At 56.0% G+C, this 56681-nt stretch carries 57 protein-coding genes, 1 tRNA gene and 2 pseudogenes (2 of these 60 only partly in view); 28 read left to right on the top strand and 32 right to left on the bottom strand.

Going from position 1 to position 56681, the window contains the following annotated elements:
* From mtgA to J7382_RS02060, 3 genes are all read right to left on the bottom strand, one after another.
* Positions 1–9 carry the 5' end (the start) of a monofunctional biosynthetic peptidoglycan transglycosylase gene (mtgA, locus tag J7382_RS02070; RefSeq protein ID WP_209066767.1) on the bottom strand. It extends 708 nt beyond the left edge of the window, so 9 of the gene's 717 nt are visible here — the first part of the coding sequence; its start codon is at positions 7–9; the stop codon falls past the left edge of the window.
* Positions 10–152: 143 nt separating this feature from the next.
* Positions 153–518: a DUF4189 domain-containing protein gene (locus J7382_RS02065; protein WP_209066765.1), complete on the bottom strand. Its 366-nt coding sequence runs from the start codon at positions 516–518 to the stop codon at positions 153–155.
* A gap of 147 nt (positions 519–665) precedes the next feature.
* A complete protein-coding gene (locus tag J7382_RS02060) occupies positions 666–1328 on the bottom strand; it encodes a hypothetical protein (RefSeq protein WP_209066763.1) in 663 nt (220 codons plus the stop codon).
* 264 nt (positions 1329–1592) lie between these two features.
* Here J7382_RS02060 and J7382_RS02055 point away from each other — a divergent pair, with 264 nt between their 5' ends.
* The gene (locus tag J7382_RS02055) at positions 1593–2522 is read left to right on the top strand and encodes a diguanylate cyclase (protein WP_348539992.1); all 930 of its coding nucleotides are present in this window, start codon (positions 1593–1595) and stop codon (positions 2520–2522) included.
* 84 nt (positions 2523–2606) lie between these two features.
* Here J7382_RS02055 and gltB read toward each other — a convergent pair whose 3' ends face one another.
* The gene (gene gltB, locus J7382_RS02050; protein ID WP_209066761.1) at positions 2607–7145 is read right to left on the bottom strand and encodes a glutamate synthase large subunit; all 4539 of its coding nucleotides are present in this window, start codon (positions 7143–7145) and stop codon (positions 2607–2609) included.
* 213 nt (positions 7146–7358) lie between these two features.
* Positions 7359–8795 (bottom strand): NAD(P)-dependent oxidoreductase, encoded by a 1437-nt coding sequence (locus tag J7382_RS02045; RefSeq protein ID WP_209066760.1) that lies wholly within the window; start codon positions 8793–8795, stop codon positions 7359–7361.
* 220 nt (positions 8796–9015) lie between these two features.
* Between J7382_RS02045 and J7382_RS02040 the strand changes: the two genes are divergently transcribed.
* Positions 9016–9819 (top strand): undecaprenyl-diphosphate phosphatase, encoded by an 804-nt coding sequence (locus J7382_RS02040; RefSeq protein ID WP_209066759.1) that lies wholly within the window; start codon positions 9016–9018, stop codon positions 9817–9819.
* 56 nt (positions 9820–9875) lie between these two features.
* Here the strand turns inward: J7382_RS02040 and rpsT are convergent, their stop codons facing one another.
* Positions 9876–10139, bottom strand: a complete 264-nt coding sequence (gene rpsT / locus J7382_RS02035; RefSeq protein WP_058238657.1) for a 30S ribosomal protein S20 — start codon at positions 10137–10139, stop codon at positions 9876–9878.
* Between the two features lie 478 nt (positions 10140–10617).
* Here rpsT and J7382_RS02030 point away from each other — a divergent pair, with 478 nt between their 5' ends.
* The 6 genes from J7382_RS02030 to mvaD are packed head-to-tail and all read left to right on the top strand — an operon-like array spanning position 10618 to position 16957.
* Positions 10618–11700, top strand: a complete 1083-nt coding sequence (locus J7382_RS02030; protein WP_348540001.1) for a hydroxymethylglutaryl-CoA reductase — start codon at positions 10618–10620, stop codon at positions 11698–11700.
* A complete protein-coding gene (gene fni / locus J7382_RS02025) occupies positions 11697–12746 on the top strand; it encodes a type 2 isopentenyl-diphosphate Delta-isomerase (RefSeq protein ID WP_209066758.1) in 1050 nt (349 codons plus the stop codon). Before J7382_RS02030 ends, fni begins: the two co-directional genes overlap by 4 nt.
* Before the next feature lie 13 nt (positions 12747–12759).
* Complete coding sequence (locus J7382_RS02020) at positions 12760–13923, top strand: hydroxymethylglutaryl-CoA synthase (protein WP_209066757.1); 1164 nt, start codon at positions 12760–12762, stop codon at positions 13921–13923.
* Positions 13886–15043 (top strand): hypothetical protein, encoded by a 1158-nt coding sequence (locus J7382_RS02015; protein ID WP_209066755.1) that lies wholly within the window; start codon positions 13886–13888, stop codon positions 15041–15043. The genes J7382_RS02020 and J7382_RS02015 overlap by 38 nt, the downstream gene beginning before the upstream one ends.
* Before the next feature lie 5 nt (positions 15044–15048).
* Positions 15049–15957, top strand: a complete 909-nt coding sequence (locus J7382_RS02010; RefSeq protein WP_209066753.1) for a hypothetical protein — start codon at positions 15049–15051, stop codon at positions 15955–15957.
* Entirely contained in the window at positions 15950–16957 is a 1008-nt protein-coding gene (mvaD, locus tag J7382_RS02005) for a diphosphomevalonate decarboxylase (RefSeq protein WP_209066751.1), read from the top strand. The genes J7382_RS02010 and mvaD overlap by 8 nt, the downstream gene beginning before the upstream one ends.
* Positions 16958–17035: 78 nt before the next feature.
* Here the strand turns inward: mvaD and J7382_RS02000 are convergent.
* From J7382_RS02000 to fliF, 6 genes are all read right to left on the bottom strand, one after another.
* Positions 17036–17112 (bottom strand) — tRNA-Pro (locus J7382_RS02000).
* A gap of 49 nt (positions 17113–17161) precedes the next feature.
* Positions 17162–18115 (bottom strand): DMT family transporter, encoded by a 954-nt coding sequence (locus tag J7382_RS01995; protein ID WP_209066750.1) that lies wholly within the window; start codon positions 18113–18115, stop codon positions 17162–17164.
* A 79-nt stretch (positions 18116–18194) separates the two neighbouring features.
* Complete coding sequence (gene fliP / locus J7382_RS01990; protein WP_209066749.1) at positions 18195–18932, bottom strand: flagellar type III secretion system pore protein FliP; 738 nt, start codon at positions 18930–18932, stop codon at positions 18195–18197.
* Positions 18932–19213 carry a FliM/FliN family flagellar motor C-terminal domain-containing protein gene (locus tag J7382_RS01985; RefSeq protein WP_058238665.1) on the bottom strand — a complete coding sequence of 94 codons (282 nt, stop codon included), beginning with the start codon at positions 19211–19213 and terminating at the stop codon, positions 18932–18934. Before J7382_RS01985 ends, fliP begins: the two co-directional genes overlap by 1 nt.
* Positions 19206–19802, bottom strand: a complete 597-nt coding sequence (locus J7382_RS01980) for a hypothetical protein (protein WP_058238666.1) — start codon at positions 19800–19802, stop codon at positions 19206–19208. The genes J7382_RS01985 and J7382_RS01980 overlap by 8 nt, the downstream gene beginning before the upstream one ends.
* Positions 19802–21445, bottom strand: coding sequence for a flagellar basal-body MS-ring/collar protein FliF (gene fliF, locus J7382_RS01975; RefSeq protein ID WP_058238667.1), 1644 nt, complete (start codon positions 21443–21445; stop codon positions 19802–19804). Before fliF ends, J7382_RS01980 begins: the two co-directional genes overlap by 1 nt.
* Positions 21446–21568: 123 nt before the next feature.
* Here fliF and J7382_RS01970 point away from each other — a divergent pair, with 123 nt between their 5' ends.
* From J7382_RS01970 to J7382_RS01925, 10 genes and pseudogenes are all read left to right on the top strand, one after another.
* Complete coding sequence (locus J7382_RS01970) at positions 21569–22066, top strand: flagellar basal body-associated FliL family protein (protein WP_058238992.1); 498 nt, start codon at positions 21569–21571, stop codon at positions 22064–22066.
* An 11-nt stretch (positions 22067–22077) separates the two neighbouring features.
* Positions 22078–22359: pseudogene (locus tag J7382_RS01965) on the top strand (hypothetical protein); the annotation flags it as partial.
* Positions 22360–22716: 357 nt separating this feature from the next.
* Positions 22717–23370, top strand: a complete 654-nt coding sequence (locus J7382_RS01960; RefSeq protein ID WP_209066748.1) for a hypothetical protein — start codon at positions 22717–22719, stop codon at positions 23368–23370.
* 60 nt (positions 23371–23430) lie between these two features.
* On the top strand, positions 23431–24300 hold the full coding sequence (motA, locus tag J7382_RS01955) for a flagellar motor stator protein MotA (RefSeq protein WP_209066747.1): 870 nt from the start codon (positions 23431–23433) through the stop codon (positions 24298–24300).
* Positions 24297–26627, top strand: a complete 2331-nt coding sequence (locus J7382_RS01950; protein WP_209066746.1) for a hypothetical protein — start codon at positions 24297–24299, stop codon at positions 26625–26627. Before motA ends, J7382_RS01950 begins: the two co-directional genes overlap by 4 nt.
* Before the next feature lie 91 nt (positions 26628–26718).
* On the top strand, positions 26719–27489 hold the full coding sequence (locus tag J7382_RS01945) for a transglycosylase SLT domain-containing protein (protein WP_209066745.1): 771 nt from the start codon (positions 26719–26721) through the stop codon (positions 27487–27489).
* A gap of 3 nt (positions 27490–27492) precedes the next feature.
* Entirely contained in the window at positions 27493–29580 is a 2088-nt protein-coding gene (flhA, locus tag J7382_RS01940; protein ID WP_348539991.1) for a flagellar biosynthesis protein FlhA, read from the top strand.
* Complete coding sequence (locus J7382_RS01935) at positions 29580–30353, top strand: flagellar biosynthetic protein FliR (protein WP_209066744.1); 774 nt, start codon at positions 29580–29582, stop codon at positions 30351–30353. The genes flhA and J7382_RS01935 overlap by 1 nt, the downstream gene beginning before the upstream one ends.
* Positions 30350–31435 carry a flagellar type III secretion system protein FlhB gene (locus J7382_RS01930; protein ID WP_209066743.1) on the top strand — a complete coding sequence of 362 codons (1086 nt, stop codon included), beginning with the start codon at positions 30350–30352 and terminating at the stop codon, positions 31433–31435. Before J7382_RS01935 ends, J7382_RS01930 begins: the two co-directional genes overlap by 4 nt.
* On the top strand, positions 31432–31842 hold the full coding sequence (locus tag J7382_RS01925; RefSeq protein WP_058238672.1) for a hypothetical protein: 411 nt from the start codon (positions 31432–31434) through the stop codon (positions 31840–31842). The genes J7382_RS01930 and J7382_RS01925 overlap by 4 nt, the downstream gene beginning before the upstream one ends.
* A 92-nt stretch (positions 31843–31934) precedes the next feature.
* On the opposite strand, the gene J7382_RS01920 is transcribed toward J7382_RS01925, so the two are convergent.
* From J7382_RS01920 to J7382_RS01880, 9 genes are read right to left on the bottom strand one after another with little or no spacing between them, the layout of a single operon-like run.
* The gene (locus tag J7382_RS01920) at positions 31935–32438 is read right to left on the bottom strand and encodes a flagellar basal body-associated FliL family protein (RefSeq protein WP_209066742.1); all 504 of its coding nucleotides are present in this window, start codon (positions 32436–32438) and stop codon (positions 31935–31937) included.
* Positions 32439–32450: 12 nt separating this feature from the next.
* Complete coding sequence (gene flgH, locus J7382_RS01915; RefSeq protein ID WP_209066741.1) at positions 32451–33182, bottom strand: flagellar basal body L-ring protein FlgH; 732 nt, start codon at positions 33180–33182, stop codon at positions 32451–32453.
* 12 nt (positions 33183–33194) lie between these two features.
* Positions 33195–33617: a flagellar basal body P-ring formation chaperone FlgA gene (gene flgA, locus J7382_RS01910; RefSeq protein WP_058238675.1), complete on the bottom strand. Its 423-nt coding sequence runs from the start codon at positions 33615–33617 to the stop codon at positions 33195–33197.
* A 1-nt stretch (position 33618) separates the two neighbouring features.
* Positions 33619–34404: a flagellar basal-body rod protein FlgG gene (flgG, locus tag J7382_RS01905; RefSeq protein WP_058238676.1), complete on the bottom strand. Its 786-nt coding sequence runs from the start codon at positions 34402–34404 to the stop codon at positions 33619–33621.
* Between the two features lie 15 nt (positions 34405–34419).
* Positions 34420–35133 carry a flagellar hook-basal body complex protein gene (locus J7382_RS01900; protein ID WP_209066740.1) on the bottom strand — a complete coding sequence of 238 codons (714 nt, stop codon included), beginning with the start codon at positions 35131–35133 and terminating at the stop codon, positions 34420–34422.
* Between the two features lies 1 nt (position 35134).
* Entirely contained in the window at positions 35135–35404 is a 270-nt protein-coding gene (locus J7382_RS01895; protein WP_058238678.1) for a flagellar biosynthetic protein FliQ, read from the bottom strand.
* Positions 35404–35691 (bottom strand): flagellar hook-basal body complex protein FliE, encoded by a 288-nt coding sequence (gene fliE / locus J7382_RS01890; RefSeq protein ID WP_058238679.1) that lies wholly within the window; start codon positions 35689–35691, stop codon positions 35404–35406. Before fliE ends, J7382_RS01895 begins: the two co-directional genes overlap by 1 nt.
* A gap of 21 nt (positions 35692–35712) precedes the next feature.
* The gene (flgC, locus tag J7382_RS01885; protein WP_209066739.1) at positions 35713–36099 is read right to left on the bottom strand and encodes a flagellar basal body rod protein FlgC; all 387 of its coding nucleotides are present in this window, start codon (positions 36097–36099) and stop codon (positions 35713–35715) included.
* Positions 36100–36118: 19 nt separating this feature from the next.
* A complete protein-coding gene (locus J7382_RS01880) occupies positions 36119–36502 on the bottom strand; it encodes a FlgB family protein (RefSeq protein WP_058238681.1) in 384 nt (127 codons plus the stop codon).
* 84 nt (positions 36503–36586) lie between these two features.
* Here J7382_RS01880 and J7382_RS01875 point away from each other — a divergent pair, with 84 nt between their 5' ends.
* A complete protein-coding gene (locus tag J7382_RS01875; protein ID WP_058238682.1) occupies positions 36587–37921 on the top strand; it encodes a FliI/YscN family ATPase in 1335 nt (444 codons plus the stop codon).
* Between the two features lie 132 nt (positions 37922–38053).
* Here the strand turns inward: J7382_RS01875 and J7382_RS01870 are convergent, their stop codons facing one another.
* From J7382_RS01870 to J7382_RS01845, 6 genes are all read right to left on the bottom strand, one after another.
* Entirely contained in the window at positions 38054–38842 is a 789-nt protein-coding gene (locus tag J7382_RS01870) for a DUF1217 domain-containing protein (RefSeq protein WP_209066738.1), read from the bottom strand.
* Entirely contained in the window at positions 38839–39243 is a 405-nt protein-coding gene (flbT, locus tag J7382_RS01865; RefSeq protein ID WP_058238684.1) for a flagellar biosynthesis repressor FlbT, read from the bottom strand. The genes J7382_RS01870 and flbT overlap by 4 nt, the downstream gene beginning before the upstream one ends.
* Entirely contained in the window at positions 39240–39620 is a 381-nt protein-coding gene (gene flaF / locus J7382_RS01860) for a flagellar biosynthesis regulator FlaF (RefSeq protein WP_209066736.1), read from the bottom strand. The genes flbT and flaF overlap by 4 nt, the downstream gene beginning before the upstream one ends.
* An 81-nt stretch (positions 39621–39701) precedes the next feature.
* Positions 39702–40913 (bottom strand): flagellin, encoded by a 1212-nt coding sequence (locus tag J7382_RS01855; protein WP_209066734.1) that lies wholly within the window; start codon positions 40911–40913, stop codon positions 39702–39704.
* Positions 40914–41141: 228 nt separating this feature from the next.
* Complete coding sequence (gene flgN / locus J7382_RS01850) at positions 41142–41510, bottom strand: flagellar export chaperone FlgN (RefSeq protein ID WP_209066732.1); 369 nt, start codon at positions 41508–41510, stop codon at positions 41142–41144.
* Positions 41503–41796 (bottom strand): rod-binding protein, encoded by a 294-nt coding sequence (locus J7382_RS01845; RefSeq protein WP_058238688.1) that lies wholly within the window; start codon positions 41794–41796, stop codon positions 41503–41505. Before J7382_RS01845 ends, flgN begins: the two co-directional genes overlap by 8 nt.
* Positions 41797–41906: 110 nt before the next feature.
* Here J7382_RS01845 and J7382_RS01840 point away from each other — a divergent pair, with 110 nt between their 5' ends.
* The 3 genes from J7382_RS01840 to J7382_RS01830 all read left to right on the top strand — a co-directional run bounded on the left by J7382_RS01840 (position 41907) and on the right by J7382_RS01830 (position 44924).
* Positions 41907–43286: a flagellar hook-length control protein FliK gene (locus J7382_RS01840; protein ID WP_209066730.1), complete on the top strand. Its 1380-nt coding sequence runs from the start codon at positions 41907–41909 to the stop codon at positions 43284–43286.
* Positions 43287–43295: 9 nt separating this feature from the next.
* Positions 43296–43985: a flagellar hook capping FlgD N-terminal domain-containing protein gene (locus J7382_RS01835; RefSeq protein ID WP_209066728.1), complete on the top strand. Its 690-nt coding sequence runs from the start codon at positions 43296–43298 to the stop codon at positions 43983–43985.
* A 132-nt stretch (positions 43986–44117) separates the two neighbouring features.
* Complete coding sequence (locus J7382_RS01830; protein WP_209066726.1) at positions 44118–44924, top strand: phosphotransferase; 807 nt, start codon at positions 44118–44120, stop codon at positions 44922–44924.
* Here the strand turns inward: J7382_RS01830 and J7382_RS01825 are convergent.
* The 5 genes from J7382_RS01825 to J7382_RS01805 form a co-directional block, all read right to left on the bottom strand.
* Entirely contained in the window at positions 44903–46228 is a 1326-nt protein-coding gene (locus tag J7382_RS01825; RefSeq protein WP_209066724.1) for an FAD-binding oxidoreductase, read from the bottom strand. The genes J7382_RS01830 and J7382_RS01825 overlap by 22 nt on opposite strands.
* Positions 46225–47043 (bottom strand): ABC transporter permease, encoded by an 819-nt coding sequence (locus J7382_RS01820; protein ID WP_209066722.1) that lies wholly within the window; start codon positions 47041–47043, stop codon positions 46225–46227. Before J7382_RS01820 ends, J7382_RS01825 begins: the two co-directional genes overlap by 4 nt.
* A complete protein-coding gene (locus J7382_RS01815; protein WP_058238694.1) occupies positions 47040–47927 on the bottom strand; it encodes an ABC transporter permease subunit in 888 nt (295 codons plus the stop codon). The genes J7382_RS01820 and J7382_RS01815 overlap by 4 nt, the downstream gene beginning before the upstream one ends.
* Before the next feature lie 3 nt (positions 47928–47930).
* On the bottom strand, positions 47931–49055 hold the full coding sequence (locus tag J7382_RS01810; RefSeq protein WP_058238695.1) for an ABC transporter ATP-binding protein: 1125 nt from the start codon (positions 49053–49055) through the stop codon (positions 47931–47933).
* 76 nt (positions 49056–49131) lie between these two features.
* Positions 49132–50217: a polyamine ABC transporter substrate-binding protein gene (locus J7382_RS01805; RefSeq protein WP_209066720.1), complete on the bottom strand. Its 1086-nt coding sequence runs from the start codon at positions 50215–50217 to the stop codon at positions 49132–49134.
* A gap of 166 nt (positions 50218–50383) precedes the next feature.
* Between J7382_RS01805 and J7382_RS01800 the strand changes: the two genes are divergently transcribed.
* From J7382_RS01800 to J7382_RS01775, 6 genes and pseudogenes are all read left to right on the top strand, one after another.
* Positions 50384–51082 carry a GntR family transcriptional regulator gene (locus J7382_RS01800; protein ID WP_247744778.1) on the top strand — a complete coding sequence of 233 codons (699 nt, stop codon included), beginning with the start codon at positions 50384–50386 and terminating at the stop codon, positions 51080–51082.
* A gap of 86 nt (positions 51083–51168) precedes the next feature.
* Positions 51169–52557: an aspartate aminotransferase family protein gene (locus J7382_RS01795; RefSeq protein ID WP_209066716.1), complete on the top strand. Its 1389-nt coding sequence runs from the start codon at positions 51169–51171 to the stop codon at positions 52555–52557.
* Between the two features lie 306 nt (positions 52558–52863).
* A complete protein-coding gene (locus tag J7382_RS01790; protein ID WP_209066714.1) occupies positions 52864–53967 on the top strand; it encodes an ABC transporter ATP-binding protein in 1104 nt (367 codons plus the stop codon).
* Positions 53968–54051: 84 nt separating this feature from the next.
* Positions 54052–55158 carry an extracellular solute-binding protein gene (locus tag J7382_RS01785; RefSeq protein ID WP_209066713.1) on the top strand — a complete coding sequence of 369 codons (1107 nt, stop codon included), beginning with the start codon at positions 54052–54054 and terminating at the stop codon, positions 55156–55158.
* A gap of 144 nt (positions 55159–55302) precedes the next feature.
* Positions 55303–56577: an ABC transporter permease gene (locus J7382_RS01780; protein ID WP_209066712.1), complete on the top strand. Its 1275-nt coding sequence runs from the start codon at positions 55303–55305 to the stop codon at positions 56575–56577.
* 11 nt (positions 56578–56588) lie between these two features.
* Positions 56589–56681, top strand: a pseudogene (locus J7382_RS01775) (ABC transporter permease); its annotated part runs 753 nt beyond the window's last position; the annotation flags it as partial.

The following is a 56681-nucleotide window of genomic DNA, read 5'->3' as shown; positions in this document are numbered from 1 at the left end:
CTGTGCCATATCCCCGCGCGATATCCCTGTCGCTGTGATCCACCACTGTAATCAGGCGCCTCTTGATCCTACGGGCTTAGAGACTCCCCGTCATCCGTGCAAGCCTCCCAAAATACAGGACCAGAAATCCGCCGAAAGCTGATCTTTCTGGATCAGGGCGAGCAGGCCCAGGCCCGAATCTCACATCCCCCGCCATATGTCGCGCAATAGGCTTTGGCCGTGTACTCCGCATGCGCCCGCGTCGCGCCTTCACCAAAGCCCCAATTGCCACTGCTGCCCTCCGCAATCGCCCCACAGCTGTTATAAAACGTATGCAGGTTGTCGCAGTTTCCGCCACATTCATTCTGCAGGGCATTGATCGCGCTCTGCTCAGAATAGTGGCTGTGGGCCCAGCCCCAGACACCGCCCTGCCCAATCGCCACTGCGCCCCAGCAGTAGGCAAAGCCACATTGCCCGGCCGCTGCCACTTGCCCCGTCAGCCCCATAATCATCGCCAGCGTCAAAATACGCGTCTTCATCGTCCACTCCAATGCAATCGGTCCCCGCTGATCGCGTTCTGCAAAAGACATGAGACAAGTAAAAACCCCCAACAGCAGAGCAGTCAGAGGTTAATTTCGCGTTCATATTTCACGAATCACAGGCGAGAAAAGCGGCCCGCGCGTCATTTAAGAGAGTTTGGGACAGGCGCGTTGCACATAGCCGCCGAAGTCGGGATCATCTGCATGAAAGCGCGACATGGTGAGATGCCATGTCGGCAAGGGCAAAGACATATCTTCCGCGCCGCGTCCCTCTGCCTGCGCTGTCGCCTGTATCGTCCAAAGCATGTCGGCCTGACAGCGCTTTTTGAAAAAGACAAAATCAAAGCGCTCCGGCAGGTGTTTTTGCGCCGCTCCTTCGGGCCAATCTTCAAATCCCGCATTCAACGCCTGATCCGCGCCCCATGTTTGCAAAGCCTGCCAAGCCTGCCCGTTGTCAAACGGCACTGGCGGTACTGTCACACGGCCCGCTTCATCCACGCTCAGGACGTTTTCCATCACGCTGCAGGTCGCAATATGCGCCTTCAAAATCGCAAGATAATGCCGCTCCGGGCTGACAAAATGGAAGCTGGTTGGCTTCAAATCAGGATATTTCTGCGCCAGAGACAACTCCCGCGCCGTTTGCTCTGACAAATGCCAGTCTCCATAGGCAGCCTGCGTCATGTCCCCTGTGAACCAGGCCAGACACTGGGCCACGCTCTTGTCCACAAACCCGACTGAAAACTCATCTGCGCAAGCCGACATAGGCGCGCCCAAAACAACAGAAACAGACAAAAAAAGCGCCAACTTCATGGCCAGCCCTCCAAGAGCATCCCTCTGATTTAAATCACAGAAACCTCATGCGTTGAGAAGTTGCAAGTCCACAGACGGCGTTCACATCCCATTGCCCAAGCAGCAGATCGCCAAGGCCCATCTCCTTGTAAAATACAGCCTCGATTCACAGACCATTTAGGTAAAATGCTACATCCAAAAATACATATAGAAAGAACCTTTTAACCGCTGATCAGGTAGGGATTACACTACTGCACGATTGAATAGGGAGCCTTCAGAGTGAGAGTGTCTCAGTTATTGAAGTCCAAAGAATCGAACACGGTCGAGAGTATTCGACCTCAAGCGACGCTTCGACAAGCCGCCACCGCTCTGATGACTCTGAAACTTGGCGCATTGGTTGTGACCGACGAAACCAACACAATGGTTGGCATTGTCTCCGAGAGGGATCTCCTGCCTGTCGTCGCGAGTTGTGATCCCAATGCCGCAGAAGCTTTGGTTTCAGAGGTAATGACCCGGTCCGTCATTTCATGCGGCCCGGAGGACGAGGTGGCCTACCTGCTGCACCTCATGAATGAACACGCAATCCGGCATATGCCGGTGATCGAGAATGGGAAACTTGTCGGCATTTTGAGCATCAGAGAGCTGACCAAAGCCTATGAGCTCCTTCAGATCGAGGCAAATACGGATCCTTTGACCCAAGTGTCGAACCGGCGCCCCTTTCTGAAAACACTGGAAACTGAATTTGACAAAGCCCGACAACACGGGTTGCCAATGTCGGTTGCGATGCTCGATGTGGATCATTTCAAACGGATAAATGACACATACGGCCACGATGCCGGAGACAAGACCCTGCAACAGCTTTCACGGATGCTGATCCGCGAGTTTCGCACAATTGACCTTGTTGGCAGGCTCGGTGGCGAAGAATTTGCGCTGGTGTTCCCCGACACAAACCTGATTGGCGCATATGCGGCCTGTGAGCGGCTACGTTCGACGATACAGGCAAGCGAAATCATCGCTGACGCAAATAAAATTCGCTTAACGGTGAGTATCGGGCTTACCGAGATGTGCGCTCAAACCGACCCGGCCACGACCCTCCTCAAACGCGCGGACGAGTTGCTGTATGTCGCCAAAAACTCTGGCCGAAACCAAGTGATGGTCGAAGGCAGCGTGAGGATAACGCCCAACGCGAAAACCACTATTTCAACGACAACATAGGTCTTTGGGTTAGGCGCATGTCCCCAAAAACAAAAACCCCCGCCAGCTAGGGCCAGCGGGGGTCTTTTTGTCTCTATTCCGGCCTTATTCGGCGGGAACCGCAGCTTCTTCAAGCGTCAACGGATGCGGAATATGCACCAGCATCTCCTTGGGGCACACCTGCAGGAAGTTGGCCTTTTCCACATCCCAATGTTGCAGGATGTCTGCCGCTTTCCGGCTGCCGGTTTCGGCCACATGGCGTTCGATCAGACCCTTAAGCTGATCTTCCCAATGCGCAACGGTCACCGGACAGGTCACCAGCGTCTCCATGTTCATGACACCTTCGGCTTTGCCTTCCGGATCATAAAGATAGGCCATGCCGCCGGTCATGCCTGCGCCGAAGTTCGCGCCGATGTCCCCAAGGATCACCGCCACACCACCGGTCATATATTCACAGCCACAGGCGCCGCAGCCTTCGATCACCACTTTCGCCCCCGAGTTACGGACCGCGAAACGTTCACCCGCGCGACCAGCCGCAAACAGATGTCCATCGGTCGCCCCGTAAAGCACGGTATTGCCGATGATGGTGTTTTCGCTTGCCGTCAGCGGGCTGACCTGCGGAGGACGCACCACAACCGTACCACCGGAAAGACCTTTGCCAACATAGTCATTGGCATCGCCGGAGACTTCAATCTTCAGACCCGGCGCGGCAAAGGCCCCCAGCGACTGCCCGGCAGAGCCGGTCAGCTTGACGGTCAGGTGATCCTCCTGAAGCGCATTGCGCATGCCGAAGTTGCGCACGATGTGGCTTGAGGTGCGTGTGCCCACGGTCCGATGCGTGTTCTGCACCGCATAGCTGAGCTGCATCTTCTCACCATCTTCGAGGAAGCGCGCCGCATCCCGCACGATCTCCGCATCCAGCGTGTCAGGCACCACATTGCGCGGCATATCGCGGTTGTAGACGATGTCCTGTGCGCCATCGACGGTGATCAGCAGCGGGTTGAGATCCAGATCATCCAGATGCGCTGAGCCACGGCTCACCTGCGCCAGCAGATCCGCACGCCCGATAACGTCTTCCAGGCTGCGCGCCCCGATGGAGGCCAGGATTTCCCGCACTTCCTGCGCATAGAAGGTGATCAGATTCACCACTTTATCCGCGTTGCCGGTGTATTTCTTGCGCAGATCTTCGTCCTGCGTACAGACCCCGACCGGGCAGGTGTTGGACTGGCACTGACGCACCATGATACAGCCCATCGCGATCAGCGCAGCGGTCCCAATGCCGTATTCCTCTGCGCCCATCATCGCGGCCATCACAATGTCACGCCCCGTGCGCAACCCGCCATCGGTCCGCAGCGTGACACGCTCCCGCAGGTTGTTCATCGCCAGCACCTGATGCGCCTCGGTGAGGCCCATCTCCCAGGGCAGACCACAATATTTGATCGAGGTCGCAGGCGACGCCCCGGTGCCGCCATTGTGGCCGGAGATTAGGATGATGTCGGCTTTCGCCTTGGCCACACCCGCAGCAATCGTGCCCACACCGGACGACGCCACCAGCTTCACCGTCACCTTACAGCGCGGGTTGATTTGCTTGAGATCATAGATCAGCTGCGCAAGGTCTTCGATCGAGTAGATGTCGTGGTGCGGCGGCGGCGAAATCAGGGTCACACCCTTGGTCGAGTGACGCAGACGTGCAATCAGGTCGGTCACTTTCATGCCCGGCAGCTGACCACCTTCACCCGGCTTCGCGCCCTGCGCCACCTTGATCTCCAGCTCTTCACACTGGTTCAGGTATTCCGCCGTCACACCAAACCGGCCAGAGGCCACCTGTTTGATCTTCGCAGAAGGGTTGTCGCCATTGGGCTCTGGCACGAAATGCGCCGGATCTTCGCCACCCTCACCAGAGTCAGACTTCGCCCCAATCCGGTTCATCGCAACGTTCAGCGTCTTATGCGCTTCCGGGCTCAGCGCCCCCAGGCTCATGCCCGGCGTCACAAAGCGTTTGCGGATCGCGGTGATGCTTTCGACCTCTTCAATCGGAATGGCCTCACCCAACGGCTTGATGTTGAGCAGATCCCGCAGGTGAATCGGCGGATTGGCCCGCATCTTCGCAGAATACTGCTTCCACAGCTCAAAAGACGCCCGGTCACAGGCCGCCTGCATCATATGCATGGTCTGCGCTTCCCAGGCGTGGGTCTCCCCGGATTTACGCGCCTTGTAAAAGCCCCCAATCGGCAACACATCCGTGCCCGACAGGAAACCTTTGGCATGCACCTCTTCGACCTTCTTCTGAATGCCGCTCACCCCGATGCCAGAGATCCGGCTGGTCATGCCGGGGAAATACTCCGCACACATGGCACGCGACAGACCCACAGCCTCAAAGTTCAGACCACCACGATAAGAGGAAATCACCGAAATCCCCATCTTCGCCATGATCTTCAAGAGACCCTGATCAATCGCTTCACGATAGCGCGCCATGTTTTCGGTCAGCGAGCCATCCGCCAGACCGCGCTCAATGCGATCCGCCAGCGTGTCTTCGGCCAGATAGGGGTTCACCACGGTGGCACCGGCCCCAATCAGAACCGCAAAGTAATGCGGATCAATACATTCTGCCGAGCGCACGTTCAGCGAGCAGAAGGTGCGCAGACCCTTCCGGGTCAGGTGACTGTGCACCGCGCTGGTCGCGAGGATCATCGGCATCGCCACTTTATCCGCGCCCTGCGTTTCATCAGACAGCACAATGTGGCCCGCGCCAGAGCGCACCGCATCCTCCGCCTCGGCACGAATACGTGCGAGACCTGCCTGCAAGGCGCCCTCATGGCTGCCCGCCTCAAAGGTACAGTCGATTTTCACAACCGTATCGTCAAAGACCTCAAGCATCCGCGCAAACTGCGCATTGGCCACAAAGGGGCTTTCCAATACGGCAATCTCAGTCTGGCTGCCATCTTCGCTCAGCACGTTCTTGAGGTTGCCAAACCGGGTCTTGAGCGACATCACGCGATATTCACGCAGGCTGTCGATGGGCGGGTTGGTCACCTGAGAGAAGTTCTGACGGAAGAAATGGCTCAATGGGCGATACATCTTCGACAGCACCGCACTTGGCGTATCATCGCCCATCGAGGCCAGCGCTTCTTTGGCGTCTTCTGCCATCGGCGCAAGGATCTGCTCCACCTCTTCCATGGAGTAGCCCGCCGCGATCTGACGCGCGCGCAGCTCAGCACCGCTATAGGTGGCAGTCTCTTCCACCCGGTCCAGCTCACCCGCCAGATCACGGATCTTGCCAACCCATTCGCCAAACGGACGTGACGCCGCCAGTTTGTCTTTGATGTCCGTGTCGTGGTAGAGCTTGCCCTCTTTCATATCCACGGCAAGCAGTTGCCCGGGACCAAGCGCGCCTTTTTCCACCACATTGGATTCATCAATCGGCACCATCCCGGCTTCAGAACCAGAAATCAGCAGGCCATCGCCCGTCACAACATAGCGCATCGGGCGCAGACCGTTCCGATCAAGCCCGGCACAAACCCAGCGGCCATCGGTCATCGCCAGCGCGGCCGGACCATCCCATGGCTCCATCACAGAATTGCAGTAAGAATACATGTCACGCCACGCCTGTGGCAGCTCCACCGCCTGCTTGGACCAGCTTTCTGGCACCAGCATGGTTTTCGCCATCGGCGCCGACCGGCCCGCACGCACCAGCACTTCAAACACGCCATCCAGCGCCGCAGAGTCAGAGGCCCCGCCGGGCACAATGGGTTTGATGTCATCGGCAAAATCCCCAAAGGAAGCAGAGGCCATGCGAATTTCATGGCTCTTCATCCAGTTGAGGTTGCCTTTCAGCGTGTTGATCTCACCGTTGTGCGCCAACATGCGGAACGGCTGCGCCAGCCACCACTGCGGGAAGGTGTTGGTGGAATAACGCTGGTGATAAAGCGCAAAAGCACTTTCAAAGCGCTCATCCATCAGATCGGGATAGAACACCGCCACCTGCTCGGCCAGCATCATGCCCTTGTAGATGATCGAACGGCAGGACAGCGAGGCGATGTAAAGCTCACCAATATTGGCCGCCAGCGCCGCTTTTTCGATGCGACGACGGATCACATAAAGCTCACGCTCAAAGGTCTCTTCATCCACACCTTTGGAGTTGGAGATCAGGATTTGCTCAATCTCTGGGCGGGTCGCATTGGCCTTCTCACCCAGACAAGTCACATCCACCGGCACATGACGCCAGCCATAGATGCGATAGCCCATTTTCAGAACTTCGGTTTCCACAATCGTCCGGCAGGATTCCTGTGCGCCATGATCAGTGCGGGGCAGAAACACCTGCCCAACCGCAATCAGCTCATTTTTGTTGGGTTCATGGCCGGTGCGCTCAATCTGATCATAGAAGAACGGCACAGGGATTTGTACGTGAATGCCCGCGCCATCCCCGGTCTTGCCATCGGCATCCACCGCACCCCGGTGCCAGATCGCTTTCAACGCAGTGATGCCCGCCTCAACAACCTTACGGCTCGGCTTACCGTCGATGGAGACCACAAGGCCCACACCACAGGAGGAGTGCTCTTCTTCCTCGGAATAGAGACCGTTCTCCGCCAACCACTTGCGTTTGGCTTCTTCGGCTCTGACCCAGTTCTCGTCAAATTTGGTCATTGGCTTGTCTCCATCTGTCTCACCATCGGCCCCAAATCGGGAAGGTCAGCGACTTGCCTCCGGTGATCTGTGCCAACCGTGGCTTGCGCCGCTTAGTCAGCATGGTTGTCCTATTAATATTTGCCCGCCAATTTTGGCACCTATGCGATACCACCGTGATACCGATGCGATACCGACCTCCGATTTTTGCCGGAAATCGGCGGGCGTTAAGATTTACTCTGCGGCCACTGCGGCCTGTGCTGCGAACTTCTCGATGATGGCATCCGCACAATCGCGACCGTCCTTGATGGCCCAGACCACCAGCGACGCGCCACGCACGATATCCCCCACCGCATAGACGCCATCCAGATCGGTGGCACCGGTGGTGAACTGTGCTTTCACCGTGCCCCAGCGGGTCACTTCCAGCTCAGGCTGATCCCAGAGGGTTGGCAGATCTTCGGGCTCAAAACCCAGCGCTTTGATGACAAGATCCGCCTCTTCCACATAATCCGCACCCTCAATCACTTCGGGGCTCTGACGACCAGAGGCATCCGGCTGACCAAGGCGCATTTTCTGCACCATCACACCTTCGACCTTATCGGTGCCGGTGAAACCTTTTGGCGCTGACAGCCAGACAAATTCCACGCCTTCTTCTTCGGCGTTCTGCGTCTCCCGCTGAGAGCCGGGCATGTTGGCCTTGTCGCGACGATAGAGACATTTCACGCTCTCGGCACCCTGACGGATCGCCGTGCGCACACAGTCCATCGCGGTGTCGCCACCGCCGATCACAACAACCTTTTTGCCCTCTGCATTCAGCTCACCGCTTTCGATCTCAGGTACGGTGTCGCCAAAGTTCAGACGGTTGGAGGCGGTGAGATAGTCGATCGCCTTCACAATGCCTTCTGCACCAGCGCCAGGGCCTTGCAAATCACGGCTTTTGTACACGCCTGTGGCAATGATCACAGCCTCATGCGCGTCGCGAATTTCTTGGAAAGAAATGTCTTCGCCCACATTGCAGTTCAGCTTGAAGGTCACACCACCATCTTCCAGAAGCTGGTTGCGGCGCATGACCACATCTTTCTCCAGCTTGAAGCCCGGAATGCCATAGGTCAGCAGGCCGCCTGCGCGGTCATAGCGGTCATAGATGGTGACCTGAAACCCGGCGCGGCGCAGACGATCTGCGGCGGCCAAACCACCGGGGCCTGCCCCGATGATGCCAACGCTTTCACTGCGCTCTTCACTGGGCGCAAGCGCCTCAACCCACCCCTGTTCCCAGGCGGTGTCGGTGATGTATTTTTCCACGGAACCGATGGTCACGGTGCCATGGCCGGACTGTTCAATCACGCAGTTGCCTTCACACAGACGGTCCTGCGGGCAGATGCGGCCACAGATCTCCGGGAAGGTGTTGGTGGCCTGGCTCACCGCATAAGCTTCTTTCAGACGCCCTGTCGCCGTCAGACGCAGCCAATCCGGGATATTGTTGTGTAGTGGGCAGTGGCTCTGGCAATAGGGCACACCACATTGGCTACAACGGCTGGCCTGCTCTTCTGCCTTCGCCTTGGCGAATTCAGCATAAATCTCATTGAAGTCATCTTTGCGCACACCCGCATCACGCTTCTCCGGCATGTCGCGATCTACAGTCACAAATTTCAGCATCGGTTGCTTGGCCATGCCAGCTGCCTCCTGATTTTTCCAGTCCGCCGTGTTTAGAAAATAATCAAACGGGATAAAAGTCAAAAATACTGACCTATATTTCACTTTTTTGATCTTTTCTCCACACTTGGGGCGAAAAATTGCGGATTTTTAGGTCCGATTCGGATTTATATTGAATATTTCCCTTAATTCACAGGACCTCTATACGTGAGTCGCTCAACGCAGGACCTCACCCATTATGGCACTTTTTCACATTTTTTTGGTGGCAATCATCCAAGGGCTCACGGAATTTCTCCCCGTCAGCTCCTCCGGGCACCTGATTCTTCTGTCACAGGTCACCTCCCTGCCAGATCAGGGCCTGGCCATTGATGTGGCCGTCCATGTCGGCACATTGGGCGCAGTCATCATCTATTTTTGGAAAGATGCCAAAAGCGCTTTCGCCGGATTGCCACGCGCTTTTACCGGCCGCATTGACACGGATGATGCCCGCCTGGCCTTACTGCTGATCATCGCCACACTGCCGGTTACTCTGGCTGGCTTGATACTCAAAGTAACGGGCCTCTATGACATGCTGCGCTCTGTTGCTGTCATAGGCTGGACGATGATCCTGTTCGGAATTGCCCTCTGGTGGGCCGACCAGCGTTCCGAACAAGTGAAAACAGAAACCGACTGGTCCTTTCAAACCGCACTCAAAATGGGTTTGTGGCAAGCTCTGGCGATCATTCCGGGCACATCTCGCTCAGGCATCGTCATCACAGGCGCGCGCCATCTGGGATTTACACGGCATGATTCAGCGAAACTGGCAATGCTGATGTCGATCCCAACAATCATCGCCAGCGGTGCCCTACTGTCTGTAGATGTGATCCGCGAAGCTGACTTGGCTTTGGCACGCGATGCCAGCATTGCTGCGGCATTTTCTTTTGTGGCAGCTCTCTTGGCCCTCACGCTGATGATGCGATTGCTCCGCTCCGTCAGCTTTACACCCTATGTGATCTATCGCGTGGCGCTTGGCGCAACCCTATTGATCATCGCCTATGCTTAAGCACAAAAAACGCCGCTGAAATTCAGCGGCGTTTTCTGAAACATATCGAAAGCAGCTTACGCGATTGCTTTGACCCGAGCAGCCAAGCGGGACATCTTACGAGCCGCTGTGTTCTTGTGGTAAACACCTTTGCTCACGCCGCGCATCAGCTCAGGCTGAGCAGCGCGCAGTGCAGCAGTTGCCGCCTCTTTGTCACCAGAAGCGATTGCTTCTTCAACTTTGCGCAGATGCGTACGGATACGGGAACGACGTGCTTTGTTAACTTCGAGACGACGCTCGTTCTGACGGGCGCGTTTTTTAGCCTGAGGCGAATTTGCCATGATCTTTTACCTTATCGTCGGTGCGTTTGATGCGTGCTGCGCCCCGAACAGGTTTCTCCGAACAAGGAGAATCAGATCAAGCCAGAGCGGGCTGCACGCGCATGTATGACGAGGCCTTTTATAGATCCTGCCCCCAAATGCAACCCGTTTCCCCAAAACGCAGACTCGCTCGCGAACAAATGGCTGTATCAGACCTGACAAACACCGGAGGAAGGCAAAGCAGAGCAATCACGATGCGGCATCTCCGCGCAAACCAACAAACTGCCCGTGCTGATTGATGCCACCCTAAAAACGCCAAAAAACCAACACTGCCTTGGCAAGTCACGCCTAAGCACTACCTTCAGAAACACTATAGGCTGCGGTAAAAAGCACATTTCGTCATGCGCGGACCTTTCCGCTGGTGTTTTGAGGGTATATGCGCATACCGAAGATACTATTCCTGCGCGCCAGCAGGAAAACCAAGAGCAGCCGCTTGTCCGTGAACAACATGGCAAGCGAAGCTCCGAGAGACGAAAAGGGACTGAAGGTGCGCGATAAGCAGACGTTTTCCACTCCAATTCCGACCCGATGGGTTGGCCCACTGATCTTAAAAGGCGACGTGGTCGACGGAGAAGTAAGCGTTCCTTTGGCAACCTTTGAAAGCCCGCTTTGGCCATCCACCGATCGCGGGGCAGGAGTGTCTCGGTACAGCGGCGGCATTCACGTCACGATGGTCGATGAACGGATGACCAGATCTATCGCCGTGCGCGCGCCCTCAGGTGCAGAAGCGGTCGCAGCGTGGCGGAGGATCGAAGCGCAGTTTGACAAAGTTGCAGAGATCATCGCCACGACCAGCCGTTTTGCGCGCCTTGATCGGCTTAACCGACAGATTGCCGGAAACCTGCTTTTTGTGCGTGTCGAATGCATCACTGGCGACGCCTCAGGTCACAACATGGTCACCAAAGCGGCCGAAGCTGTTCTGGAATGGATTCTCGCCGATCAACCACATCTGACGTACTCGTCTATCTCAGGTAATCTGTGTACCGATAAGAAACCTTCGGCGGTCAACGGGCTGCTCGGGCGCGGGAAATACATGATTGCGGAAATCGAAATCCCGCGAAAGATCCTCACACGGATGCTGCGTACCGACGCGGAAAAGATGGTTCTGCTCAACCATGAGAAAAACTACGTCGGCGGCACCCTCGCCGGCTCTCTGCGGAGCGCCAACGCCCATTTTGCCAATATGCTCTTGGCCTTTTATCTTGCCACCGGACAGGACGCGGCGAACATCATCGAAGGATCGCAGGGCCAAGTCACATGTGAGAAACGCGGCGAAGATCTCTATTTTGCCTGCACCCTCCCAAATCTCATTATGGGCTCCGTTGGTGCCGGGAAAGGCAACACCGCCGTAGAAGACAACCTTGCCAGAATGGGCTGTAAAGATGATCGCCCTGCTGGCGAAAATGCGCGCCGTCTGGCTGGGATTTGCGCCGCCACGGTTTTGTGCGGAGAATTGTCCCTCTTGGCGGCCCAAACCAACCCAGGTGAGCTGGTCCGCACACATATGGAACTGGAACGGTGAGCAAAGACAGCGTCGATCGCAGCGTCGCAGGACGCAAGCTGGAACATATCCGCGCCATTCAATCTGATCCGCAGGTTGAACGCCGAGCCAGTGGGTTTGACCAGATTTCCCTCACCCACCGCGCGCTTCCAGAACTCGACTTTGATCAGATAGACACCACCTGCACTTTTTTGGGCAAACCTCTCTCGTTTCCCTTGTTGATTTCTTCGATGACAGGTGGCTCTGGCGAGGAGTGTCTGCAACTGAATCGCAACCTGGCGATAGCCGCACAGGAAACCGGGGTTGCCATGGCCGTAGGGTCCCAGCGTGTCATGTTCACCAATCATGACGCTGCGGCCAGCTTTGATTTGCGCGCGCTGGCCCCTGATGTACCTCTGCTGGCCAACATCGGTGCCGTGCAATTAAACAAGGGCTTCAGCTTGGAACATTGCCGGGCGGCTGTCGATGTTCTCAAGGCTGATGCGCTGTATCTTCATCTCAACCCTCTGCAAGAAGCGGTTCAGCCGGAAGGGGATCGGGATTTTTCCGATCTCACCTCTAAAATAGCGCAGATCACCCACCACCTTGATGTACCTGCGATATTGAAAGAAGTTGGTTCGGGCCTGTCACAGGCCGACATCGACCTTGGACTGACGGCAGGAGTGTCTCACTTTGATGTCGCCGGGCGCGGCGGGACGTCTTGGAGCCGCATCGAATACCATCGCCGCTCTGACGACGACGATGATCTGGGGTTGGTGTTTCAAGATTGGGGGCTGACAACTGTGGAGAGCCTGATCGGCGCTCGTGAAACATTGTCGCATCACCAAAGGAAAACCACCCTCATCGCCAGCGGTGGCATTCGCAATGGTGTAGACATGGCCAAAAGTGTGATTCTGGGTGCTGACCTGTGCGGCGTTGCAGCCCCATTCTTGGAAGCAGCTCAGGACTCCAGCAATAGTGTAGTAAGAAAAATAAGGAAGTTTCAAAAAGAGTTTATCACTGCGATGTTCCTTTTAGGGACAGCAAATGTTCAATCTCTTCAGGGAAACACCTCTCTCATTCGGTAGAAGACGGAACGAAATGATCAAAACTGGCATTGAGGCGATGAGCTTTTACACGCCTCATCGATACATCAGCCTCGCGACACTGGCCGAAAAACACGGCATCGATCCTGAAAAATTCTCGCGTGGAATTGGGCAGGAAAAAATTGCGCTGCCCGGCCACGATGAAGACATCGTCACCATGGCCGCAGAGGCGGCGCGACCATTGATTGATCGCTATGGCACCGAAGGCATCGACACGGTCCTTTTTGCAACCGAAACCGGTATTGATCAGTCAAAAGCTGCGGGCATTTACGTACACCGCCTGCTGGGCCTACCGGCAAACTGCCGCAATGTTGAACTGAAACAGGCCTGCTATTCGGCAACTCCGGCCCTACAGCTCGCCTGTAGCTATGTCGCGCGCCGCCCAGATCGCAAAGTGCTCGTCATTGCCTCAGATGTGGCGCGCTATGATCGCGAAAGCTCTGGCGAGGCCACCCAGGGAGCGGGCGCTGTTGCCATGTTGATCAGTGCAGATCCCAAATTGCTGGAGATTGGTGCCGTCTCTGGTTTGTTCTCTGAAGACATTATGGATTTCTGGCGTCCCAACCACCGCCGCACCCCCCTCTTTGACGGCAAGTTCTCCACATTGCGGTACCTAAACGCTTTGATCGAAGCCTGGCGCGATTATGGTGAAAACGGCGGCAAAGCCTATGAAGATTTTGCACGGTTCTGCTATCATCTGCCCTTCTCCCGCATGGGCGAAAAGGCACACCGCCATCTGGCAAAATCGGCCAAAGCCGCCCTTGATATGGAGATGGCACTTCCTGGCATGCTCTACAATCGCGTTGTCGGAAATAGCTACACAGCCTCGATCTACCTCGCTCTGATTTCCACATTGGAGAATTCGGAGGACGATCTCACAGGAAAATCCATCGGCCTGTTTTCCTATGGCTCTGGGGCAACAGGTGAATTTTTCGATGCCACCGTTGTGTCGGGATACCAAGAACACCTGTTCACACAACACCACCAAGCCATATTAGAAGACCGTGTGCCGGTCAGCTATGAGGACTATGTTGAGCTCTGGGGCACGCCTGTGGCAAAAGACGGCGAAGAGCTGACCTTTGAGGTTGAGGCGCGCGGGCGCTACAGACTGGCAGGTATCAATGACCACAAGCGCATCTACGTCGACACGCGGGCCTGAAGCCTCGGATATGTCTGTGGCGCACTCCCCCGGCAAGCTCATCTTGTCAGGGGAGCATTCTGTGCTCTATGGAGCCCCTGCGCTCGCAATGGCTCTGGCACAATATACCGAGGTGAAGTTCGTCCCGCAGGGCCCCGGAGAGGGCCTGCGCACAGCGTTTGAAAACCTGTCTTCTGGTGTCGACTATCCTCTCAAGCTCTTGCATAAATTCAAGACTTCCCTCGATAAACGCTTTGATCAATTCAAGCGTGGCGAATTGCTGGTTCATGAAATTCTGACACACCCGGATGATCTTGCGGTGTATACGCTGGCCTCTTTGCTCAAGGACAGCGAAGGCAGCACAGGCACATCCATGACGGGCTTTGGCGCGGTAGGGCACCTGCCGCACCCCGGCCAACTTTCCAGCTGTTCCGATCTGCCAATCGGCGCTGGCTTGGGATCGTCTGCAGCGGTCGTAGCCGCCGTGACAGTCTTGTTTGAAACGCTCTTAGACCGTCATAAAACCCTTCAGGAACGCTATGAAAGAGTGCGGTTTTGTGAGCGGCTCAAGCATGGCAAAGCCGGCCCGATTGATGCCGCCGCCGTTGTGTACGGTGGCTTGGTTCATGTCACGGAAGGGGAGTTGAGTGTACCCGCTGTCAATCATAGCCATGGTCTGACAGAAGGAGACGGCTGGTATTGGGTTCTTCATGGCCGCCCGGAAAGCTCCACAGGAGAATGTGTAGCGCAAGTGCGCGCCCAGCACGGGCATGACACACACCTGTGGCACGCCTTTGCAACCTGCACCGATGGGCTGTCACGCGCGCTTTCAGATGGATCAGACCTGATCCCGCTGCTGCGAGAAAACCAATCTTTGCTCGAACATATTGGAGTGGTTCCAGAACCCGCACAGGCTTTTGTGCAATCTGTTTGCGCCCTTGGCGGAGCCGCAAAAATCTGTGGCGCAGGATCGGTCAAAGGCACCGGTGGCGGGGCCATCTTGGTGCGGCTTACGGATCACGAAGCGATGCGCCGTCTTATGGAGACACATCCGGATAAGACTTGGTCTAAGCTGCGCATGGCGCAAAAGGGGGCCAGCACAGGCCCTGCGCCGCAGCATCACGCGGCCGCAGAAAGATAGACAACATGAGACACATCTCCGCCAGCGCCCCCGGATCAATCATGATCTCTGGGGAACATGCCGTGGTCTATGGGCACCGCGCGATTGTGGCCGCCATCGAACAGCGCCTCACCGTGACCCTGACAGAACGTGCGGACCGACAGATCCGCATCACCTCTGAAATTGCCGCCCCGTTTGAAACGTCGCTGGACGACCTTCAGCCCTCAAATCCCTATCGGTTTGTGATGGCCTGTATTGAGGCGCATCATGAGCAGATCGCGGAAGGATTTGATTTAAACATCTCCTCCGAAATTGATCCCACATTAGGTTTGGGCTCCTCCGCAGCCGTGACAATTGCGGTTCTGGGCGCGCTGACAACCTTTACAGGGGCAGACAAGAAAGAGCTCCATGACACCGCTGTGTCTATCATCCGTGGCATTCAAGGGCGTGGCAGCGGCGCGGATCTCGCGGCCAGCCTGACCGGAGGCATGATCAGCTATTGCGCACCGCCAGATGTCCAGATCACGCGCCTGCCCCGCCCACCACAATTGGCGCTGTGTTATGCAGGCTACAAAACTCCCACAGCAGAGGTTCTGCAGCGCATATCGGAGCGCATGCAGGGCAATGAAGCCGCCTTTGCAAAGCTCTATGAGGAAATGGGGCAGGAAACAGAAACCGCAATTCTGGCGGCAAAAGGCGAAGACTGGGAAGATTTTGGTACCAGCCTGACACGCTATCAGGCGTTGTTGGAAGATCTTGGTGTTTGTGACGACATTCTGGAAGGCATCATCACGCGGGCAAACATGAACCCACAAACACTGGCCGCAAAAATTTCAGGATCAGGTCTTGGGGATTGTGTGGTGGCACTTGGCACGGTGCCGAAAGGGTTCACAAAGGTCGAACTGGCGATGGAAGGATTGATCATTCATGAGTGACGCGGCCAAACAGTTGATTGGAACGGCCATGACATCGGCCGGTGTACCAAAGCCTTTTGCAGCTTACGCACCCAGCAATATTGCCCTGTCAAAATACTGGGGCAAACGGGATCATGCGCGCAATCTCCCTTTAAACAGCTCCCTGTCTATTTCGCTGGCCGATTGGGGATCACACACGCAGGTGAGCCCCTCTGACGATGGTCAGGATCACGTCACGCTCGGAGGCAAAGAGCTGGCGCTTGATACACCCTTTGCGGCAAAAGCGCTGAGGTTTGCGGATTTGTTTCGCACACATGCCGCCTCCGCACCTCTGCGCATTGACACCAACAACACCATTCCCACGGCCGCAGGCTTGGCCTCTTCGGCCTCTGGCTTTGCGGCGCTCACCCGGGCACTCTGTGGGTGTTTTGGCCTGACGGACACCCTGTCAGAGGCGCAGATGAGCCTGATTGCCCGACTTGGCAGCGGCAGCGCCACCCGCTCTTTCTGGCATGGCTTTGTACGATGGGACAAAGGCACGCGCGACGATGGTGCCGACAGTTTTGCACACCCTCTGGATCTACACTGGCCGGAGTTTCACATCGCCATTTTACCCGTAGATGTTGGCCCAAAATCGCAGTCATCTCGGGATGGCATGAACCACACGGTTGTCACCAGCCCATTGTTCAAAAGCTGGCCAGATCAAGCCGAGGCAGACTGTGCAGCCATTGAGACCGCCATCAAGGAACAAGACTTCGAAACACTGGGTCCGCTGGTCGAAGCTAACGCCTTGGCGATGCATGCGACAATGCAAGCCGCGCGGCCAGCGCTCACCTATCTGACATCTGAGAGCTGGACCCTTTTGGAACGCTTGTGGCGAGCGCGACAAGACGGTTTGCGCGCTTTCGCAACAATGGACGCTGGGGCGAACATCAAATTGATTTTCCTGAAGCAGGCGGCGACCGATGTGATGCAGATCTTTCCACAAGCACAGATGATCGACCCCTTCTCAAAACCGTAAACGATGCCTGCACAGCTATAAACATGGTCCGCCTGCGTCTCAGTCCATCTTGTGCATCGGTACTCAGATTTCTGCAACTGGTCGGAGTGAGAGGATTCGAACCTCCGACCCCTGCCTCCCGAAGACAGTGCTCTACCAGGCTGAGCTACACTCCGACCGAGATCGGCGATTTAGAGCTTTGCCGTTTTGTTGGCAATAGCGCGGTCATTCCTTTTCAGACCGCGTTGGCCGCCGCATCGCCTGACTGACACGTAAACTGCCCGGTGAAATACCTCGCGAGCGGGTCCGCAAAACCGGGGTTTGTTTGGATGTGCCCCCGGTTGCTTCTCGTGCAATGATAAACAGGCCACTGGCAACAATAATACCTGCGCCAAGCAATGTGGGCACATCCGGCGTTTCGCCAAAAAACAACATGCCAAAAATCACCGCCCATATGATCTGAGAATATTGCATCGGGGCAACCAAAGCGGCCTCCCCCCAAGTATAGGCCACAACCATCAACAGGGTTGCCACAAAGCCAAAGACTGCCACGATCGCAAAGCCTGCCAGATCCGAAAGCGCAACAGGCTCATAGGCAAAACTCATCGCCACCGACATCACTGCGACGCTGATCAGCAGTGGGTAAAGCATCAAAACAACACGGCGCTCCTCACGGCCAATCTTACGTACGATCACAGATTGTAGGGCCACAGCGCTTGCAGCCAACATGGCCGCCAGATGTCCACCATTGAGGCTGGTGGCCCCAGGACGCACAACGACAAGCACGCCGCACAGCCCAACCAGAACCGCAACGAGGCGGAAAACACCAACTTTCTCACCCAGAATGGGAATGGACAGCACAGTGATCAGCAGAGGTGCGGAAAACAAAAGCGCGTAAACCTGTGCCAAAGGCAAAGTGGAAAACGCATAGAAAGCCGCAGTGGGGGCTATCACGATACATAAAGAGCGAAGCGCCACCCACCATGGGTGAACCGGGCGCAAATTCCCATGTGTCGGATCCCGAACCAGCATCAGGGTAATCAGTGGAAAACTGAACAAAGAGGAGAAAAACACAATCTGAAAAGGCGAGAAACTCGCCCCCAGATGTTTCACCACCATATCATGCGTGGAATAGATCGCGAATGCCAGCAGGGCCAGCAAGGTAGCTTTTAAATTCATGGGGCTATCTCCGCGCCTGACTGCGCATAGGCCTTCATGCCACGCGCTGCTCCAGAAAGAAAGCAACGCGCAAAACCCGCTAGAAGTAACTGCGCACCAAACTGCCCGCAATCAAGCTCCAACCATCAGCGATGACAAAGAAAGAGAGCTTAAACGGCAAGGACACAATCGCCGGCGGCACCATCATCATCCCCATGGACATCAAAACAGCGGCGACAACCAGATCAATGATCAGAAACGGCAGGAAGATCAAAAACCCGATCTGAAACGCCCGCGCGATTTCAGACAGCATGAAACTTGGAACCAACACAGACAACGGTGCCTCAGGCCCCGGCGCAACTTCCGCGGTGTCAGGACGCAGCGTGGCGAGATGTGTGAAAGTATCGGGATCAAGCCGGGACGCCATGAACAGGCGGAAAGGTTCCGCAGTGCGTTCAAAGGCGGTTTCAAAGTCGATCAGCTCATTGAGGAGCGGATCCACACCCGTGGTCCAGGCCTGCATGAAGACCGGTTCCATCACATAGTAGGTGAGGAACATGGCCAGCGACACCATCATCATATTGGGCGGTGATTGCTGCAACCCGATGGCTTGGCGCAAGATCGACAGCACCGTGACGATGAATGGAAAACATGTCACCATGATTGCGATCCCAGGCGCCATGCTCAGGACCGTAATCAAAAGGAAGATCTGAATACTGCGCGCCGTCAGCGATCCATCGTCTCCGACAGAGAGATTCAACTCTTGCGCAGAGGCGGCCCCTGCAAGAGATAGAGTTAGGATCGCAATCGAGACGGCAGCGAGAACTGCCCTGCTCATCACAGGCCGCTTTCGAACTCAGCGACTTCGGTCAAACGCACCGCAAGCTGCCCCTCTTGCCCGCCTTCCAGCTCTTCCAGCTCTCCGCGTGCAATCAATTTATCGCCGACATAGAGCTCAACAGGGTCATCCACACGTTTGTCCAGCGGCAGAACAGAATTTTCATTCATGTTCAGCAAATCTCCAATCAACGGGCGCGCTTTGCCCACAGAGATGGTGATCTCCACCGGCACGGATGTGAAAGGGTTGGAAGAATCGGATTTCATCATTGGATCAGCCATTCTGGGCCTCCTTGCGGGTTTCATGTGTGAACGCAGTCAAAGCCTCAGAAACAGCTTCAAGAACTTCGCTCATATCCAGAAGTCGTTCGCGCTCTGCGAACTCAAAACGCACTTGCCCTTCTGACAAGCTCTCATCACGCACCACTTCAACCGGGAACTGCGGCTTTTCAGGCATCACATCGATGACAGGCTGATAGGCGTCAGGCGCCGCAGAAAGCACAACGGGTGTTTCACTGTTCTCACGAATGATCGTGTTGAGCTGTTCCACCACCATCGCGCCAACTGCTTGTTTGGCAATCTCCGGCAGCACGCTCATGATTGCCTTCTCAACCGTGGGCGCAAGGTCGGCCACAATGGCTTCACGTGCTTCGTGATAAGTGAAGGACAAATCCTGCAACTTGCGGTCCAGTTCCGCAGACACGCTGGCATGCTCTTCGGACTTGGCATTTATCGCATCGTCCCAACCAGCCTTATAGCCCTGCTCGAAGCTTGCGAGCATATCGTCTTCGTTGGCCACCTGCGGTTGTTCTGGTTCTGGCTGAGGTGCGCTGAAGCCCCCAAAATCTTCAAATAGATGAGAAATGGACATCAGACGCGCTCCTCGCGATCGTCGAGCCAATGCCGCAGAATTTCAACGGTCTCTTCTTTGCGATCCGCAATCAGATTGCGCAGACGTTCCGCAGCATCGGATTGGGACATGCCGTCATCGCCCATCGGCATGCCGCCACCAAGCGCTGGCAAATCACCTGCGTCACCGCCCATATCACCAAGCGCCATGGGCATTCCCATCATGCCGCCATCATCCACTTCCCCCATCATAGGGGCCATTGCCGGGAACCCGTCGCCATCATCAAGACCGGGCAGCATTGGTGCCTCAGCCATATCGTTCAACTCACCGGAGCCGCCCGCCAGAAGGGGCCGCACCACAAACAAACCAAGGACCAGCGCGACAATGGCAAGCACAGCGGTCTGAATGATGGACATCAGATCCAGCGTCATACCTTGAAACATTGAGGATTCAGCAGATGTGCCCATAGGGACCAATGGCTGAAAGTTCATCGACTTTAGCGTGATAACATCGCCCCGGCTTTCATCAAATCCAACCGCAGAGGCCACGAGCTCACGAAGAGCTTCCATTTCTTCTTCAGAGCGTGGCTCCAGAATTGCTTCGCCCAGCTCGTTCTCTGCGGGTGTGCCATTTACCAAGACAGCAACAGTCATACGACGGACCGCACCCGGCTCGCGGAGAATTTCGCGCTGTGTCTCTGACACCTCATAGTTGATTCGCTCTCGCGTCTCACGGTTCTGGTTGGTGGAGCCGGATTCGCCTGCTGCGTCACCGTCTGGCAGATTTGAAGCCACGGTGACCGTACCGCTGGCATTCTGAGAATCGGTGCTACGTTCCTCGGTATCTGTGCTGATCGCCACACGGCTGGCGGGATCAAAAATACGTTCCGTGATCGATTCGGTCTCGGTGACGGTCTCGATACTCACTTCGACCACTGCATTGCCAGGACCAACGCGCGCTTCAAGCAAACGCTGAACGGCCGTACGTGTCGCTTCTTCGCGGTCTTCACCAACCGTGGTTGTGGTCTCCTCAGCGATGCCGACAAGCCCGCCACTGCCGTCAATCACGGCAACATCTTCGGGTGAGAGCCCAGCAACGGCAGAGGCCACAAGGAAGCGCAACGCCTGTGCGTGTTTTGTTGGCAAATCACCAGAAGCTGTTGTGATGGTGACAGACGCAGAAGGTTTGATGTGCCGTTGAAACGGATTGGAAGATGCATTGGCAATATGCACACGCGCCTGATTGATCAGAGGGCTGACAACAATGGTACGGGCCAGCTCCCCTTCTTTTGCACGCCAATAGGCCGCGTCAAACATTTGCGATGTGGTGCCAAACCCAGACAGCGAATCAAGCAGTTCATATCCCTGCGTTGTATTGGCGGGCAGCCCTTCACTGGCCAGTGTCATGCGCAATTCATCTCGCGAGGCTGATTCTACATAAATGGCGCCGCCGCGCACTTCATAAACTGCTCCGCGCTGTTCCAGCGCACGCACGACATCCCCTGCCGCGCCGCTCTCAAGACCGCTATAAAGCAGAGCCATTCCGGGTTTGGTCACTGCGCGACCAAGAGAAATTACTGTTGCAAACACCGCAACCGTGGCCAACACGACGATAGCTTTGCGCCGCGCGTCCAACCCAGTCCACATATTCAATATCTGTTGCACGTCTTCACTCCGTGGGGCTGTACCTTCTGCACAACCTTCACGAACTGTTTCTCCTAACAGACTTAACAATCGGTTAGTTTCTGTATGGTTGAAGTTGCAGGGACAAAGAATTTGGAACCTGCCATGACTGACGAAACTGTCGAGACAGACGAAGCGCCGCAAAAGGCGTCAAAACTCCCTTTAATCATTGGGTTGGTGCTAGCGCTTGCTGGCGGCGGCGGTGGTTTTTTCGCCGTCTATTCAGGCATGATTCTCGGTGGTGACGCCGAGCCACACGCAGAAGAAGAGATGGCTAAGGTTGAGGAATCAGAACCTCTCCCGGACATCGCTTATGTAGGTCTGGACCCGTTTGTTGTGTCCCTGACCTCAGGCGGTGGCGCAGATTATCTGCGCTTTAGAGCGCAACTCGAAGTTCCCAGTGATCACCAAGAAGAAGTCGAACGCGTGCTGCCAAGAGTGGTGGATGTGCTCAACGGATATCTTCGCGCACTCAGCGCCTCAGACATCGAATCGCCAGATGCACTCGTCAAATTGCGCTCTCAAATGCTGCGCCGCGTGCAAATCGTAACCGGACAAGAACGTGTTTCCGACCTTTTGGTCATGGAATTCGTGTTGAACTAAAGGGGGCCAGAATGACCTTGATAGCAGATATTTTGATGGTCGCAGGAGCGCTCGGTGCCGGGCTCTACTGCTTTGTGTTGGCGCGCCGCCTGAGTAAGTTTAACGACCTTGAGGCTGGTGTCGGCGGTGCTGTGGCCGTTCTTTCCGCGCAAGTGGATGACATGACTCGCACTTTGAAAGCGGCACAAAAAACAGCTGGTGTCTCCGCAGAGCGGTTGGAATCCCTCACGCAACGCGCAGAAGGCGTCTCCAAACGCATGGAACTCATGTTGGCCTCAATGCATGACCTGCCTGAGGCTGTCACAAAAGATGCAGTCGAAAACTCGATCGAATCAGAACCACCTCAAACCGAAACGTTAGAAGCATCTTCTGAGACAGAGGATGACTTTGAGGATGAGGCCGACGAGGACGCAGAAGCAGAAGCAGAATATGATGCAGCGTTCGAAGCAGCAGCACTCGAAGCGGCCGAAGAAGAAAAGCGTCTGCGGAAGAAAAAGAAAAACGCCAAACGCAAAGCCAAGCGTAAAGCAGCCAAAGAAGCGGCGGCCGCCCCCAAGAAAAAGAAAAAGGCTTCCAAAGCCGATGCCAAGCCTGAGGCACAGAGCGCACCTGTGTTTACACGTCACGTAGCTTAATCCGGAGCGACCATCATGAAGAAGGCTCTCAAGTCTGCCGCTGCCAAAGCCCCTAAATCTCAGGGCAAGAGCGCTAAAAAACCTGCCCCGAAAGGCTCCAGAAAACGCGCCAAAGGCAGTCTGTTTCTGATTGCGACTTTGCTGATCGGATCTGCCACATTGCGCGTGGGGATCGGGGCCAGCGAAGCATTGGCACGCGAAGAGCCATTGATGGAAACCCCTGTTGCCGCCATGACGGAACCACAAACCTGCGATCAGCCAGAAGACATGCGGGAACTGATGGCTGTTTTCAAAGAACGTGAGTCGCGCATCGTGCGCCAGGAAGCGGAAATCAAAAGTCGCTTGAAAGCCCTGCATCTCGCCGATGAAGAAGTCTCTCAGAAATTGGCCGCGCTCGAAAACGCAGAGGGGCGCCTGCGATCCTTGATTGCAATGGCAGAAACGGCCGCAGAAGACGACGTGACACAGCTCACACAAGTCTATGAAACCATGAAGCCCAAAAGCGTTGCCGCGCTGTTTGAGGAAATGGACCCTCAGTTCGCCGCTGGGTTTATCGCACGTATGAAACCAGAATCTGCTGCAGGCATCCTGGCAGGTATGAACCCGGAAGCCGCCTACACCATCAGCGTGATTTTGGCCGGTCGTAACGCAAATACGCCCACGGAATGAGACATTGTTAACCGGCGACCTCGTAAGGTCGCTGAGGAACGCAATTAGGAGTACGATTCCATGATCAGTATTATCGGCATTGCAGTCGTTTTCATCATGGTTTTGGGTGGTTACGCTCTTGCCGGTGGTAGTCTCGCCCCCATTTTGAAAGCCCTGCCATTTGAGATGATCATTATTGGCGGATCCGGTGTGGGGGCATTTCTGCTGTCCAATGACGCCGCCGCGGTGAAACACACGCTCAAAGATCTGGGCAAAGTCTTCAAAGGCACAAAGTGGCAGCCACAGGACTATCAGGATCTGCTGTGTTTGCTCTTTGAACTCATACGATTAGCCAGAAAAAATCCTGTCGCCATTGAAGAGCACATCGAAAACCCTGAAGAATCTTCGATCTTCCAACGCTACCCGAAAATTCAGGCTGACAAAGAAGCTGTAAACCTGATTTCCGACACCATGCGCTCTGCATCGATGAACTATGATGACCCGCATCAGGTGGAGGAAGTCCTGGAAAAGCGCATCGAAGCCAATTTTCACCACGCCATGCATTCCCCGCATGCTTTGCAGTCTCTAGCTGACGCCTTGCCCGCACTGGGCATCGTGGCCGCGGTTTTGGGTGTGATTAAAACCATGGGCTCTATCGATCAACCACCAGAAGTTCTGGGTAAGATGATTGGCGGCGCGCTTGTAGGCACCTTCCTCGGCGTTTTCTTGGCCTATGGTCTGGTCGGCCCTTTTGCCTCCAAAATCAAAGGCATCGTAGAAGAAGACGCGCATTTCTATCAGTTGATCCGCGAAGTCTTGATTGCAAACCTGCACAACCACTCTCCCAATATCTGTATCGAAGTTGGCCGCCAAAACACGCCCGCTCACAACAGACCGCAATTCGCGGAATTGGAAGAAGCTCTTAAAGAAGTGAAGAAAGAAGCAGCATGAAACCACTCCTGCTGGCCCTACCGATTGTTGCAGCCGCTACGACGGCACAGGCACAGGATGTGCTCTTCCGGTCCGGGGAGCATGAGGATTTCACACGGCTGGTGGCAACTTTGCCATCAGCTGATACCGATTGGACAATCACCGGTCGCGGCACCACTTATCGGATCAAAATTGAGGGCGATGACCTCAATTTGCGAACCTCCCGCATTTTCGACCGCATCCCGCGGACGCGACTGGCCAATGTGGTCACAGATGATCAGGCTGGCGAAGTGGAGCTGCAACTTGCCTGCGCCTGTCGCGTTGTTTCGATTCCCTACAACGAGCGCTATGTGATTTTTGACATTCGCGAAGGCCTTCCGCCCGAGCAGGATGATCTGCCACAGATCCCGCTTTCTTTCGGGGAGGCGGTGCCCACCGAAGAGCCCCAGCGCATTTTCCGCTTTTCCTCTCTGGAAGCCGCCAAGCCCGTCACAACTGCGCCCGTTCCAGAGCCGGAGCCTTCTCCCAAGCCTGACTTTTCCGGCCTTCTCGCGCTGGAAAACTTCGTAACACGCAAAACCAATGTGACCGCGCTGCGTCAGGATCTGATCAAACAAGTGGACCGTGCCGCCACGCAACGGCTTTTGGATGCACAACCTATTCCAGTGCTGCCAGACACTACGCCGACAGAGCTCGCCGCGGGTGAACAATTCAAAACACCGGGCGCATCTGTGGTCAAAACAGACCACGTGCCTCCGCAAGCCGCGATTGGTATGGACGGCAAAGATCTGAACATCGTCGCCTACAACGTGATCGACGAAGTGGGCCGCGACATCGCCGCCCTTTTGAGTGGCCAGCGAGGCGTTGGCATCTGTCTGCCCGATGCAGCCGTAGATATAGCATCGTGGAGTGGAGATCGGACCTTCATCGAAGAGCTGGCCGCGTTGCGTCAAAATCTGGTAGGAGAGTTTGATCGGACCAACGACAAGGCTCTGGAACAGCTCGCCAAACTCTACATTCATTACACATTTGGCGCGGAAGCGCTGCAAGCGCTGGATCTTCTGCCGAAATCGGGCCACAGCGACATTCTGGAAGCAATGGCCTTCATCGTTGATGGCGAGCCCTTGCCTGAAGAAGGTCACGCTTTTGCCAATCAGGGCCATTGTTCCGGTCACGTCGCTCTCTGGGCGGCCCTTGCCGGAGAACCTCTGACAGGCGAAAGCGCCGCAAAAGGTGCGATGGACGGGCTGGCGGCCATGCCACGTCATCTGCGCGAATATCTTGGCCCAAAACTGAGCAACCACTTTGTGGAACAAGGCGACACCGAGAGCGCGACCTTGGTGCTCAACGCAATCGCCCGCGCCAATTCAACACCAGCAGCAAACTTTGACTTCGCCAAAGCAACGCTGGATGCGGAGATGGGAAAAACCGAAGAGGCCACCGAAGCCTTGACAGAGCTCGCAACTGAAAATTCCGACATGGCAACGCTGGCAATCATTGATCTCGTGGATTCTCATCTACAACAGGGTGTTGCCCCTGCCTCAGACACCATCGCACTGGTGGGCGCACTTGCGGTTGAGCACAAAGGCGGGGCCATGGGGCCATCACTGCGCCGCGCGCACGCTTTGGCGCGGATGTTGGATAAGGACTTCGAAACAGCTTTTGCCATCGTCGCGGAAATCGAAGACCGTGATGGCGCAGAACAAGCGGTGGAAATTCGCAACCGTCTGGCCAATGCTGTGATCGAACACTCCGAAGATTTTGACATTATTTCCTATACCTTAGCTCAGAAGCTTTCTGAGCCAGGACGCATCAAACCCGACACAGCTCTTGCTTTGGCACATAAGCTCTTTGATCTGGGCTTTGTGGGGGAAACACGCCGCCTGCTACAAGCTGCGCAAAATGCAAGCGCCAATGACAAGAAGCGTCTTCTGAAAGCCCGCGTGGCACTGGCTGACGCGCTTCCGCGGCGTGCGGAAGCTGAACTGATGGGCATGGATAGCCCAGAGGCCAATCGACTGCGCGCAAAGGCACGTTCCTTGTCAGGTGATCATGAAATGGCGGCAAGCCTGCTTGCAGAGCTGGGCGATGAGGCCGAAGCCGAAGCCGAAAACTGGCTCGGCGGCAATCTACAGGCCCTGGCCGCCTCAGAAACCGAAGTTTATCGTCAAGCCTCCACGCTCTTCGCAGAGCAAACTGAGGGCACGGCTGATGGGGCAGACCCGCTTGAGCGCGTGACCCAAGGCATGCTGTCAGAAAACCGCTCCCTGTTGGAAGGCAGCGCTGAAACCCGCAGTGTGGTGGATGAGATTCTGAACTGGCACACACTTTCAGACCCCTCATCCTGATTACCTTCTCACCAATAGGGTGACCGTCGGTTACCAAATGTAAAGAAACGCCCGATAGCTTGAACCCAAACTGGGGCAGAAAGCTATCGGTATGATAAAACAGAACGTTTTCAGAGCGTTGCGATTCTTAATCGGCGACTCTCTGAAGTCCATTTCACAGCTTGGATCTCTGGCTTTTGCCTGTGTCGTTGTTGGAGGAGCTGAAACAGCCTCGGCCAATAGTGGCGGGCCTGAAACCTGTGATCGTGTGGCCCGTATCGTTGCCAATGAAACCGGCGTGCCCGCCAATGTCCTGCTTGCCATCACCCGAACAGAAACCGGACGTCGCTCAAATGGGGTTCTGGCGCCATGGCCATGGACGGTTAATATGGAAGGCAAGGGCGTCTGGTTCAACTCCAGACAAGAGGCGCTGAACTACGCCAAAAGCCATTTCAAAGCGGGTGCTCGGAGTTTTGATGTTGGGTGTTTTCAGCTGAACTATCGCTGGCACGGCCAAAACTTCACTGACATCGAACATATGTTCGAACCCATCGCCAATGCACGTTACGCTGCCGATTTTCTCTCACGCCTCTATGCGGAGACCAACAATTGGCATGATGCGGCCGCCGCATACCATTCTCGCACACCGAAATACGCTGAAAAGTACAAAGCGCGTTTCAAGAAAATCATCGCTAACTTGCCGGATCCTGGCGCCATGCCCATGACACCGGCCCGTAAAACCAAACCGCTCGTGCGCACGGCCACCGTTGTGCACGAAAATAATTTTCCGCTTCTGCAGCGCGGACAAAGCGCAGGCGTGATGGGGTCCCTGGTCCCACGCTCCTCCGGTTCCGCACGCCCTTTCCTCGCCAATGGAGGCTGATCTGTGACGCCGCAAACGATCAAAACACTCTTCAGCCCAACCATTTTGTTGGCTCTGGCCTTGATGGCGATCATCGTCATGATGATCCTGCCCATGCCCTCCTGGGTTTTGGACATCGGACTGGCCGGGTCTTTCGCTCTGGCCATCCTGATCTTTACCGTGACGCTCTTCATTGAACGCCCGCTCGATTTCTCCGCCTTCCCAACCATCCTACTGGCCTCACTGATGCTGCGGCTGTCGCTCAACGTGTCCTCCACCAAACTGATCATTGGTCAGGGCCATACCGGCACCAATGCCGCAGGAGATGTGATCGAAGGCTTTGCCAATTTCGTCATGGGCGGCAGCGTCTTTCTGGGCCTCGTGGTATTCTGTGTGCTGCTGATCGTGAACTTCATGGTCATCAACAAAGGTGCGACACGTATGGCCGAAGTTGGCGCGCGCTTTGCCCTTGATGGTATGCCCGGTAAACAGCTCGCCATCGACAGTGATATGTCCGCTGGCGCGATCGACCACGCCGAAGCCAAAGCCCGCCGTGAGCGCGAGCAACAGGAGACCACCTTCTTCGGTTCGCTTGATGGTGCCTCGAAATTTGTAAAAGGCGATGCGGTTGCCGGCCTTTTGATCACCCTGCTCAATTTGGTCATGGGGTTGATCATGGGCGCGGCCGTACATGGCATGCCCCTTGGACAGGCCTTTGAGACCTACGCCATCCTGACTGTTGGTGATGGGCTCGTCACGCAGATCCCGGCGGTTATCATCTCTATCGCATCGGCGCTTTTGCTGGCCCGTGGCGGCACCACTGGGTCCACCGATCTCACACTGGTGAAGCAACTGGGCAATTACCCCCCTGCCATCGCAACCGTCGCGGTTCTTATGGTGCTCTTTGCATTGGTTCCCGGCCTCCCATTCATCCCGTTTATTGCAGGCGGGGCCACCCTGGGCGCGGCCGCCTACTACCTGCAGCGCAATAAAAAACAGGAAAGCGATCTTCCTGAGCTGGAAGAAGAAGCCCCCGTTCTGCCACGGGACAAACCTATCGGGGACGTTCTGGATCTCGACGACATCCATGTGGAATTCGCCACAGATCTGGTCAATATGGTGCTGGATCCCGGTGCTGGGCTGGATGCGCGGATCACCAATATGCGCACCCATGTGGCCTCGACATTTGGGTTGATCCTGCCCGAAATCCGTCTGACGGACGAACCCTCTCTGCCCAATGGCACCTACACGATCCGTATTCAGGGCGTAGAGCAGGTGCGCGACCGGCTTGAACCCGAAAAGGTTCTAGCCCTTGCCGGTGACACACCTGATGCCCTGCCGTTTGGAGAGGACGTCTCTGAGCCGGTCTATGGCGCACCCGCGCGCTGGATTGACAGCAAGGCTCAGGAGCAGGCCGCTCTCTCTGGCATCACGATTGTCACCCCGGGCGAAGTGCTGGCCACGCACCTGCTGGAAACCATCAAGATGAATTTCGGTCGCCTGCTGACCTTCAAGGCCCTGCGTCGCATTCTTGATGAAATGGTCAACCTCTCTGACCCCATCCGCGCCGAAGCCAACCGCCGCATGATGGATGAATTTGTACCAGACAAAGTGCCTCTGGATCTGCTGCACCGCATCCTGCGCATGTTGCTGGATGAACAGGTCTCCATCCGCAACATTCCCCTGATCCTGGAGTCCATCGCCGAGGCACGCCATGTCAGCGTCATGCCGGATGCGATCTGCGAACATGTACGTCAGCGACTGGGCTTCCAGCTCATTTCAGATCTCAAACGCGAAGATGGCACCATTCCGCTCGTACAATTGGCACCAGAATGGGAAGACACATTTGCCACCTATCAAATTGATGGTGAAGCTGGCGGCATGGATGTTGCATTGCCACCTGATGTCTTCAACTCGCTGGCACAATCCATCGCCGACCGCATGTCAGAAGCCGGCAACAGCGGAATTTTTGCTGCCCTCGTGACCTCCACGCGACGTCGGCGCTTTCTGCGCACCGTGCTCAGTGCAAAGGGCATCACAAATCCGGTTCTTTCCTTCGAAGAGATCGGCTTGGATGCCCGCCCCTCTCTGGTTGGGGTGGTCACCGCCTGATGGAAAACGCCCTCGCCGTCCTAAACATCACCGAAGCCGTGCTCTGGCACGGCTTTCTGGTGTTCTTGCGCGTGGGCGCGGCGGTCTCTGTCTTGCCCGCCTTTGGCGAAACATCTGTTCCGCCACGTGTCAAAATCGGTCTGGCGGTGGCCTTTACTGCCATCGTGGCCCCTGCGGTGCCAACGTTTGAAACCATCCCACCCAGTTTTCATGCGGTCGCGCGCTACACCGTCACCGAAGGGCTGGCCGGGCTGCTGATCGGCATCAGCATGCGCATGTTTGTTATGGCACTGCAGACCGCTGGCACGATTGCCGGTCAATCCACCTCATTGGCACAGCTTCTGGGCGGGGCCTCTGGTGAACCTCTGCCCGCCATCGGCAATGTTTTGGTCCTGGCTGGGCTCGCGCTCGCCGTCACAATGGGGCTGCATGTCTATGTCGCCCGCTATCTGATCGGCTCCTATATCATTTTCCCCGCAGGTGTTTTCCCGGTGGTCGAAGTCATGACGGAATGGGGCGTGCCACAGGTTTCTGCTGCCTTTTCCATGGCCTTCCGACTGGCCGCGCCCTTTGTCATCATTTCCGCACTCTACAATCTGATGCTGGGCGTCATCAACCGCGCCATGCCACAGCTGATGGTGGCCTTTGTTGGTGCGCCCCTGATCACCGCTGGCGGTCTTTTCATTCTGTTTCTTGTCGCACCTGCACTTTTGACCCTGTGGTGGGGCGCTTTGCAAAGCTTCATGATCAACCCGATTGAGGGCCTTAGATGAGCGGACAAGAAGACGACAGCGAAAAGTCCTATGAGCCGACGCAGCACAAGCTGGATGAGGCGCGCAAGAAAGGCGAAATCGCCAAATCCATGGATGTGTCGGTGGCGGCAAGCTATCTGGGCATCACCCTGGCATTCATTGCCGTTGGCGCGGGCACCATTTCCGCGGCAGGCAACGGGCTCATGGTGCTTCTGGATCAGGCCGACTCGCTTGCGCCTCTGGTGTTTGAAGGGAACCCGTCCACACCGCTCGGCGGCATCATGTTGGAAACCATCACCGCGATTTCCCCCTGGTTTGCCGTGCCCATGATTGCGGTCATCCTGAGCATTCTGGCCCAGAACGCTTTTCTTGTGACACCTTCCAAACTGCAACCCAAGCTGTCGCGCATCAATCCCATCTCAAACGCCAAGAACAAATATGGCCGCAACGGCTTGTTTGAGTTTGCCAAAAGCTTCACCAAACTGGTGACCTATTCGATTTGCCTGGGCTTCTTTCTGAAATTCCGAATGGCTGAAATGGCTTCCGCTATTCAGCTTGATGCGATGATGGTGCCAGCCCTGCTTGGCCGTTTGATGCTGGAGTTCTTGATGATCGTTATCATCGTCTCCGCCATCATCGCCACGATCGACTACTTCTGGCAGCGCGCCGAACACATTCGCAAGAACATGATGACGCGCAAGGAAATGACCGACGAGCAGAAGGAGTCCGAAGGCGATCCACATATGAAACAACACCGCCGTCAGAAGGGGCAGGAAATTGCCATGAACCAGATGCTGGCAGATGTTCCGGACGCTGATGTGATTGTTGTGAACCCAACCCATTATGCCGTTGCTCTGAAATGGTCCCGCCTGCCGGGTGAAGCGCCGGTTTGCGTGGCCAAAGGTGTGGATGAGATCGCCGCGCGCATTCGCGAAGTTGCACAAGAGGCGGCGGTGCCAATCCACAGAGATCCGCCAACCGCCCGCGCGCTGCATGCGGTTGTTGAAATCGGACAGGAGATTCCGTCTGATCAATACCGCTCCGTGGCCGCAGCCATCCGGTTTGCAGATGCAATGCGCAAACGTGCGAAAGGCATGGTATGACACAAGACCTCAAAGACCTGAACGTGATCACACAGGCGCGCTACCAAAAAGCACAGGCAGAAATGCAAGCGATTCAGGCAGAGGAGAATAAGCTGCGCGGCCTGCTCAGTGACCTGGCGGATCAGGAAAAATCCAGCCGTGACACCATGCAAACAGACGCCACGTTGCGTCTCACCGGCGGTGACTTGGCCTGGAACAATTGGATTGGACGCAACCGCAAGATCCTCAATCAGCAGCTGGCCAATGTGCTTGTGCGCAAAGAGATGGCTTTTCAGGAACTTCAAAAACACTTTGGCAAAGCTGATGTGATGGAAAAGCTCCTGAAAGAGGCTGAGCTGACACGCCTGCAAACCCGTCGCACGCAACAAGTCACTTCCATTCTCGAAACCAAATTGAGCTTTGGATAAAAAAGCGCTCCACAAACACGTGGAGCGCAACAGGTTTTCTACAGTTTCACCGTAGGCAATCGCGCTTTCTGCGCGCTATGTTATGTCCCGGTTTACGGGACATCTTGACGTGTGATCTGAATAATCAACACGTCGGAAATTTCGTCTCCATACACGTTCTGAGCCACTTCCAAGAAGGTGCGACGCAGGGGCTCCAGCTTGCTGGAATTGGTGAAAGCGCCATGGAAACCACCCGCATTGGCATGGTCAAACATCGTCTGCAAAAGCGCGCCGCGAATTCTTGGCTCCGCTTGATAGATGGATTCGCGTTCACCTGAGTCCACTTCAAGGGTCAAGGTGACCAGAATAAGCGATGACACCGCATCATCATCCACTACTGGAATGATGAACTGATCGTTCAGATCCACATATTCACGTCCGCTTGGCGGGCCCTCTTCCTTAGGGGGCTTTTCCGTCTTGGCGGCGGCTTTTTCATCAGTCTCTGCCATATGTTCTTCGGCGGGAGGCGGCGTAGGCTCTGGGCGCAGTGCCAGCCCTGCCCCAACGCCACCACCAACACCTACAAGAAGCAGAATTATAGGGAGTAGTTTTTTCATTCCTGGCCTCGATCAGAACGGCAGAACAGCATCAAGAACCTGCTGTCCCACACGTGGCTGTTGCATATCGGTAATCTGACCCCGCCCGCCATAAGACACACGCGCAGACGCTATTTTGTCGAAGGTGATTTCGTTCTGGCGGGACACGTCTTCAGAGCGCACATAGCCTGACACCAGCAGTTCACGCAGCTCAAAGTTCACCCGCAATTCTTGGGTACCTTGAATGGCCAGAACCCCATTTGGCAGAACATCCACCACCGTTGCGGCCACCCGAAGCGTCAACTTTTCACTGCGTTTGACCGACCCATCACCGCTGCTTTTGCTATCAGAACTGAAATCCACAAGTGGATCCGTAGTCGCGCCCGCAGGCAGCTTGCTGTTCAACCGCTGTGGCAGACCAATCAGTTGCGGCACGCTCAACGTCTCTGACCCGCTGCGATTGCGTTCGCTCTCATTGTCGATCTGCGCCTTTTCATCCACTTCAATCACGACGGTCAGGATGTCCCCCCGCGACGCGGCGCGGCGATCCCCCAAAAGCGACTGTCGATTGCGGCTCCATAGCGAAGCCGTATCCGAACGACGGGAAACGCTGGCCTGCGTGGGCAGCGGCGGATTCATCATCGCATAGTGCTCTTGATTGTTGGTTGTCGGGGTAAAGCTCGGCGCTTTGCCGATGTGATCTGTCCGGGCACAACCGGACAGCGCCAGCGCAGATAGTACAAGAAGAGCAGAAATAAATCGCACGATTCTTTCCCTTTAGTTTGAAACTTTGACACTGCCATCAGGCAGCACAATGCCGGTCACGGTAGTACGCGAATTCAGGTTCATCACCCGCAGACGTTCTCCCTCACCGGCGCGGGCCAGCGAACGACCTTCGGTTTCTATGGTGAGCCCAGATGTGTTGAACTTCAGCAGAACGATCTGATTGCGTTCGACCAAGGCCGGCGCGCCGACATCGCCAATGCGCACAGGCCGCCCTGGGTAGAGCACTTTGCGCGCTTCCAGGCCAATCACGGCCTCCAGATCGCTGTGCACACCGGCAACATCGCCTTTTTTGAGCCCCACTGCGCCCGGCTCGATGATCGTATTGGCGCGAATGGTCGTGGTCGCGACCACAATTTCCGCCCATGCTGGCGCGGCCATACAAAGAGAGATGAGAAACAGAAGGGCCTTTTTCATATCAGCGTACCTGCGACGTGGCGGCCATCATCTGATCCGCAGCCGTGATCACTTTGGCATTCAACTCATACCCGCGCTGTGCCTCAATCAACTCGGTCACCTCGCGCACAGCATCCACAGAGCTGTCTTCCAGATACCCTTGACGCAGGGTGCCCAGCCCATCTTCCCCGGGTGAAGAAACGGTGGGCGCACCGGAGGCCTCGGTCTCAAGGAACATATTGCTGCCAATCGCTTCTAGACCTTTGGCATTGGCAAAGCTGGCCATGGTGAACTGTCCCAGCAACTCCGCATCCGGGCTGTCCCGGAAGAAGGCATAAACCTCACCGTCACCATTGATGGAAATGCTGGTCGCATCTTCTGGAATGGTGATTTCCGGCGCAACAGGATAGCCATCTGAGGTCACAATCAGCCCATCGGCACTGCGCTTAAGCCCCCCATCGCGGGTATAGGCGGATTGGCCAGACGGCATGGTGACTTCCAGATAGCCCTTGCCTTCAATAGCGACATCCAGATCCCCGCCCGTGTTGGACAGGGAGCCCTGTTCCAGTTGCACGGAAATCGCCGAAGGACGCACCCCCAGACCGACCTGAATGCCGGTGGGCAAAACGGAGCCATCCGCAGAGCTGATCGCCCCAGCGCGTGAGACCTGTTGATAGTGCAGATCGGCAAATTCGGCGCGCCGCGCGTTATAGCCCGTGGTCGACATATTGGCGAGGTTGTTGGAAATGGTCTCAACGCGCAGTTGCTGTGCGCTCATACCGGTGGCTGCAATCGTCAGGGCACGCATGTTGGTATCCTCTCGTTATCGGACAAAGGTTTTAACAGCGTCGCGAATGCGGCTGTGTTCGTTTTCAAGGAAGGTCTGGCCCATCTCATAGGCGCGCTGCACATCAATCATGCGCGCCATTTGCAAGATAGGATCCACATTGGAGCTCTCCAGAAATCCCTGAAGCACGCGCCCCTCTTCTACCGGCTCAACACCATCTGGCGCGTCAAACAGAACCCCGGTTTCCCGCTTCAGATCCAACGGGTTGGTCGGACGATAAAGACCAATCTGCGCAAAGGGCTGTCCGTCAACACTGAACGTGCCATCAGAAGACACATCCACGCTTTTGGCATCCGGCGGAATGAAAATTGGCGCGCCGCCGCCATCCAAAACCAGATGGCCGTCCATATTGACCAGATCGCCATTCTCATTTGGCGTAAAGGCACCTGCACGCGTCAGCCTCTCGCCCTCTGGTGTCTGAACCATGAAAAAACCAGCGCCTTCGATGGCAAAATCAAACGATCCACCGGTCTTCTTAAGCGCCCCTTGGCTGAGCAATGTGGTCTGCACATTGGCTGTCGCCATAGAGATACTTTCCGTACCCGGCGCAGATTTGATAAATTCCGAAAAAGTAATGCCACCGGCGCGATACCCTGTGGTTGCGGCATTGGCGATGTTATTTGCCAGAACCGTCATTTCCCGCTTCAGGCCCGATTGGCGGGTCAATGTTGTGTAACCTGCGTTATCCATATTAGCCTCCGGCGACTAAGGGTATGATTTGATTTTGAAAAAATGCGACAAGTGACTGGCTCATGAACCCCATGGTGGCCCAGAAGACGATGACGATCGAAAGCACCTTTGGCACGAACGTCAGGGTCATTTCCTGGATGGAGGTGAGCGCCTGGAACAAGCCAACGGCGACACCTGAAATCAGTGCCACGGCGAGGATCGGCGTGGAAATCATCACGGCGACCCAGAGCCCCTGGCGCAGAGTGTCAAAGAAGATGGCTTGATCAAGCATCAGACCGGCATGCGCAGGATTTCTTGATAGGCTTCCACAACCTTGTTGCGCACGGTCACAGCGGTTTCCACCGCCAGCTCTGTCTGTGCCAGAGCTTGAACCAAAGTGTGCGGATCTGCTTTGCTGGTCATGGCCTGCATGGACACTTGCTCACTCTCTTGCAGAGTGGTTGCAAAGTCTTTTGCAAGCCCAAGCAAGACGTTGCCGCCCTGCCCGTTTTCGGCCGGCCCTGTTGCCGGTTTGGAGGCCGTGTATTTCTGTGCGGCCAGTACTGTGCGGACATCCATTCTGGGTCTCCTAGGCTAAGTTTACTTTCTCAAGAGTTCCATCAAAGAGGCCGACATCTGTCGGGTTTGATCGAACATTTTTAGATTGGCTTCGTAGCTACGCTGCGCTTCGCGCGCGTCTGCGATCTCGATGATCATGTCGACATTGGAACTGAAATAGTTGCCGGTCGCATCTGCCATCGGGTGCGAGGGATCGAAGACTTTGGTGCCTTCACTGCGATCCAACTGAACGGGGCCAACCATGACACTGCCGTCACGCGCCCCTGTATCCGCTTCAAAACGAACGGTTTTACGCTGATACCCTGGGGTATCGGCGTTGGCTATGTTCTCCGAAACGTGGCGCAGGCGCGCGGCCTGTGCGCGCAGGCCAGAGGAGGTGATGCTTAATGCAGAGCCGAGATCACTCATTTGTCTGGGACTTTCTGTCTTATCGTCCAAGCGCGGTGCGCAGGACAGTCAGCGATGATTTGTAAATCGCCATGGAGCGGTCGTGCTGGCGCTTGACCTCAACCGCCTTCAGCATTTCCTCTTCCAGCGACACGCTGTTGCCGTTGGGAGATACTTCTGCGGTAGTGAGGGTTGGGTTCAGCGCGGAAGCTTCCAGGCTGTGGCCATGATGGCCGGAACGGGTTGCGCGCATCGTTTTGGCGCTGCCATCATTGCGAAACACCTCTTTGAAAGGCGTGATGTCCTGCGCTTGATAACCAGGCGTATCTGCATTTGCCATATTCTGAGACACAACGACCTGACGGGTCGCAGCGTGCTGAGCCATGGCGTGTGCCGTTTTAAAGACATCCAACGATTTGAACATCGGGGTTTCTCCCTCGAACAACTTAAATCAAGGCTTAACCCTGATTCCTTTAGAAAGTGTTTCGTAGGTAGATTGGAGAAGCCAATGAACGCTTTGGAGCTAGAATGCCTGGGCGCGGAACTTGAAAGAGTACGCCCAATCAAAGACATAGGTCGTGTATGCGCGGTCGAAGGGAACCTTTTGCGCGTGCGCGGGCTCAACACTGTTGCACGAATCGGAGATTTGCTCCGTGTGCAGCTTCACGAGGGGCAGGAAATCTCTGGTGAGGTGATCCAGCTGCACGGCAAAGACATCACCATGTTGCCCGATAATGCTCCTGACGGAGTCTCCATAGGAGATCCCGTTTCTTTGCGGGATCAAATCGGAATCGCCCCTGCAAATTCCTGGGTCGGGCGCATTATTGACCCCTATGGTAACCCTTTGGATGGAAAGCCTCTTTTGCGGGGCAGCGAGGTTCGCCCACTTAAATCAAGCCCGCCGCCGCCCGCCGCGCGCCGGGCGTTGGGGGATCGCCTCGAAACCGGCATGTCCGTGTTCAATACCATGCTGCCCATCGTCAAAGGGCAACGGATCGGCCTATTTGCGGGCTCTGGCGTCGGCAAATCTAGCCTGATGGGGCAGTTTGCGCGCCATATGACCGGCGACATCGCAGTCATCGCCCTGATCGGGGAACGCGGGCGCGAGTTGCGCGAGTTTGTCGAGCACGTTCTGGGGCCTGAAGGGCTGGCACGGTCGGTGGTGATCGCCGCCACGTCGGATCAGTCACCGCTTGTGCGCCGCCGTTGCGCGCTGGCGGCCATGACCGTGGCAGAGCACTTTCGAGATCAGGGCAAGCATGTGATTTTCATGGCAGATTCGATCACGCGATTCGCTGAAGCCCATCGGGAAGTCGCCGTTGCCTCTGGCGAAATGCCTGCCCTGCGCGGCTATCCGCCCTCAACCTCTCATATGATTATGTCCCTCTGTGAACGGGCTGGCCCGGGCATGGACGGGCAAGGGGACATCACCGGTATTTTCAGCGTGCTTGTCGCCGGTTCTGACATGGATGAACCCATCGCAGATATCTTGCGCGGTGTTCTGGATGGGCATGTTGTGCTTGATCGCAAGATTGCGGAACGCGGGCGATATCCGGCAGTTGACCTGTTGCGCTCTGTCTCCCGCAGCCTGCCGCATTGCGCCAAAGATACTGAAAACGCAGCGATTTCTGAGGCACGCCGCCTGCTGGGGGCTTATGAGCAATCCGCTACCATGATCCGCGCCGGGCTTTACACGTCAGGATCCGACCCGCTTCTGGATGTGGCCATTGCCGCCTGGCCAGAGCTTGACACCTATCTCGCAGACAGCACCAGCCCCTCTATTGAGAATGCCTTTGCCAAGCTGACCCTGCTGCTGCGGCGGGCCGGATCACGCGGTGTCTGAAAACCCAAAAGGCGCGCTCCTCACAGCGCGCCTTCAAACCAAAATCTAGCGTCAGTATCCTGTCGGTATGACATCTGTTTCCCATCGGGCAAACGTCCGTAAATTTGCTGCGGATCAACCGGTGGATTTTGGTCAGTATGACAGAAGCGTCAAAGCAATCTGGCCAGAGCTGGCCACAGAGACATTGCCGATTTCCGACATCAGCAAAAACCGCTCCACAATCGCTTCGCGCGTGTCGGAGCCGACGAACTGGGAAATCTCGCCATTGCCAGTCAAATCTTCCAGACGCTCGCGGAAAGTCTCCAGCTGTTTGTCCAGATCCAGCGATCCAAATTCGGTCGGCAGGCCAAAGGCGGTTTCAAACACCTTGCGCAGGGGCGGGTTGCCCATCACTGTGAACCAGTTGGTATTGTCACTCTGACCAGAAAGGGCAATGTCATCCAGCTCGCGCATGGCGTTCATGGCAAATCGCAGGTTTTCATCCTGATTGCCAACCGCGGTCTCAAACTGACGCGCAAGGTAGTCTTCTTTGATGTTTTCCACAAAACTCGGTGTCTTGTGCCAGGGCCCGCCAAGATCGCCAAAACCAAAGGCTTCGGAAAATTCTCGATAGCGCTTGTCGGCCAGTCGATTGGACAGCGCATCATCCGCCTGCGTGCCATCGGAGAGGATTTTCTGCACAAAGAACTTGTTGTTCAGATCATCATCCAGCCCATAAGCGCCCAGCGCCACGCGCAACAGCCGACGGTCGTTCACAAGGTCTTCCGCGCTCTCCACCTTGCCGATGTTTTCGGCAAAATAGTCGAGATCGCGTTGCACCACGGCAGAGTTTTCAAACGCAGTTGTCTGCGTTTCCATGGTCCGCTGCATAAAGTTCCATGCGACAAGACCACTGCCTACGACAATCGGCTGATAGGTCATTGGCGTGCCACCGCCATCAAGCGTTCCTCACGCGGCAGAAGTGCGCGCAGAGCTTTCAGACCCTGATAGTGCCGGCCCCCAATCACCGCTTCGGTGGCAAGGCCGATTTGGCGCCGGCTGTCCGGATCAGTGAACACCTGGCTCAGATCCTCAATATGGCGCAGCAGGGTGCGTTCCACTTCATCGGCGTCCGTATCACCAGACAGAACCAGTTGCAGGGAATAACAGGCACGGCGCACCGGCGTGTTGGCTTCTTCAGGGTGAATGGCATCCCGAAGACGCAGAATATTTGCATTTGGGGTCATGATGGAGAGACGAGACCGGCGGTCGCCGTTTTCAATCACTGCTCCATTGACCAGAACCCGCTCTTTGGGGCTCAATTTGAGAACAAGGCCGCTCATGCTGCTGCTGCTCCGCTTCGAAGACCGCGCAAGATGGCGGTATTGACTTCAAGAAGGGGGCGTACATTGGCGTCGCCCGCCAGCACCTTGGTGCTATGATGATTTGTAAACTCGGCGAGATAGAAAATCTGGGCCCTCAGCTCTTTGGGCAATTCATTGTCCGCATCAGCCACCATCGTAGCGAGCAGTGACCAAAGCTGGCGATTTTCATGAATGGCTTCTGCCAATGCCGGAAATCCGCGTTTTTTCCCCTTTTTGGCCGCTTCTTTCAGTTTGTGTGTGATGCGGGCAATCACATCATATTCGAGTTTCCCCGCTGTTCTGGTTGGCGCAGAAGCTTGGCTATATGCCTTTTTAGCAAGAACGTTTGGGGTCACGTCAGAATTCCCTGAATAGTAGTGCGGTCGGGCGATTTAATGGAGGGAGTGAGGGCGCGCGCGGCGCCCCCCCCAGATCCATTAACGGAAGAGGGACAGCAGCTGCTGTGGACCCTGGTTCGCAATAGACAGCGACTGTGTCGCCAGCTGCTGCTGAACCTGAAGCGCCTGCAGACGTGCAGAGGTTTCTTCCATATCCGCATCGACCAGAGAGCCGATACCGGATTTCACAGAGTCGCTCAGCTTGGACATGAAGTCGTTCTGAGTGCTGATACGGCTTTCAACGGTACCAAAGGCAGCGGCGGCATCAATGGTGGTGTCAATCAGACCTTCGATTGCACCCAATGCGGACTGAGCGCCTGCCAGTGTGGAAACGTCAATGTTTGCCAAAGCAGCAAGACCACCAGAACCTGCGTTTTTCCAAGAGCCGGTAATGGAAACATCTTCCGTGCCTGTGTTGTCAAACAGAAGCTCACCAGGGTTTGTACCGCTGTCATAGTCAACGGTCACGCCAGTACCCAGGCTTTCAATCGCCGACTTCAGCCCAACCGCTACAATGTCTTCAGCTGTGGTCGACGCTGCGTCTTCCGCTGTCAGCGTATAGCTGGCAGTTTGATCTCCGATGGTAATTGAAACGGTGTCACCTTCGTTCCAACCGTCAGCACCTTCTTGGATCAGGATGCTTTCTTGAGCACCGGCGTCCAAGGACGCAACAAAGGTATCGCCATTGGTGGAAATAGTTGCACTACCACCACCAGCTGCGAAAACGTCGTTGGCATCATAGTTACCGCTGGACAAATCCTGAAAGTCAACAGTGATGGTGGACGAATTCACGTTACCATTGTTGTCACGGTCGAGAGACGACAAGATTTCAGTAGAACCCGTACCGCTCACCAGATTCAGGCCATTGAACTGCGCCGCGCCGACAACAGAACCGATCTGATCGCGCAGTTCGTTCACTTCCGCTTGCAGCTTAGCACGGTCAACGTTGTCGCCCTGAGCAGAAACGATACGCTCTTTCATCTGACCGAGCAGATCGGTCACAGTTTCAGTGGCCTGACGGGCAACCGCAACGGTGGACTCACCCAGCGCAAGGCTTTCCTGCACGGATTTGAAGCCGTTTACGTCAGATTCCATGGTTTTGGAAATAGCCCAAACAGCTGCGTTCTGTTTGGCGTTGTCCACCTTTTTACCGGTGGAGATTTGACCCTGAGTCTCGGACAGAGATTTGTTCACGGATTTCAGGGTTTGCAGCGCAACCATTGCGCCGTTGTTTGTCAGAAGGCTGGTCATGGCTTTCCTATATCTCTTTTCAAATGGCGCTTTTGCGCCGGGTTGTATTTTGCGCCCCTCTCTATGGAGGCGCTCCTGAACGTCGTTCTGACATTTACCTTCTGTCCGTTTGGACTGGTGCCACTCCGTCTGGAGCGCGGGATCAACATGGCGGGAGAAGTGCTAAGGCTTTCCTAAACGCCCCTCTCCCAGTTACTCGCATTTCACTAAAACTTGAGAGAGTTGAATTTACGCTCTCTTTTCAACGCGTTGGCCGGAGGTCAATTGAACCGCCTGACGTTGACCATTGTTGTTGTATGTTTCCAGAGAGGTGCGCACACGGCGCAGGGTGCCCATACGTTCTGTGGTGGCACGCAGCCCGTTCTGGCTTGATTCCAACAAAGACTGATTGCGCACAAACAAATGCTGCAACGGTTCCAGCTCCTCTGCCTCAAGTGGCGTGTCCTCGTGCTGGGCTTCCAGATCTTCAAACAGCGATTCTTTGCGCTCCAGCAGATCAGGCAGCGCCTCAAGGTCACCTTTAAGGAGCGCCTGACGCTCCTCTTCCAGCAGGGTTTCCAGCGAATCGAGCAGGGTAATTTCGGTCTCTTCAGACATTTGCGCGCTCCTTTAGGGCGTTGAAGAAAGCTTCGGACAGGCCAATGCCGCCCGCATCCACCATGGCGCGGGCCTGCTCTTGGCGCAGGAAGGAGGAGAATTGTTCTTCGCCAGCACCGCCGCCGAAGCTTTCACGGGATTTTCCAAAGCCCGCAGATTTCAACATTTCCGCCAAAAAGGTGGTTTCCAGTTCCCGCGCCGCTTCGCGCAGAGTGTCCTCTCTTGCGGAGGGAAGCGGCTGAACCGGTGGTGCGGCAGGCGCAACAGGGGCCGTGTGTGTGAGCATTTCTTGCCTCGCAGGTTGTGTATATTTTTGAGTTGTGACCGAGGACGGTAAAGAAGTGGTAAGGATGATTCCGGTAGAGGACTCCCAGTGGAAGAATTCCCGGAGGTCCCATGCTCAACCTGCCTTTTGCGACGACTCAGCCCTCCCCAGCGGAGGTGGCTGCCCCCAAAAAACACGTCTCTCCGCGACGGGAAGACAGTGATTTTTCAGATGTTTACGAAGATGTAGATCGCGAAGACACACGCCCATCCGGCGATGTGAATGATGCGCGTTCAACAGACGAAACCCCTTCCGAAGATACCACCGACCGTGGCGATTCGTCTCCGTCCCGTGAGGGACGGCCTGATAGGGAAAACACGGAAAACGACGCGCCCGAAGATGCCGATTTTGCGGCGACTGAGGTGGCCGAAGCGCCAACAGAAGACGCCGAGCCAGCGCTGCGCAGTGAGGAGCGCCGCGCACCGACCGGCACCAGCGAGAACGCCGCCATGCTGCGCCTTGATGGTCAAACCGGACGCCAAGCCGCAACCTCAGCCAGCACAGAGGGCGACACGCGGCAGAGCGAGCCTCAGATCGTCACCAAGACGGACAAGCCCGTTGTTCAGGACATCGACACCGGCCCACAGCCTGCGCCCAAAGGAGATGTTGAGAAACTCCAGCGTGTTGCGGAGGCCGAAGAGGGCCTGGATCCCATGCAGGTGACCGTGCGCAACAAGACTGCACAAACAGCCGCAACCGCGCAGGCGCTGGCGGCGGGGCATCTTAACGGCACCACCGAACGCCGTGGCCTCATCCAACCTGTAGCAGAAGTTCCAGCAGCGGAGACCGTGGAGGTCAAACCAGACACGTCCGCTCCCACTGGACCGACAGCAACACAACAGATGCAGGCGAAAGCAATTGTCGAGCAGGTGCAGGCCGGTGTGCAGCCAATTCAGCTAAAAGCCGCAGAAGTCAGCACGGTACAAACGGTCGATTCAACCCTTGCAGCCGCCATCGAAGAAAGCAGCGCACGCAGCATATTGAGCCCGCAAGAGGCCGTGTCTCAGGCCCGCTTGGCCAACAGCGCACCGAACCCAGCCTATGTCGTGCGCCAAATCGCCGATGCGGTGAAAATGTCAGACAAGAGCCTGATCGAGCTGGCCATGGATCCCCCGGAGCTTGGCAAAGTGCGCATGTCCCTGTCGGAATCCTCCGGCGTGATGACCGTTTCGATTGCAGCAGAGAATCAGGCGACCACCGAGTTGATGCGTCGCCATATTGATATGCTGCGCAAAGACTTCATGGAGATGGGCTACGAAAACGTCTCCTTCTCATTTGAGCAGAACGGCAGTGATTCTTCTCAGCAGAACGCACAATCCGGCGGGAGTTTTGGCAATGGCGCCGGCATGGCGCAGGCTGACGGCGCACCGCTTATTGATCCCGACATGATCGCCTCCCAACAGGCCGCCGCGACCACCCTGCCCGGTGGCGGCATCGACATCAGACTCTAGGAGAACCCTATGAACACCATCGCTCCGACAAATTCGAGCACCGCACAGGCTGCGAATCAGGCCCGCGCCGCTGCCGCCGAAGAGGCGCAGAATGAAGGCGTGCTGTCGTCAGATTTTGAAACCTTCCTGAACATGCTCTCTGTGCAGATGAAGAATCAGGATCCGCTCAACCCGACCGATTCCACCGAATTTGCCAGCCAGCTTGCGCAATTCTCCACAGTTGAACAGCAGACGCTGACAAACAAATTGCTGCAAAACATGAGCTCCCAGTTCACATCCAACGACCTGAGCAGCCTGTCGACCTGGGTGGGCATGGAAGCGCGTGTCGCAGCCCCAGCAAACTTCTCCGGCTCTGCAATTGAAGTGGCCCCCAATGCCAATACCAGCGCGGATTCGGCCTTCCTGATTGTGCGGGATTCTGATGGCACTGAGGTTCAGCGCTATGCCATTGATCCGAAGAAGGGCTCTGTGACCTGGTCCGGCATTGATGATGCGGGCAATGTTTTTGAGGACGGTCTCTATACATTTGTCACAGAGAGCTACGCCAATGGTGAAAAGCTCGATTCGGTTTATGCGGATACCTATGCCCGCGTCAGCGAAGCGCGCATGACCGATAAAGGTGTGATGCTGTCCACACAGGATGGGATTGAGTTCTCCTCCGATGATGTGATTGCACTGCGCGAGCCAAAGGCAAGCTGAGCCTTGCCTCCTCTCCCCGCGTGAACTAGCGTCGCGGCGCTCTGAAAAAGGACCGCCGCGCTGCCCACCCTGCCTGACACTCCACCGTCTTCGGTGCTTTCAAAGCTTGCTCTGGCGTTGCCGGATCGGCCCATGCCTGAGGCGTGGTCTGCGCTGTTTGGCGGGCGCACCAATATGGCTTGGCTGGGGTCTGCGACCGGATTAGGGAGCATCGTCGTGAAGCTCTATAAGGGGCCAGCGCAAAATCCTCTTTTCCCAAACGATCCCGATGCAGAAGCGCGGCTGCTGCGGTTTTTGGCACCAAACGACATTGCGCCCAAACTGCTTGGCTGTTTTGAAACAGACGTCGGCCGATGCAATGTCTATGCGCATATCCCAGGCAACATCTGGTCAGAGAACACCGAAGCTGTTGCCAAACTCATGCGGAAACTGCATGGGCTGCCCCCGTCACAGGGCCTGCGCCGCATCCCTGATGGCGCGGCGGCGCTGCGCTCACAAATAGATACTATTCAAGCCCAATATGGTCAAAACCTGCCATTTCCTGAAGCTCTGTCTGAGATCGCGGTTCCGGCCAATGCGCCGATGGTGCTGCTGCACGGTGACATCGTTCCTGGCAATCTGATTGAAAATGAAACCGGTCTGCATTTGATCGACTGGCAATGCCCAGCCATTGGAGATCCCTGCGAGGACATCGCCGTGTTTCTTTCACCTGCCATGCAATCTCTATATCGTGGCAAAGCGCTGTCTCAGACAGAGGCTGACGCCTTTTTTGATGGCTATGATGCGCCAGCGATCACAACCCGCTACCGACGGCTCGCCCCGCTCTATCATGCGCGCATGGCAACCTATTGCCAATGGCAGATCGAGCATGGCCAACCGGCCTACGCAGAGGGGCTACAGCTCGAACTCAAAGCGCTTCAAAGGTCTTTGAGCGCATAATAAAGATAGGCCGGATACATCAGCAGGCGTCGATAGCGCCCCAAGGGAAAACGCCCCGGCTGTGACAGCATGATCTCCGGGTGCACTAGCTGCTTCTGGTTCAGGATCTGTTCGGCCAGCATCGCCCCGGCATAGCTGCCCATGGCCACGCCATTGCCGTGATAGGCAAAAGCGGCATAGAGATTTTCCGCCCCCCTGACAGGCCCGGCAAAAGGGGTCAGCGATCGGCTGTAACACACATATCCCCCCCAGAAGTGAGGCGTCTGTACATTTGCCCAAGCTGGGAACAGCTTTTCAAAACCGCGCCGGATCACAGGGCGAATGGCGTCATGCGCCCGCTGCGACGTCGCCAGACCGCCGCGCATTCCAAACAGAAATCGCCCGTCCGGCATGAGCCGGAAATAATGCAGAAGATTGCGGCTGTCATAGGCCATCTGTGTCGATGTCCAGCCCTGCGCGCGTTGCTCTTCTTGCGTCAAGGGGCGTGTGACCAAAACACTGGACTGCGCCGGCAGATAGCGCCCAGCCATCCAGGGCGGGATATGTTCGCTGGAATAGCCATTGCTGGCAATCACCAGATGTTTGGCGCTGACCTCACCTTCTGGCGTTGTCAGATGCCAGCGTCCATCCCTGTGTTTCGTCTCTAACACAGCGCTATTTTCAAAAACGGTTGCGCCGAAGTCTTCTGCTGCCTCAGCCAAATGCGTCACGTATTTCAGCGGGTTCAGCGCAAAACCGATGGGAATGGTCAGCGCGCCATGGAACCCTGATCCAAACCCCTGTGCGGCGAGGTCTTCTTTCGCGGTGACCTCAATGGGCAGTTGAAACGTGTTTGCCAGATCTTCTGCCGCCTGCGGGAAAGTGGCCGCGACGCGCCGATTGTGCGCCAGCAAGGTTTCCCCATCACTGTGTCGGTCCACCTGCCACCCAAAGCGCGTGATCAAATCTGAGACATGCTCCACCGCCGCACGCTCTGCTCTCCGGAAATCCAGCACTGCAGGCGCGCCAAACTTGCGTTTCAGGCTCTCATAAGAGGCTTTGCCACCCCCAAGGCAACAAAACCCACCATTGCGACCAGACGCGCCCCAACCAACCCGCTGCGCATCAAGAACAGTGACATTCACCCCGCGCTCCGCAAGCCGCAAGGCGGCATTGAGCCCGGTCACGCCCGCCCCAATGATTGCCACCTCAACTGTGTGATGCCCTACCAACGAAATTCGGGGAGAAACAGAGACTGTTCCTCCCCAAAACCCCTCTTTGATCGGTCCTTCTCCATAGGAGAAAGGGTCACAGATCCGGCTCATGCAAGCTTGGCCGCGGCCGCCTCTTCCCGACGTTGGCGCACCACATTGCGCTTATTGATCAGCGATGCGCCAACCACGCCCACCGTGACAATCAGGATCATCAATGTGGACAAGGCGTTGATCTCCGGGCTCACTCCAAGGCGCACCGACGACCAGATTTTCATCGGCAGGGTGGTCGCGGAGGGCCCGGCTGTGAACGACGCAATCACCAGATCATCGAGCGATAGGGTGAAGGCCAGAAGCCAGCCAGAAATCACCGCCGGGGCAATAATCGGCAAGGTCACAAGGCGGAAGGCCTGAAACGGGGAACAGCCCAGATCCAGCGCGGCCTCTTCCAGCGACTGATCAAAACTCACCAGACGCGAACTGACCACCACAGACACGTAGCACATGGAGAATGTGGTATGCGCCAGAACAATGGTCATCACACCGCGGTCCACATTCAGGCTGATGAACAAAAGCAGCAGCGACAGGCCGGTGATCACCTCGGGCATCACCATCGGCGCGTAGATCATGCCGGAAAACAGCGTGCGCCCGGCAAACCGCCCGGATCTGACCATGACAATCGCCGCCATCGTGCCCAGAACCGTCGCCAGTGTGGAACTGAGGAAGGCCACTTTGAGTGTCACCCAGGCCGCATCCAGAAAGGCCCCGTTTGAGAGCAGTTCCCCATACCATTTGGTCGAGAAACCAGCCCAGACCGTCACCAGCTTGCTTTCGTTGAAGCTGAAGATGATCAGGATCAGCATCGGCAAATACAGGAAGGCAAACCCCAGTGTCAGCGACGTGATATTGAACCAGCTCATACGTCTCATTTGCCAGCCTCCCTCTGTTTCTGCTCATTGCGCTGAAACAGCACGATCGGGATGATCAGGATCAGCAAAAGCACCACCGCCACCGCAGAGGCCACCGGCCAGTCGCGGTTGGAGAAGAACTCCTCCCAGAGCACCTTCCCAATCATCAGGGTGCGTGAACCGCCCAAAAGGGAGGGGATCACAAATTCGCCGATGGTGGGAATGAACACAAGGAAGCTGCCCGCAACGATGCCCTGTTTGGAGAGCGGCACCGTCACCAGCCAGAACGCCGAAAAGCGTGAACAGCCCAGATCTTCGGCTGCTTCCAGCAGGCTGATGTCGAGCTTCTCCAGCGCCGCATAAATGGGCAGGATCATGAACGGCAGATAGGTGTACACAATGCCGATATAGACCGCGATATTGGTGTTTAGGATCACCAGCGGCTCATTGATGGCCCCGATCCACAACAGGAACTGGTTCAGATACCCCTCCTGACTCAAAATCCCCATCCAGGAATACACCCGGATCAGAAAGCTGGTCCAGAACGGCAGGATCACCAGCATGAACAGCATCGCGCGCCACTCTTCTGGCGCCCGCGCCATGCCATAGGCGATTGGATAGCCGACAAGCAGGGTCAGCAGGGTCGAAATCACCGCGATTTTCAGACTCGACAGATAGGCTTTCCAATAAAGCGCATCTTCGGTGAGCCAGACATAGTTCTCCCAGTCCAGTTGCGACAGGAAGTGTTTGAACCCTGCCCAGCCGTCAGCAGGATCCAGGGTTGGCGTGTACGGCGGGATCGCCACAGCCAGATCGGACAGCGAGATTTTGAAAACGATCAGGAAGGGCACGATAAACAGTGCCAGCAACCAGACAAACGGGATGGCGATTAACAGACGGCGCATGGCTCAGCGCTCCAGAAAGACGCCAGCGGTGGCGGTCCAGCTGAGCCAGACCTGATCTTCCCAGGTAAAGGCCCGGCGCGAAATACGGCGGTTGTTGGCCGCCTGCGCCTTGATGATCTGTCCGCCGGCCAGCTCCACATGATAGGTGGAGATATTGCCGAGATAGGCAATGTCGAGCACTTTGCCCTGCACCGCATTGGCAGCATCAACCGGCTTTTCCGCCGAAATAGAGACTTTTTCAGGTCGGATGGCATAGTGCACATCCTGCCCCTTGCTCGCACCCGCCAATGGGGAGCCAACCACCGCAGGCTGCCCTTCGGCCCAATGCATCTGCAGGCTGTCACCTTGGGGATCGGCCTTGCCCTTCATCAGATTCACCTCACCGATAAAATCGGCAACATAGGTCGAATTGGGGGCCTCATAGATCACATCTGGCGTCGCCACCTGTACGATCTGGCCATGATCCATCACCGCCACACGGCTGGCGACTGTCATGGCCTCTTCCTGATCGTGGGTCACGATCACAAAAGTGGTGCCGGTCTTTTCCTGAATGTCCATCAGTTCAAACTGCGTGTCCTGACGCAGTTTTTTATCAAGCGCGCCCAACGGTTCATCCAGCAACAGAAGCTTTGGTGCCTTGGCCAGAGACCGCGCCAGCGCCACCCGCTGACGCTGCCCGCCAGACACCTGATGTGGCTTACGACTTGCGAATTTTTCCATGCGGGTCAGGCGCAGCATCTCTTCAACACGCGCTGCGATCTGATCCTTTGGCATCTTGTCCCGTTTCAGGCCAAAGGCGATGTTGTCCCAGATCGAAAGATGGGGAAACAGCGCATAAGACTGAAACATCATGTTGACCGCGCGTTTGTTGGGCGGCACCGGTGCAATGTCCTGCCCAGCCAACAAAATGTTACCTTCTGTCGGGGTTTCAAACCCGGCCAGCATGCGCATCATCGTGGTCTTGCCACAGCCCGAAGGGCCGAGCAGCGCAAAAAACTCCCGTTCAAAAATATCCACCGTCAAATCATCAATGGCGGTAAAATCACCAAAGCGTTTGCTTACGTTTTTGAATTGAATGAGGGGTTTTGCATCTGGGTCATTCCAGGGGGCAAAGACATCAAGCGCCATGGCGGTCTCCGAAAATTGTCGGGGGAGGCAAAAAAGGCCTGCGCAAACCCTCGCGCAGGCCCGAAATCAAATCACATCAGGTGCCCGATTTGATCTTGGTCCACATGCGGGTCACAACACGCTGCACTTTTGGCGGGTATGGCGACACAGTGTAGAAGTTTTCCATGGTGGCTTCGCTTGGATATATCGCCGGATCGCCGATCACATCCTCTTCCAGCAGAGGCTGAGACGCTTTGTTGCCATTGGCGTAATACACATAGTTGGAGGCATCGGCCATATTCTGCGCATCCATGATGAAATTCAGGAAAGTATGCGCGGCTTCGGGGTTTGGCGCATCCGCGGGAATGGCCATCTGGTCAAACCACATCAACGCACCCTCAGAAGGGGCGTTGTAAGCGATTTCCACACCGTTGTCTGCTTCGGCGGCGCGATCGCGGGCCTGCAAGACGTCACCGGACCAGCCCATTGCGACACAGATGTCGCCATTGGCCAATGCGTTGATATATTCGGAGCTGTGGAACTTCTGCACATAAGGCGCAATCGCCGCCAGAACCGGCTCTGCCTTTGCCAACACGTCCTTGTCTTGGCTGGTGGGATCCTCACCCAGATAGGCCAGCGCCGCCGGAATCATCTCATCAGAGGCATCCAGAATCTGCACCCCACAAGAGGCGAGTTTTTCCATGTTTGCCGGATCGAAAATCAACGCCAGAGAGTCAATCGGAGCATCCTCGCCCAGAACCTCTTTGACTTTGGCAACATTCACGCCAAGACCGGTGGTGCCCCACATGTAGTTGATCGAATAGGCATTGCCGGGATCATAGGTCGCGGTACGCGCCTCAACCATATCCCACATGTTGCCCTTGTTGCTGAGCTTGGATGTGTCCAGCTTCTGGAACACGCCCGCCGCGATCTGACGCTGCAGAAAGGCCCCCGTTGGCACCACAACATCATAGCCGGAGTTGCCGGCCAGCATTTTGGTTTCCAGAACGTCGTTGCTGTCAAACACGTCATAGATCAGCTTGATGCCGGTCTCTTCTTCGAATTTGGTCAGCAGCGCTTCGTCGATATAATCAGACCAATTGTATACGCGCACTTCTTCGGCGGTGGCTGCCGCCGCGCCCAAAGCCAGAGCTGATACGAATGTCAGAAAAGATGTCTTCATGGTGATCTCCCGTTGGGTGCCGGGCGTTGGACCCGGTCGTATTCTGCGAGATTAATTTGATCAAGTTTTTGCGCTATGGCAATATACTTGTGCATTTCGCTCGCCAATATACGTTCTAACACATCAAATCGGGCATAGGGTTGCACAAATGGAAGGCACGGGATTTTTGGGACAAGACACTGAACAAAACAGCGAAAATGCAGCGCGTGTCCCTGTACATCAGCAGGTCTATGCACAGCTGAGAGAGGCTGTGTTGTTTGGCGACCTTGCACCGGGTCAAGCCGTGACCATTCAGGGTCTGATCGAGCGCACAGGCGCCGGTATGACCCCGATCCGCGAAGCGATTCGCCGCCTCACCAGCGAGGGCGCGCTGGAATTTCGCGGCAATCGCCGCGTGGTGGTGCCTCTGTTGACCGAAGACGTGATCGACGACCTTATTTTCCTGAGAGAATCCGTCGAATCACGCCTCGCCATGCAGGCTGCAGAAAAGATAACGCCTTCAGAAATCATGACGTTAGAAGGCATTGATGCCAAGCTGGACGAGGCCATTTTACGCGGTGATGTCGCCGCCTATCTGAAACAGAATTACGCTTTCCATGCAGGGCTTTATGCCATCGCAAAAGCCCCGATTCTGATGGATGTGGCCAACAGCCTCTGGCTGCGATTCGGCCCCTCTATGCGGATGGTCTGCGGCCGCATGGGCACACAAAGCCTGCCGGACAACCACAAATCCGCACTGGATGCGCTGCATAAAAAAGACGCACAGGCGGCGGGGAACGCCCTGCGAGAGGATGTGGTGCAGGGCATGGAACAAATCCGCGCCGCGTTGCTGGATGGCTCTGGTCTCAGCGATGTGATTGACTAATCAGAATTTGATCATATTTTTGATGAAAGAGGTTTCGGGCCGCACGTGAGGTGCGGACTCGGTCGATTTTCGCAAAGAGGTTTGCCATGAACGCGATCACCAATCATCTGCCCACCGCAGAGCTTCAGGCGCTGGATGTGGCGCACCACATGCACCCGTTCTCCACTCAGAACGACTTCAACGACACTGGCGCGCGGGTAATCACCCAGGCCAAAGGCGTCACTCTAACGGACAGCGAAGGTGCGCAAATTCTGGATGCCATGGCGGGCCTTTGGTGCGTCAACATTGGCTATGGCCGCGAAGAACTGGCCGATGTCGCCGCACGTCAGATGCGCGAACTGCCCTATTACAACACGTTTTTCAAAACCACGCATGTGCCTGTGATTGCGCTCTCTGCCAAACTGGCAGAGCTGGCGCCAGGGGATCTCAATCACGTCTTTTATGCCGGATCCGGCTCTGAAGCGAATGACACCAACATGCGCCTGGTGCGCCACTATTGGTCCGCCAAAGGCAAACCCAGCAAAACCATCTTCATCAGCCGCAAGAACGCCTATCACGGCTCTACAATGGCCGGCGCAAGCCTGGGTGGCATGGTCCCAATGCACCAACAGGGCAGCCTGCCAATCCCAGATGTCCACCACATCAACCAGCCAAACTGGTGGGCCGAAGGCGGCGATATGTCCCCCGAAGAATTCGGCCTGCAGCGTGCGCAGGAACTGGAAGAGGCGATTCTGGAACTGGGCGAAGACCGTGTGGCGGCCTTTATTGCCGAGCCCATTCAGGGTGCGGGTGGCGTAATTGTTCCACCGGAAACCTACTGGCCAGAGATCCAGCGCATCTGCGACAAATACGAGATCCTGCTGATCGCCGATGAGGTGATCTGTGGCTTTGGCCGCACCGGCAATTGGTTTGGCAGTCAGACCGTGGGCATCAAACCGCATATCATGTCCATCGCCAAAGGGCTCTCCTCCGGCTACGCGCCGATCGGGGGCAGCATTGTCTGTGATGAGGTGGCCGAAGTGGTGGCCGCAACGGAATTCAACCACGGCTACACCTATTCTGGTCACCCGGTGGCCTGTGCCGTGGCTTTGGAAAACCTGCGCATCATCGAAGAGGAAAACATCATTGGCCATGTGCGCGATGACGTGGCGCCTTACCTGAAAGAAAAATGGGAAGCGCTTGCCGATCATCCACTGGTTGGAGAAGCGAAGATCGTTGGCATGATGGGCTCCATCGCGCTGACGCCCAACAAAGAGACCCGTGCGCCTTTCGCTGCAGAAACCGGCACAGTGGGCTACAAATGCCGTGAACACTGCTTTGGCAACAACCTCGTGATGCGCCATGTGGGAGATCGGATGATCATCTCGCCTCCTCTGGTCATGACACGTGATGAGGTGGACACGCTCATTGAACGGGCGACTCGTGCTCTGGATCTGACCTTCGAACAGATCAAAGCCGAAGATCTGTACAAGTAATCAGCCCTCAAAATCGCCGATACAAAGGACCCCGGAATTTTTTCCGGGGTTTTTTATTTGGTCACGGGCGCCACTTTTTTACTTTTCAGTCGAAAAAGTTAGTCGTTTTGAACACTTGTGACTTTACCATCTCGTCGTTTTTGGCGAAAAATGTAGGAGATATGTCGCAAACGGACTTCGTGATTGCAAATCCGCTGTCACACTTTCCTAACGGAATGCGGTGTTGCGCATTTTAGCTCAGGTGTGGTTACACTTGAAACAGACGAGCAGAGCAAATCTGCCGACCAAAAACACAGGGAGCCGATTTTGGCTGATAGTGCATCTAACGACGCGTTTGTCGAATTCGACCGCGTTCAAAAGAGCTATGATGGTGAGACACTCGTCGTCAAAGATCTGAACCTAAGCCTGCCGAAAGGCGAGTTTCTGACCATGTTGGGGCCATCTGGCTCAGGGAAGACAACTTGTCTGATGATGTTGGCAGGCTTTGAAACCGCAACCCACGGCGATATCCGTCTGGGCGGCACCTCCATCAACAACATTCCGCCGCACAAGCGTGGCATTGGCATGGTCTTCCAGAACTATGCCCTGTTCCCGCATATGACGATTGCGGAAAACCTGAGCTTCCCGCTGGAAGTGCGCAAGATGGGCAAGAGTGAGCGTGAAGAGAAAATCAAACGCGCGCTCGACATGGTGGAAATGGGCGCCTTTGGCGGCCGTCGTCCGGCACAGCTTTCCGGCGGTCAGCAGCAACGTGTGGCCTTGGCCCGCGCTCTGGTGTTTGAACCTGAACTGGTACTGATGGATGAACCGCTGGGCGCGTTGGATAAACAACTGCGCGAAAAAATGCAGTTCGAGATTACAAACCTCGCCCATAATCTGGGAATCACCACGGTCTATGTGACCCACGACCAGACCGAAGCACTGACCATGTCAGACCGCGTTGCAGTGTTTGATGACGGGCGCATTCAACAGCTGGATCCACCTGACACGCTTTATGAAGCGCCCAAAAACAGCTTCGTCGCGCAGTTCATCGGTGAGAACAACACGCTGGAAGGCATCGTCAAAGAGATCAACAATGGCGTTGCGCTGGTGCAATTGGACGACGGCGAAATCATCGACTGTATGCCCGTCCATGAAAGCGTCAAGCCCGGTGCCCGCACCCGCGTGTCTATTCGCCCAGAACGGGTGGAATACAACAAGGACCGCATTCAGGAAGGCGCGCACACGCTGAAGGCCGAAGTGAAAGAGTTCATCTACATGGGGGACATCTTCCGCACGCGCCTGTCCGTTGCTGGCAATGATGATTTTGTCATCAAAACACGCAACGCCCCAGATGTGGATCGCCTGAAACCAGGTCAACAGATCGAGATCGGCTGGTTGCCCGAAGACTGTCGCGCACTCGACGCCTGATCACAGAAATAAAACCCCCGGCGCCAAATTGACCGGGGGACCAACGAGCCAAATCAAAGAAAACCAACTAGGAGAGAGTGACCTATGAAACTCACCAAACTTGCAGCATTCGCGGCCACAACCGCACTGTGCGCGCCCGCAGCAATTGCGGAAGAAATGGCAAACGAAATGACCCTCGTGTCTTGGGGTGGTGCGTACCAGTCCAGCCAGATCAAAGCCTATGTAGAGCCCTATCTGGAAATGCACCCAGAAGTGAAAGTCACCTGGGACGAAAGCTCTGCCGAAGCCGTGGCAAAACTGCGCGCCATGAACGAAGCAGGCAACGTCACTTGGGATCTGGTCGACGTTGTGGCCTCTGACTCCATGCGCCTGTGTGACGAAGGTCTGGCGGTTGAAATCGACCCAGCAGCAGACCTCGCAGCGGCACCGGATGGCACCTCTGCTGAAGATGACTTCGGTGATCTGCTGGTCTCTGAGTGCTTTGTGCCTCAGATCGTATACTCCACCACCTTCGGCTACCGCACCGATCTGGTGGGCGACACCGCGCCAACCTCCGTTTGTGACGTGTTCGATCTGGCCGCTTACCCCGGCAAGCGTTCGCTTCAGAAACGCCCAATCGACAACATGGAATGGGCGCTGTTCTGTGACGGCGTTGCCAAAGAAGACATCTATGACACGCTGGGCACCGACGAAGGTGTGAGCCGGGCACTGGCCAAACTCGACACCATCAAAGATCAGGTGGTCTGGTGGACTGCCGGTGCGGAAACGCCACAGCTGTTGGCGGACGGCGAAGTTGTGATGGGCTCCACCTTCAACGGTCGTCTCTTCTCTGCCATCGCAGAGCAGAACCAGCCAATCGGCATGCTCTGGGACATGCAGTCCTTTGATCTGGACGGCTGGATTGTTCCAGAAGGCCTGCCAGCAGATCGCAAAGCCCGCGTGATGGACTTCCTGAAGTTCGCCACCGACACACAGCGTCTGGCAGATCAGGCAAAATTCATCTCCTATGGTCCAGCGCGCGCCTCTTCCGCACCGCTGGTTGGTAAACACGCAGAGCTGGGCATCGACATGGCACCTCACATGCCAACCGATCCGGCCAACGCGACCAACGTGCACATCTATGACTACGAATGGTGGGCAGACAACCGCGATGATCTGAACGCAAAATTCGAAGCTTGGCTGGCGAAATAAATCTCGCCCCGCTTTAAAACACTGGGAAAGGGCCACACACATGGCCCTTTCTTCACCAACAAGAACACCCTGAAAACAGGGAGCGTTCGTCCGCCAACGATGCGGACTTAAAACGAACAAACGGCAACAGCCGACAGGGATATCATGAGCGACATGACCGAAACAGCCGGCCCGGTTCTGGCCGCAGATGGAACGCCACTCAAGCGCAGCCTTGCGCGGGCGCTCCGGCAACAGAAACTGCGGGCGCTCTTGCTGATCGCACCGCTGCTGCTTTTCATTCTGATCAGTTTCATCCTGCCCGTGGTGGATATGCTCTACCGTTCGGTGCAAAACGGCATCGTCTCCAAAACACTGCCAAACACGGTTGTAGCTCTGGCAGATTGGGATGCCACCACCGGAGAATTGCCAGAAGAAGCGGTTTATGCCGCCCTCGCGGTCGATCTGAAAGCGGCGGCAGAACAGAAAATTCACACCAAGGTCGGCACCCGCCTGAACTATGAAAATCCGGGCATGTCGTCGCTGTTCCGCAAGACGGGACGCAAAGCCAAGAAATTTGATCTCGACTCTGGTGGCCCTTGGAAAGAGACGTTGATTGACATCAACAAGGGCTGGGGTGAGCACGACAACTGGCGCACGCTTCAGACCTACTCTCCCCCCATCACTTCTGGTTATTTCCTCAACGCCGTCGATATGCGGGTGGGCACGGATGGCCCGGAAATGCGCCCGGAAGACGAACAGATCTACATGAAGCTTCTGGGGCGGACGCTGTGGATGTCCATGGCAATCACCAGCTGCTGTATTCTTCTGGCCTATCCGGTGGCGTGGTTGCTGGCAAACCTGCCTGCGCGCAAAGCCAATCTTCTGATGATCCTCGTGCTTTTGCCCTTCTGGACATCCCTGCTGGTGCGGACCTCCGCTTGGAAAATCCTGCTGCAACAACAGGGGGTGATCAACGACATCCTTGTCTACATAGGCCTTGTGGCTGACGACAGTCGCCTTGTGATCATCAACAACCAATTTGGTACGATCACAGCCATGACGCACATCCTGCTGCCGTTCATGATCCTGCCGATGTATTCCGTGATGCAAACCATCAACCCGTCTTATCTGCGGGCTGCAAAATCACTGGGCGCCACAGACTGGACAGCTTTCTGGCGGGTCTATTTCCCCCAGACCGTTCCGGGCATCGGTGCAGGCTCGATCCTCGTGTTCATCCTCGCCATTGGCTACTACATCACACCGGCCTTGGTCGGCGGCACCAAAGGCACCTTTATCTCCAACCAGATCGCCTTCCATATCTCGACATCGCTCAACTGGGGTTTGGCCTCGGCACTTGGCGCCATTCTGCTTGCAGTGGTTCTGGTGCTCTACTGGGCCTACGACAAGATTGTCGGCATCGATAACGTGAAGCTGGGGTAACAGACATGGCTCTTCCAACATATGCATCGACCGGCCAACGCGTCTGGTACTATTCCTTCCGGGTTCTCTGCGGGTTCATCTTCTTCTTTCTGATCGCACCGATC

The sequence above is a fragment of the Shimia sp. R11_0 genome (assembly GCF_017744035.1).
Lineage (GTDB): Bacteria > Pseudomonadota > Alphaproteobacteria > Rhodobacterales > Rhodobacteraceae > Shimia > Shimia marina.
This window is presented reverse-complemented; position numbering and strand designations above follow the sequence as displayed.

What these genes read in the sequence shown, in the direction of transcription:
- J7382_RS02065 (WP_209066765.1), bottom strand. Translation starts at nt 518, where the DNA reads ATGAAGACGCGTATTTTGACGCTGGCGATGATTATGGGGCTGACGGGG.
- J7382_RS02060 (WP_209066763.1), bottom strand. Translation starts at nt 1,328, where the DNA reads ATGAAGTTGGCGCTTTTTTTGTCTGTTTCTGTTGTTTTGGGCGCGCCT.
- gltB (WP_209066761.1), bottom strand. Translation starts at nt 7,145, where the DNA reads ATGACCAAATTTGACGAGAACTGGGTCAGAGCCGAAGAAGCCAAACGC.
- J7382_RS02045 (WP_209066760.1), bottom strand. Translation starts at nt 8,795, where the DNA reads ATGGCCAAGCAACCGATGCTGAAATTTGTGACTGTAGATCGCGACATG.
- J7382_RS02040 (WP_209066759.1), top strand. Translation starts at nt 9,016, where the DNA reads ATGGCACTTTTTCACATTTTTTTGGTGGCAATCATCCAAGGGCTCACG.
- rpsT (WP_058238657.1), bottom strand. Translation starts at nt 10,139, where the DNA reads ATGGCAAATTCGCCTCAGGCTAAAAAACGCGCCCGTCAGAACGAGCGT.
- J7382_RS02020 (WP_209066757.1), top strand. Translation starts at nt 12,760, where the DNA reads ATGATCAAAACTGGCATTGAGGCGATGAGCTTTTACACGCCTCATCGA.
- J7382_RS02015 (WP_209066755.1), top strand. Translation starts at nt 13,886, where the DNA reads ATGACCACAAGCGCATCTACGTCGACACGCGGGCCTGAAGCCTCGGAT.
- J7382_RS02010 (WP_209066753.1), top strand. Translation starts at nt 15,049, where the DNA reads ATGAGACACATCTCCGCCAGCGCCCCCGGATCAATCATGATCTCTGGG.
- mvaD (WP_209066751.1), top strand. Translation starts at nt 15,950, where the DNA reads ATGAGTGACGCGGCCAAACAGTTGATTGGAACGGCCATGACATCGGCC.
- J7382_RS01995 (WP_209066750.1), bottom strand. Translation starts at nt 18,115, where the DNA reads ATGAATTTAAAAGCTACCTTGCTGGCCCTGCTGGCATTCGCGATCTAT.
- fliP (WP_209066749.1), bottom strand. Translation starts at nt 18,932, where the DNA reads ATGAGCAGGGCAGTTCTCGCTGCCGTCTCGATTGCGATCCTAACTCTA.
- J7382_RS01985 (WP_058238665.1), bottom strand. Translation starts at nt 19,213, where the DNA reads ATGGCTGATCCAATGATGAAATCCGATTCTTCCAACCCTTTCACATCC.
- J7382_RS01980 (WP_058238666.1), bottom strand. Translation starts at nt 19,802, where the DNA reads ATGTCCATTTCTCATCTATTTGAAGATTTTGGGGGCTTCAGCGCACCT.
- J7382_RS01970 (WP_058238992.1), top strand. Translation starts at nt 21,569, where the DNA reads ATGACTGACGAAACTGTCGAGACAGACGAAGCGCCGCAAAAGGCGTCA.
- J7382_RS01960 (WP_209066748.1), top strand. Translation starts at nt 22,717, where the DNA reads ATGAAGAAGGCTCTCAAGTCTGCCGCTGCCAAAGCCCCTAAATCTCAG.
- motA (WP_209066747.1), top strand. Translation starts at nt 23,431, where the DNA reads ATGATCAGTATTATCGGCATTGCAGTCGTTTTCATCATGGTTTTGGGT.
- J7382_RS01950 (WP_209066746.1), top strand. Translation starts at nt 24,297, where the DNA reads ATGAAACCACTCCTGCTGGCCCTACCGATTGTTGCAGCCGCTACGACG.
- J7382_RS01945 (WP_209066745.1), top strand. Translation starts at nt 26,719, where the DNA reads ATGATAAAACAGAACGTTTTCAGAGCGTTGCGATTCTTAATCGGCGAC.
- J7382_RS01935 (WP_209066744.1), top strand. Translation starts at nt 29,580, where the DNA reads ATGGAAAACGCCCTCGCCGTCCTAAACATCACCGAAGCCGTGCTCTGG.
- J7382_RS01930 (WP_209066743.1), top strand. Translation starts at nt 30,350, where the DNA reads ATGAGCGGACAAGAAGACGACAGCGAAAAGTCCTATGAGCCGACGCAG.
- J7382_RS01925 (WP_058238672.1), top strand. Translation starts at nt 31,432, where the DNA reads ATGACACAAGACCTCAAAGACCTGAACGTGATCACACAGGCGCGCTAC.
- J7382_RS01920 (WP_209066742.1), bottom strand. Translation starts at nt 32,438, where the DNA reads ATGAAAAAACTACTCCCTATAATTCTGCTTCTTGTAGGTGTTGGTGGT.
- flgA (WP_058238675.1), bottom strand. Translation starts at nt 33,617, where the DNA reads ATGAAAAAGGCCCTTCTGTTTCTCATCTCTCTTTGTATGGCCGCGCCA.
- flgG (WP_058238676.1), bottom strand. Translation starts at nt 34,404, where the DNA reads ATGCGTGCCCTGACGATTGCAGCCACCGGTATGAGCGCACAGCAACTG.
- J7382_RS01900 (WP_209066740.1), bottom strand. Translation starts at nt 35,133, where the DNA reads ATGGATAACGCAGGTTACACAACATTGACCCGCCAATCGGGCCTGAAG.
- J7382_RS01895 (WP_058238678.1), bottom strand. Translation starts at nt 35,404, where the DNA reads ATGCTTGATCAAGCCATCTTCTTTGACACTCTGCGCCAGGGGCTCTGG.
- fliE (WP_058238679.1), bottom strand. Translation starts at nt 35,691, where the DNA reads ATGGATGTCCGCACAGTACTGGCCGCACAGAAATACACGGCCTCCAAA.
- flgC (WP_209066739.1), bottom strand. Translation starts at nt 36,099, where the DNA reads ATGAGTGATCTCGGCTCTGCATTAAGCATCACCTCCTCTGGCCTGCGC.
- J7382_RS01880 (WP_058238681.1), bottom strand. Translation starts at nt 36,502, where the DNA reads ATGTTCAAATCGTTGGATGTCTTTAAAACGGCACACGCCATGGCTCAG.
- J7382_RS01875 (WP_058238682.1), top strand. Translation starts at nt 36,587, where the DNA reads ATGAACGCTTTGGAGCTAGAATGCCTGGGCGCGGAACTTGAAAGAGTA.
- J7382_RS01870 (WP_209066738.1), bottom strand. Translation starts at nt 38,842, where the DNA reads ATGACCTATCAGCCGATTGTCGTAGGCAGTGGTCTTGTCGCATGGAAC.
- flbT (WP_058238684.1), bottom strand. Translation starts at nt 39,243, where the DNA reads ATGAGCGGCCTTGTTCTCAAATTGAGCCCCAAAGAGCGGGTTCTGGTC.
- J7382_RS01855 (WP_209066734.1), bottom strand. Translation starts at nt 40,913, where the DNA reads ATGACCAGCCTTCTGACAAACAACGGCGCAATGGTTGCGCTGCAAACC.
- flgN (WP_209066732.1), bottom strand. Translation starts at nt 41,510, where the DNA reads ATGTCTGAAGAGACCGAAATTACCCTGCTCGATTCGCTGGAAACCCTG.
- J7382_RS01845 (WP_058238688.1), bottom strand. Translation starts at nt 41,796, where the DNA reads ATGCTCACACACACGGCCCCTGTTGCGCCTGCCGCACCACCGGTTCAG.
- J7382_RS01840 (WP_209066730.1), top strand. Translation starts at nt 41,907, where the DNA reads ATGCTCAACCTGCCTTTTGCGACGACTCAGCCCTCCCCAGCGGAGGTG.
- J7382_RS01835 (WP_209066728.1), top strand. Translation starts at nt 43,296, where the DNA reads ATGAACACCATCGCTCCGACAAATTCGAGCACCGCACAGGCTGCGAAT.
- J7382_RS01830 (WP_209066726.1), top strand. Translation starts at nt 44,118, where the DNA reads ATGCCTGAGGCGTGGTCTGCGCTGTTTGGCGGGCGCACCAATATGGCT.
- J7382_RS01825 (WP_209066724.1), bottom strand. Translation starts at nt 46,228, where the DNA reads ATGAGCCGGATCTGTGACCCTTTCTCCTATGGAGAAGGACCGATCAAA.
- J7382_RS01820 (WP_209066722.1), bottom strand. Translation starts at nt 47,043, where the DNA reads ATGAGACGTATGAGCTGGTTCAATATCACGTCGCTGACACTGGGGTTT.
- J7382_RS01815 (WP_058238694.1), bottom strand. Translation starts at nt 47,927, where the DNA reads ATGCGCCGTCTGTTAATCGCCATCCCGTTTGTCTGGTTGCTGGCACTG.
- J7382_RS01810 (WP_058238695.1), bottom strand. Translation starts at nt 49,055, where the DNA reads ATGGCGCTTGATGTCTTTGCCCCCTGGAATGACCCAGATGCAAAACCC.
- J7382_RS01805 (WP_209066720.1), bottom strand. Translation starts at nt 50,217, where the DNA reads ATGAAGACATCTTTTCTGACATTCGTATCAGCTCTGGCTTTGGGCGCG.
- J7382_RS01795 (WP_209066716.1), top strand. Translation starts at nt 51,169, where the DNA reads ATGAACGCGATCACCAATCATCTGCCCACCGCAGAGCTTCAGGCGCTG.
- J7382_RS01785 (WP_209066713.1), top strand. Translation starts at nt 54,052, where the DNA reads ATGAAACTCACCAAACTTGCAGCATTCGCGGCCACAACCGCACTGTGC.
- J7382_RS01780 (WP_209066712.1), top strand. Translation starts at nt 55,303, where the DNA reads ATGAGCGACATGACCGAAACAGCCGGCCCGGTTCTGGCCGCAGATGGA.